The organism is Solirubrobacter phytolaccae, assembly GCF_027587195.1.
Taxonomy (GTDB): Bacteria; Actinomycetota; Thermoleophilia; order Solirubrobacterales; family Solirubrobacteraceae; genus Solirubrobacter; species Solirubrobacter phytolaccae.
The window spans coordinates 1-56,794 of record NZ_JAPDDP010000047.1 but is presented as its reverse complement, the minus strand read 5'-3'; the positions used below and the strand labels follow the sequence as shown (position 1 = coordinate 56,794).

Here is a 56,794-nt window from a genome sequence, read left to right as displayed (position 1 = left end):
GGCCCGGTGGCGCGGCTGAGGGATGGCGAGGGTCGACATGTGGTCACCATCGACCCGCGCGCTGCGAGCGGGCTGGGCGTTCCCTCAGAGCTTCCTGAGAGGTTCAAGTCGCAATTGCCACGATCCGTCCGCCCGGGGTGAGATCGTCCCGCGCATGGCGACTACCGACGACGCTGCACGCCTGGCCGAGCTCGGCTACGAGAGCCATTTCGAGCGCCGGATGGGCCTGTGGGAGAACTTCGCCCTCGGGTTCACGTACCTGTCCCCCGTGGTCGGCATCTACTCCGTGTTCGCGCTCGGGTTCGTCGCGGGCGGCCCGCCGATGATCTGGAGCATCGTCATCGCGGGCATCGGGCAGCTGCTCGTCGCGCTCGTGTTCGCGGAGATCGTCGCCCAGTTCCCGGTTGCGGGCGGGATCTACCCGTGGGCGCGGCGGCTGATCGGCCGGCGCTGGGCGTGGATCACGGGCTGGATCTACGGCTGGGCGCTGATCGCCACGGTGGCGTCGGTCTCCACCGGCGCGGTCGTGTTCGTCGGCTCGCTGTTCGGCTTCACGCCGTCCCGCTTCACGACGGTGCTGATCGCGGCCGGCCTGATGGTGCTGTGCCTGCTGATCAACCTCACGGGCACCAAGACGCTCGGCCGCGTCGCGATGGCGGGCTTCGCCGCGGAGCTGATCGGCGCGCTGTTCGTCGGCCTCTGGCTGCTGCTCTTCGAACGCCACCACGACTTCAGCGTGTTCTTCGACAGCCTCGGCACCGAGGGCGACGGCAGCTACCTCGGCGCGTTCCTGGCCGCCTCCCTGCTGGGCCTGTACCTGTTCTACGGCTTCGAGGCCTGCGGTGACGTCGCCGAGGAGGTCCCGGACCCGGGCCGGACGATCCCGAAGGCGATGCGCCGCACGATCTACGTCGGCGGCGCCGCGGCGCTGCTGATCACGGCCGCGCTCATCCTCGCCCAGCCGGACTTCAACGCGATCATCAGCGGCGAGAACGCCGACCCCGTCGGCAACGTGTTCACCGACGTCTTCGGGTCGGTCGGCGCGAAGGTGATCACGGTGATCGTGCTGATCTCGTTCGTGTCCTGCATCCTGAGCCTGCAGGCCGCGGCGAGCCGGCTCATCTACTCCTACGCGCGGGACGACATGATCGTCGCGAGCGGCGCGCTCTCGCGCTTCAGCAAGGAGCGGCACGTGCCGCCCGTCGCGCTCGCCGTCGCCTGCCTGCTGCCCGCCGCGATCGTCGCCATCGCCGAGATCGTCAGCGACAGCGCGCTGCTGAAGGTCATCTCGTTCGCCTCCGCGGGCATCTACATCGCCTTCCAGCTCGTGGTCGTCGCGGCGCTGATCGCCCGCAGTCGCGGCTGGGTCCCGCGCGGCAAGTTCACGCTCGGCCGCTACGGCTTCGCGATCAACGTTGCGGCGCTGATCTACGGCGTCGGTGGCGCGCTCAACCTCGCCTGGCCGCGTGGCGACGCGGCCTGGTACGACAAGTGGATCGTCGTGCTCGGCTGCTCGATCGTGGCGGGCGTCGGCCTGCTGTACATGCTGCTCGGGCGCCCGTACGAGCGCAGCGAAGCGCCGTACGGGGACGCGACGGCGGTGCGGACAACTACGTAGCGGGAATCCGCAGAACCGCCGGAAGGCAGGGGCTCATGGCGCCCGTACGTTGGCGCCATGATCTCCGAAGCCCATCACACCCCCACTCCTGAGAAGGCCGGCGAGAGCCTGCTCGGCCTCATCGCCGTCGCCATCCTCGGCGTCGTCATCGCCGAAGCGGCGTTCGTCGCCTTCGGCGGCATGGTGGCCATGGTCGCCACGATCTTCCTCGCCCTCGCCGTGACCGGCGGCGTCATCTTCGCCGTCATGCAGACGATCGGCCCGGAAGACCACGAGTCGCAGTGACCACGATCCTCGTCGGCGTCGATCCCGCCGCGCCGGCGCACGAAGCGATCGCCTTCGCCCGCGCTCTCGCCGACGCCGAGGGCGCGGACCTGCAGCACGTCTCCGCCCACCGCGGTGAGTCCGCGGCCCAGCTGCTGCACCAACGCGCCGAAGCCACGGACGCACGCCTGGTCGTGCTCGGCTCCAGCCACACCGGCCGCCTCGGCCGGGTCATCCCCGGCAGCACCGGCGAGCGCCTTCTCCACGGCGCCCCGTGCGCCGTCGCCGTCGTGCCCCGCGGCCACGTCGACCGGCCGATCGACCACATCGGCGTCGCCTACGACGCCTCGCCCGAAGCCGAGGCCGCGCTCACGCACGCGACCGAGCTCGCCCGCCACCTCGGCGCGACCCTCGACCTGATCGGCGTCGCCAACCCCGACCCGTACGAGGACGACGACAGCGCGCGCACCGTCCAGGTCCGCCTCGAGCGCGCCCTCCGCACGCTGCCCTTCGACGTCGACGGCACGATCGTCCGCCTGCACGGCGAGCCCGCCGACGCGCTGGCGATCCACAGCGCCGACCTCGACCTGCTCGTCACCGGATCGCGCGGCTACGGCCCGCTGCGCTCGGTGATCGTCGGCGCCGTCAGCGGCCGCCTGATGCGCACCGCGCGGTGCCCGGTGATCGTCGTCCCGAGGGCAGTCGCCGCCCCGACTCCGTAGTTTGCACGGAGCAACATTGCGGCAGACCCTGACGGGGAGGCCGCAATCCGCGACGACCATCTAGGACATGACGACGACTGACGAGACGAACACCGCCAATCAGCCCGGCGCCCTGGGCTTCGCCCGCATGGCCGGTTCCTCGATCGCGGGCCGTGACGCCGCTCCTTGGGTCACCGACTTCCTCAACGCGGCCTATTACCGGCGCGAGCCGGCCGAGCGCCAGGCCGACGATCTGCGGTTCGCCTTCAGCGTGCTGACGACCTACTGGTACCGCAAGGACCCGACGCGCCGGCTGCGCGTGACCGATCTTCCCGCCTTCCACAAGGCGTTCGGCGCCGAGCGGTTCGCCGCGAACGGCCGCCTGAGCCGTGAGGCGCTGGAGCGCGGCGCGGTCACCCTGCTCGGCGACTGGTTCCCGGCCGCCTACGCCGACCCGGCCCGGAAGGGCTGGGGCATCGCGTTCGAGACGCCCGAGGACAAGGCGGCCTACGACCATAGCTACCGGTTCAAGCTGGCCAAGATCGGCGACCTCACCGCCGAGAGCGCGCCGCTGGACCAGCAGGTCTGGCACACCTACGACCCCGTCGAGGTGCCGTCGGCCGAGGGGCTGATCGCCGCGATCACCCAGCCGGAGACGTGGCCGGAGTACGCCAGCGCGCTGGGCCGCTTCACGCCGCTGCGCCCGGGCGGGCTGCTCGGCCAGACGTTCGAGATCGAGGTCGTCGCCGGCTACGACAAGGCCGTGCCGCTGTGGACCCGCGGCTACGTGACGATCACGACGCTCGTCACCCCCGACGACCAGAAGGCGCTGCACAACTGGTTCGAGGCGCTCGAGGTCGGCATGAAGGAGCACGGCGAGCCGTCGATCGTGCCCGAGGGCGGCGAGCCGCTCGTCGGCTTCGACCTGACCACGCACGCCGGCCACTTCATGGGCTCCGGCCACAACCGCCTCGTGCTCTACACGCTCGACGGCAAGGCCTACGTCCGCGCCGCCGGCACGTGGGACCCGATGAGCTGGCACCTGAGCAAGGCGTACGAGAGCCAGGGCAAGGACGCGCAGCACGCGTTCTGGGGCGTCGGCGAGGACCCCGAGGTCAGCATGCTGCACCAGATCGCGATCGCGCTCGGGGCGCCGACCAAGTGAGCGACGCGGTCGTCATCGGCGCCGGGCCCAACGGCCTGGCCGCAGCGATCCGGCTCGCCGAGGCCGGCCGCCAGGTGCTCATCCTCGAAGCCTCGGACGCACCGGGCGGCGCCGTCCGCACCGAGGAGCTGACGCTGCCGGGCTTCAAGCACGACACGTTCAGCTCCGTCTACCCCGCGAGCGCCGCCTCCCCCGTGTTCGGCCGCATGCCGCTGGCCGAGCACGGCCTGGAGTGGGTGCACCCGGAGGCCGCGTACGCGCACCCGCTGCCGAACGGCGAGGCGAAGCTCCTCTACGGCTCGCTGCTGCGCACCGCCGAGAGCCTCGGCCCGGTCGACGGTCCCAAGTGGGTCAAGTTCGCCAAGCCGTTCCTGGACAACTTCGAAGCCGTGAAGGCGACGATGCTGACCGGCTTCCCGCCCGTCGGCGGGCCGATCAAGCTGCTGACGGGCGCCGGCCCCCTGCGGCTGCTGGACTTCGCGCGGCTGCTGCCGGGCAGCGCGGTCGGCCTCGGCAAGCGCCTGTTCGAGGACCAGGGCTCGCGCGCGTGGCTCTACGGAGCCGCGATGCACGGCGACACGCCGCCGGACGGCGCGGGCTCGGCGATCGCCGCCTTCTACCTGAACCTGCTCGGCCACGCGGTCGGCTGGCCGTCGCCCAAGGGCGGCGCGCAGCACCTGACCGACGCGCTCGTGAGCTACTTCGAGAGCCTTGGCGGCGAGATCCGCACCAACGCGCGCGTCACCCGCATCACCAGCGCGAACGGCCGCGTCACCGGCGTCGAGACCGCGGACGAGCGGTTCGAGGCGAAGACCGTGATCGGCGACGTCATGCCCGGCGCGCTGACCAAGATGGCCGACCTGCCGAAGTGGTACTCGACCGCGCTCAACCGGTACATCATCGGCGCCTCCACCGTGAAGGTCGACTGGGCCCTGGACGGGCAGATCCCGTGGGCGAACCCCGCCGTGAGCGGCGCCGGCACCGTGCACGTCGCGGGCGGCGAGGACGAGTTCCTGCACTCGGTCAAGCAGGCCCACGACGGCCTCTCCGACCATCCGTTCCTGCTGCTCGGCCAGCAGAGCGTCGCCGACCCGACGCGCGCGCCCGAGGGCAAGCACACCGCCTGGGCGTACACGCACGGCCCGCAGCAGGGCGTCGACTGGGAGCGCGACACGCCGCTGGTGGTGGAGCGCATGGAGGCGCAGGTCGAGCGCTTCGCGCCGGGCTTCCGCGACCGCATCCTGGCGCGGCACGTCCTCAGCCCCGCCGGGCTGGAGGCGCGCAACCCGAACCTCGTCGGCGGCGACGTCGGTGGCGGCAGTTATCGTCTGCACCAGGTCGTGTTCCGCCCGCTGCCGAAGCTCACGCCGTACTCGACGCCCTTGAAGGGGCTGTTCATCGGGAGCGCCGCCGCGTTCCCCGGCGGAGCCGTCCACGGCGTACCGGGAGATGCAGCCGCGCGCGCGGCACTGAAGTGAGGGGCGCGCGGGCGCTCTACGCCGCGTTCGACCGCTTCCCGTCGCGCAAGGGGAGCGCCGTCCACATCGACCGCTTCGCCCGGGCCCTGTTCGAGCGGAGCGGCGGCGGGCTGCTGTACGTGCTCGGCGGCGAAGGGCTGCCGAGCTACCAGCGCGAGGGCGACGTCGAGATCGTCCGCTACATGCGCGAGGCCGACCACGTGCTCGAGCGCGCCGCGGGCTACGGCGCGCGGCTCAGCGCGCTGCTGGACGAGCTGCCCGACCTGGAGATCGCCCACTTCCGCGACCCGTGGAGCGGGCTGCCGATCGTCGAGCACGACGGGGACCACCTGAAGGTCTACGAGGTCAACGGGCTGCCGTCGATCGAGCTGCCGTTCCTGTATCCGGCGATCCCCAACGCCCTGCTGGAGCAGATCGCCGAGATGGAGCTCCGCTGCCTGCACGCCGCCGACCTGGTCATCACGCCGTCGCAGGTGACCGCCGATCGGCTCCCGGTGCCCGCCCACGTGGTGCCGAACGGCGCCGAGCTCCGGCCGCGCAGCGAGCGACCGGCACTCGACCGCCCCTACCTGTTGTACTTCGGCGCGCTGCAGCCGTGGCAGGGCGTGGACACCGCCCTGCGTGCCGTCGCCCGGCTGGAGCTGGACCTCGTGATCTGCGCGTCGGTCCACCAGCGCCGCGCCAAGCCGTACCGCAAGCTCGCGGAGAAGCTCGGGATCGAGGCGCGCGTGCACTGGCACTTCGCGCTGCCCGAGGAGGAGCTCGCGCCGTGGCGCGACCACGCGCTGCTGTCGCTCGCGCCGCTGCGGGACTGCTCGCGCAACGCCGTGCAGGGGTGCGCGCCGCTGAAGATCCTTGAGTCGATGGCCGCCGGCGTGCCGGTCGTCGCTTCCGACCTGCCCGCCGTGCGCGAGCTGCTCACGGACGGCGTGCACGGCCGGCTCGTCGCGCCGGACCGGCCGGGCGAGCTGGCGCGGGCGATCCGCGTCCTGCTCGACTACCCCGAGGAGCGGGAGCGGATGGGCGCCGCGGCGCGGGCGCACGTGCAGGCGCACCTGACGTGGGACGCGAGCGTGGCTCGACTCCAACGGCTTTACGGTGAGAGGATGCCCGCGTGGCCAACCGCGTGAAGCAGGCGTTCAACGCCCTCAGCCCGGAGCAGCAGGACATCGTCCGCGCCCGCCGCTTCTCCGGCGCGCGCAGTCCCGACGAGTGGCTCGCGCTCCTCAGCCCGATCGCCGACTACGACCGCCAGGCCGACGAGACCCGCGCGGGCGGCGGCGGGTTCTTCGAGCGCCGCTACGCGCGCAAGAACGACGTGCCCAACGGCCTGCGGACGTTCGCGATCCCGCTGCTGCCGATCCTGCGCGAGGACATGGAGCCCGGCGCGCCCCTGGAGCTGTGGGTCGATCTCACAGGACCACTCGTGTCGACGAAGGCCGTGCGGCACTCGGAGCCGTACAAGAAGGGCGCGTACCGCAAGGTCGTCGACACCTTCTACGACGACGCCTGGCTGCAGGTCCGCACCCGCTTCGCCGACGGCGCGCAGCTCCAGTTCGCGGTGATCGACCACGTGCGCTCGACCTTCAAAGAGAAGAAGAACCCGCGCGGGAAGATCAAGCGCAAGACCAAGAACAAGAAGAAGACGGAGATGACGGTCACGCTCACCGTCCCCAACCGCCTGTACGCGCCCGCCACCGGGTCGCGCCCGCTGCCCAAGCAGAAGCTCAAGCCGAGCGACAAGCACACCAAGGTCACGGTCGGCGGCACCCTCGTCGCCAAGCAGGTGGATGCGGTCCCCCAGCTCGAGTCGCTGATCGAGCTCATCTCCGGCGCCTACGAGCGCGTGGCCCCGGTGCGGAGGAAGAAGCTGTGAGCTTCGCGCTGGACCTGTGCTCCTGCAAGCGGGGCTTCTTCACGCTGCGCGACTGCGCGAACTCGGCGGTCACGAGCTGCAGCGCCTGCTCGCGGCGGATCTGCGCCGAGCACATCACGCAGGCCGGCCTGTGCGTCGAGTGCGTCGCCAAGCGCTCCGAGGACGCGGCGCTCGACGAGACCTCGACCACCTACGCGATCCGCTCCCGCCAGCGCTGGTACGGCTCGAGCAACTACTCGCCGGTCTGGTGGGGCACGTCGGACCCGTACTGGAACGACACCGACTACCGCTGGTACGAGGGCAACGACGATGACGACGGCGGCGGCTTCGGCGACTCGTGAGAGCGCTGTGGCTGACTGAGACCTACCCGCCGAGCCGGGGCGGGATGGCGCAGTCGTGCGACCGGATCGTGCGCGGGCTGCGCCGGCGCGGCGTGCTCGTCGACGTCCTGCACTTCGTCCCCACCGCCCGGGGGCGCGCGTGGACGATCGAGGAGCAGGCGGGCGGTCGCTACCTCGCGTGCCCGATCGAGGACGACCCGGCGCACGCGCTCAACCGCGCCTGGACCACGCTGCAGGCCCGGCCGGTCGACTACACGCACGTGGTGGCGTTCGGCGGCTCGCGGCCGATCATGGCCGGCCCGGTGCTCGCCGCCTGGCTCGGCGTGCCCCTGATCACCCTGATCCGCGGCAACGACTTCGACGCCGCGGTCTTCTCCACGCGCCGGCGGCCGATCCTCGACGAGGCGCTGCACCGCTCCACGCTCGTGATCGCGAACTCGCGCTCGAAGGTCGAGCGGATCGCCGCCATGCACCCGGCCACGCCCACGCGCTGGATCCCGAACGGCATCGAGCGCGACTGGACGCTCGCGCCCTCCGACCTCGCCCAGGCGGCGGAGTTCCGCGCGTCGCACGACCGGCTCACGCTCGGACTCTTCGGTCAGCTGAAGGCCAAGAAGGGCGGCGTCTTCCTGCTCGACGCGCTCACCCGCTCCGGCGTCGCCGACCGCTTCCACCTGCTGCTCGCGGGCTGGATGGCGCCGGACATGGAGGCGTGGCTCGCCGACCACGACGGCGAGCTGGAAGTGACGACGCTGCCGTTCCTGGACCGCTACGAGCTGCTGCCCTGGTACGCGGCGTGCGACTGGCTCGCGATCCCGAGCTTCTACGACGGCCTGCCGAACGTGCTAGTCGAAGCGGCGGCGCTGGGCGTGCCGATGCTCGCCTCGCGCGTGGACGGGATGGCCGACGTGCTCACCGACGGCGAGACCGCTTTCCTGTTCGAGCCCGGCGACGAGGCCCGCGCCGCCTGGGCCCTCCAACGCGCCGCCCGCCTCGAGCCCGCCGAGCACGACCGCATGGCCGAGGCCTGCCGCCAGCTCGCCCGCACGACCCTCGACGGCGACGCGGAGCTCGACGCCTACGTCGACGCGCTGACCCACACGAAGTTAAACGTCCTGGACGTTTATCTTCCTGCGACGTGATCCTCTACTACGCCCTGGGCGGCGGGCTGGGGCATCTCACGCGGGCGCGCAAGGTGCTCGGCGACCGTGAAGACGCGGTGCTGCTCACGGCCTCGGGCCATGCGCGGGACCCGCGGGTCACCGCCGGGCGGCCCGTCATCCCCGTGCCGAGACGGCTCGGGCACGAACGGGCGGCGTTCCGCGGCTGGATCGAGGCGCTCCTCGCCGACCTTCAGCCCGATGAGCTGCTCGTAGACGCGTTCCCCGGCGGCGTGCTCGGCGAGCTGTGCGGGCTGGAGCTTCCCAGCGCGCGGCTGATCGCACGGCGGCTGCGCTGGGACGTGTACGCGCAGCGGCTCGACGGGCCGCTCCCGCGGTACGCGACCGTGCACCAGTTGGAGGAGCTCGGCTACGACCCGCCCGGGCCGGTCGAGCCGCTCACGCTCCCCCACGCGCCGCCCGGTGAGCCGCTCGCGTCGCAGCCGCACACGCTCGTCGTCCACGCCGGCCCGGATCACGAGCTCCAGCAGCTGCTCGCGCTCGCCGAAGGCAACACCGTCGTCGTCCATCCGCGCCACCACGACGTGTACCCGGCCGAGCCGCACCTCGCCCACGCCGAGCGCATCATCACCGGCGCCGGCTTCAATGCGATGCACGAGACCGAGCCCTACCGGGACCGGCACACCGCGGTCGCGTTCCCGCGCCAACTTGACGACCAGCACGCCCGCGCGGTACTGATGCGCACATGACCACAGCGATGCCGGACAGCTACGCGCAGCAACCGCAGGGTTCCGAGAGCACCGCGGTGATTCGCAGCGTGGGGAAGTGCATCCTGCTGCTGATCGCCAGCGGTGGGCTCTGGTCCTTCGCCTGGATGTACCACACGACCAAGGAGGTCTCCTCCAGGGTCAACCAGCCGCCGCCCTCCCCCGGGCTGCGCACCGTGCTGATGATCATCCCGATCGTCAACTACGTGATGCTGTTCCTGGCCTGGCAGGACATCGACAAGTACGCCCAGCGCGCCCGTTCGCAGAGCTTCTCGGTCGTCCTGTACTTCGTGCTGACGATCATCATCCCGTTCGTCGCGCTGTTCACGTACCCGTCTGTGCAGTCGCGGCTGAACGACGCGCACCGGGCCGCCACCAACGGCCAGGCGACCGACGCGCCGCTGGACACGCTCGACAAGGTCCTCGTCGGCATCGGCCTGTTCTTCTGGGCGCTCTACATCCTGGTCATCGTCGTGGCGGTGGCGGGGAGCTAGCCAGGGGCCGCACGGTCCCGGCGATCAGGGCCGCGAGCCCGAGCAGCACGATCACCGCGATCAGCGCCCGCGTCACCGAGCTGTGCTCGCCGAGGAACCCGATTCCCGGCGGACCGGCGAGGAACGCGCAGTAGGCGATCGAGGAGACGACGCTCACGCGCGGGGCGGCGAGCGCCGGGTCATCCGCCCCGGCGCTCATCCCCACCGGGAACCCGAGCGCGAGCCCGGCGCCCCACAGCACGGCGCCGGCGATCGCGGTCTCCACGTTGGGTCCGAAGACGAACAGCGTGAGCCCGGCGACCGAGATCACGGCCAGCCCGCGCACGACCTTCACGCGGCCGTGCTTGGCGAGCAGGTCCGGGCCGATCCAGCGCACGATCGTCATCGCGGTCAGGAACGCGGCGAGCCCGAGCGTGCCGACCGCCTCGTGCGCGCCGTAGTCGTCGATCAACGCGACGCCGATCCAGTCGTTCCCGGCGCCCTCGGCGAACGCGAACGCCAGCACGAACACGCCGACGAGCAGCGTGCGGCGCTCGCCCCAGGCCTTCATCCCGTGGTCGGTCGGCTCCTCGTGCGCCTCCCGGTCGGGCAGGAACGCGCGGACGGCGAGCGGCAATCCCAGCGTCACGGCCACGCCGACCACGGCCAGGTGCACGGAGACGGGCACGCCCAGCGCGACCATCGCCACGCCGCCGAGCGCGCCCGCGACCGTGCCGAGGCTGAAGCCCGCGTGGAAGCGCGGCATGATCGACCGCCCGATCCGCTGTTCGACGAGCGCGCCCTGGACGTTCATGCCGACGTCCCAGCTCGCCATCGCGTACCCGGTCAGGACAAGCGCCGCGACGACCGGGAGCACGCCCGCCTCGATCCCGGCGCCGGCGCCGATCAGCCCGAACCCCCCGACCGCGCTCGCCGTCATCACCACCCGCCGCGAGCCGAACCGATGGATGAGTGGCCCGGACAGCGGCAGCCCGACGACCGAGCCGACCGCGATCCCGAACAGCACGAACCCCAGCTCCGCCGCGCTCAGCTCGAGCTGGTCCTTGACCTGCGGAATCCGGGACGCCCAGCTGGCGAACGCGAAGCCGTTGACGGCGAACGCCGCGTAGACCGCACGAACGGCCGCGCCCTCGGCGCTCACGCCGACGCGCTGTCCAGCTTCAGCAGCTGTTCCGGGTGCTCGTGGTCGACCTGGAGCGTCGTGTGGTGGATGCCGAAGCGGTCGTCGAGCAGCAGCTCGAGCTCACGCCGGCGGCCGTGGCAGTCGTCGCCCTCGCGGACGAGCACGTGCGCGGCGAGCGCCGAGAAGCCCGACGTGACCTCCCACACGTGCAGGTCGTGGACCTCGATCACGCCGTCGGCTCGCGCGAGCGCGTTGCCGACCTCCTCGACGTCGATCTCGCGCGGGGAGCCCTCGAGCAGGATCGCGCTCGAGTCGCGCAGCAGGCTCCAGCCCGACCGGACCATCAGCGCGGACACGAGCAGCGCGGCGATGCCGTCGGCCGCGCCGAAGCCCGTGGTCACGATCAGCACGCCGGCGATCACCGCGGCGAGCGAGCCGTACAGGTCGGTGATCACGTGCGCCATCGCGCCCTCGACGTTGAGCCCGCGGCGCTCCGACCGCGACAGCGCCCACGCGGCCGCGACGTTCACGAGCGCGCCCAGCACGCCGACCACGATCACGAGCCCGCCTTCGACCTCGGGCGAGTCGAAGAAGCGCTGCACGGCCTCGACGCCGAGCACCCCGGCCAGCACGAGCAGCGTCGCGCCGTTGGCCTGGGCGGCGAGGATCTCGGCGCGGCCCAGACCGAACGTGAAGCGCCCGGACGGTGGGCGCCGGGCCAGGGACGCGGCGACGAGGGCGAGCCCGATCGCCCCCGCGTCCGTGAGCATGTGCGCGGCGTCGGAGAGCAGCGCCAGCGACGAGGCGATGATGCCGACGACGACCTCGACCAGCATGAACCCCGCGATCAGCGCAAGGGCGATGCTCAGCCAGCGGCGATCGGCGTCCGCGGACGGCGCGTGGCTGTGGCTATGGCCGTGATGATCGTGGTCGTGCCCCACCCCCGACGATGCTAGAGGCGCACGCCGCCGGGCGGTGTGCGATCAGGCCGTCGGTACCGCGAGGCGCCGCTCCACCGGCGTCGGGTTGCGGAACAGGTCGAGCACCGGGCAGTGCTCGTCCACGGCGTCGGCCAGCTGCTGGTAGCGCTCGGGCGACTCGGGCCCGAGCGGCGTGACCTCGAGCCGAATGCCGGTGAAGCCCGGCCGCGCGTCCGAGTCCAGGCCGAAGAAGCCGTGCAGGTCGAGGTCGCCCTCGGCCACGACCTCGAGCCCGTCGAGCGCGATGCCGAGCTTCGCCGCCCAGAAGCGGTAGGTGATCGCCTGGCAGGACGCGAGCGAGGCGAGCGCGTACTCGACCGGGTTGGCGTGCGCGTCGCCACCCGCGAGGACGTCGGGCTCGTCGACCTCGATCGTGTGGTTGCGGGACACGAGCTTGACCAGCGTCGGGCCCTCCAAGGCGCCCTCGGTCCGGAAGACCACGCGGGCGTTGCCCGCCTCGGCGGTGATGGCCTCTTCGTTGGCTGCGATCGCGGCGGTGACGGACATCCGTCTAGTCCTCCCTCGATAAATCCTGGAAACCCGGTCGGGTTTCGAATACTCTACGCATATGGCTTTCCCGTTGCACCGACTCCTCGAGCTCCGATCCCCCTCGGCTCGCGTGGTCGTGCCCGGGCCGGTCGAGCCCGCGCTCGTCTCCTACTACCTCGAGTTGATCGGCATCGGTGCCGGAGACCGGGTGGACGTCGCTCTGGACGGCGACGTCGAGCCCACGCCCGCGGTCGTCACCCTCAACGACCTGCGGGCGGCGCGGGTGCCACTCGCCGACGAGGACGCGCGGCCCGCGGCCACCGTCCGCGTGCGCATCCGTCCCGATCGCTCCGTCCAGGTGCTCTCGGCGCACGACGTGCTGCCGGACGGCGGCACGCGCCTGTCCTCCGGCTCGGCGTACATCGACGAGCTCTACCGCTACGGCGCCCGGACGGGCGCGCGCCTTGCCGCCGACGGGCAGGTCGGCGGCTTCGCGGTGGACTTCGCCCTCGACGAGGACGGGCACGCCGTCGCCGTCGGCCCGAGCGCCGCGCCCGAGGAGCACGCCCACGCGACGCTGCTCGCGCTGCGCGCCAACGCCTTCCGGGCCGGTACCGCGCTCGGCATCGACGAGGACTGGCGGGAGGCGGTCTCCGCGCTGCGCGCGACCGGGACCGGCTGGAACCCGCTCGCGCGCGCCGGCGTGATCGCCTACGGCCTCGAGACGCTCGAGGAGACGGGCGAGCTGCACCTCGTCGCGCTCGGCAACGCGCGCACCGAGGCCGACAACTGCTTCTATGCGGCGTTGACCGCGCTCGGCGCCGTGAGCGCCGAGACCACCGCCGGGTCGGCCAGGTAGTCGTCGAACGAGCGCGGCGCGTGGCCGGTCACGCGCTCGACGTCGCCGGTGAGGGCCGCCGTCGCGCTCGCGCGCAGGTTGTCGCTCAGGCCGCCGAGCATGGCCGCGTAGTCGTCGGGCACGCCGGCGGCGATCAGCCCGGCGATCCAGTCCTCCCGCGGGAGGTCCACGTGGCGGATCTCCCGGCCCGTCGCGGTGGAGAGCTTGGCCGCCACGTCCGCGAAGGTGAGCGCGGCCGGGCCTGAGAGGGTGTACTCGGCGCCGGCGTGCGCGTCGGGGTCGAGCAGCGTCGCGGTTGCGACCTCGGCGATGTCGTCGGCGTGGATGAACGCCTCGGCGCCGTCGCCGGACGGCACCGCGACGATGCCCTCTTCGATGATCGAGGGCGCGAAGAAGTACTCGTTGAAGTCCTGCATGAACCAGCCGGGACGCAGGATCGAGTGGGTGAACGCGGTGCGGCGACCGAGCTCGAGCTCGACGGCGCGATGCGCGGCCTCCGGCGGCGCGTGCTCGACGCCCCGTGCGCTCAGGAACGTGACGTGGCCGACACCCGCGGCCTCGGCGCGGTCCAGGAGCTCGAGCGCGCGCGGGACGTAGCCCAGGTCCAGCGCCGGCGGCACCAGGTAGACGGCGTCGGCGCCGGCGAGCGCGGCGTCGTAGGTGGCGGCGTCGGACCAGTCGAAGTGCACGTCGGCGCCGTTGCGGGCCGCGGTGCGGACCGTGGCGCCGGCGTCGCGGAGGAGCGGCGCGATGCGACGACCGGTCTTGCCGGTGCCGCCCAGGATCAGGATCGTGCTCATGGCGAGCACTACATCGCGGATCGGTGTGCGGATCCATGCTGGAAAGTCGCGATCACATATGCCATCGTCTCACGGCGTGGACGTGCTCACCGACTTGCTGGAACGCGCCCGCGCCCACGGCGCCGCGTTCTCGCACTCCACTGTGCATGGACCGTTCGGGCTGACGTTCCCCGCCGTGTCCGGGCTCGCCGTGCACGCGATCGTCGAGGGTGAGGTGCAGCTGTGGACGGACGACCCGGCGCAGCCGCTGCGACTGATCGGCGGGGACATCGTGCTCGTGCGCGGTGGGCTCGAGCACCAGCTCGCGACGAGCGGCGACGAGGCGTGCCGGCCGTTGGCGGACTACATGGCCACCGCGCGGGTGTCCGACCGTCGCTACCTCGCCGGCGAGGACGGCGACGCGTCCGTGTTCTGCTGCGGCGCCTACCTGTTCGAGGGCGACGTCTGCACCGAGCTGCTGCGCGTGCTCCCGGACACGATCCGCCTGCGCCCCGCCGCCGGCAGCCAGCTGCGCACGACCCTGGACCTGCTGGCGCGCGAGATGGAGCAGGACCTCCCCGGCCAGCAGACGCTGCTGGATCGGCTGCTGGACGTCGCGCTCGTGCAGATGCTGCGTGAGCACTTCGCGGCGGCGTCCGACACACCGGGCTGGTATCGGGCGTCGGGTGATCCGCAGCTGGGCCCCGCGCTGCGCGCCGTGCACGCCGACCCGGCGCGACCGTGGACGGTCGAGTCCCTGGCCGCCGAAGCCGCCCTGTCACGCGCGGCGTTCGCCCGCCGGTTCACCGCCGCGCTCGGCATGGCCCCGCTGGCCTACGTCACGGGCTGGCGGATGGCGCTCGCGCGTGAGCAGCTGCGCGACACGAGCGACCAGATCGCCGCTGTCGCGTCAGCGCTGGGCTACGCGTCCGAGTTCAGCTTCGCGGCGGCGTTCAAGCGCCACCACGGGGTCGCGCCCGGCCGATGGCGGGCGAACGCTCGCGCTGGGCGCTCGCCTTCGCTGTCGGCAGCTCGCTAGCGCTCGCTCCCGCGGCGCGCGGCCGCTGTCAAGCGCACCTGGCTTCGGCCACGCGCTGATCGTCGGGCCCGCCGGCGTCGTCGGACGTGAGCGCGATGGAGTCGGCCAGGAACGCCTCGCCTTCGGTCACGTCGTCGGCCCAGCGGTAGACGTGGACGTCGATCACGTTGCCGTCGCCGGTCGCCAGGTAGCTCGCGGAGACGCGCTGGAAGTCACCCGTGTTTGCCGTGACCTTGCCCTCGGCGATCACCGCGGCGCCGATCCCCGCGTTCCGGTTCCACTCGCGGATCGCGATGCAGACCGGCTTGCCGTCCGTGCTGTCCGTCCCTTTGATCCACGCGCTCGCCGTGTAGTGACGGCCCTCGACCGAGCTCGCGTCGACGGTGTCCGGCTCGTCGTCGATCCCGTACTGGTCGCCCGCGACGTTCGACGTGACGCGGACGACCTCGCTCCCGTCGGGCGCGTCGTCGGCGGCTTCCGTCGTGAGCGTCGCCTGGAACGCGGTCCAGCCCGCGGGGCCCGACTCGAACGAGGCGTTGGTCGTCAGGCTGTCCACCGGCTCCTCCCCGCCGCCGCCCCAGAGCAGCACGGTGAGCGCGGCCGCGAGGAGCACGACGCCCGCCGCGGCGACGAACGGCCAGCGGCGCGGCCCGCTCCGGCGCGGCGGCTGGTGGACGTGCTCCGGGGCCACGTGCGGGGACAGCGGCCCGGGCGGCAGGTCCGGCGGCGGCGGCGTGTAGGGCTGGGCGGTGACCGGGAGCGCGGCCGCGGTCTCGTCGACCACGTGCACCTCGCCCGGGTGGTTGAGCAGCCGTGTGTCCCGTCGCCAGCGCGGGCCGAGCAGGTCGACGGCGATCTCCTCGTACGCGTCCCACGCCTCGGCGGCGGACGCGAACCGCGCGTGGCGATCCTTCTGCACGAGCCTGTCGATCCAGTCCGAGAGCCGGAAGTCGATGTGCGGCACGATCGTGCTGATCGGCGGGATCGGCTCCGTGGCGTGGCGCATCAGGATCGCCATCGCGCTGTCGACGTCGTGGAACGGCTGGCGGCCCGTGAACAGCTCGAAGGCGACGCAGCCCACGCTGTAGAGGTCGGTCCACGGGCCGATGTCGGTGCCCAGCGCCTGCTCGGGCGCCATGTACGCGGGCGTGCCGATCATCATCCCGGTCGCGGTCCGGAACGATCCCGCGCCGACGTCCGTGGTCGCCTTGGCGATGCCGAAGTCGGCGATCTTGACGCGCCCGTCGGCGCTGACGAGCACGTTCTCGGGCTTGAGGTCACGGTGGACGATCCCCGCCGCCTCGGCCGCGGTCAGCCCGGCGAGGATGCTCTCCAGCACGCCGCTGATCTGCGGCAGGTTGAGCTCGCCCACGAACGGGCGCAGCGAGCCGCGCTCGAGGTACTCCATCGCCATGTACGGCGTGCCGTCGTGCTCGAAGTACTCGTAGACGGTGACGATGTGCGGGTCCGTGAGCGAGCCGGCGAGCCGCGCCTCGCGCAGGAAGCGCTGCGCCAGCGACCCGTCGGTGCTGTTCAGCGCGCGCAGCTCCTTGAGCGCGACGAGCCGGTCGAGCGACGGCTGGCGCGCGAGATGGACGACCGCCATGCCGCCCTCGCCGAGCACCCGCAGCACCTCGTAGCGGCCGACGACGATCAACGACGTTTCGTAGTTGAGGACACGTTCACGATTCATTCACGGCTCATCTACCGCCAAGGATCAGGGTCGCCTGATGGACTCGACTCGCCGCTCCTTCATCAGGGGCATTGCCTCCGCAGGAGCCTCATCGGTCGCCGCGGTGGCCCTGGAACGTACCGGCTATCTCGACACGGCGACGGCACTGGCCAACACCGCCGAGCCGAGCGACTTCTCGGCCTTCCGCGCGCTCGCCGCCTCCGCGGCCGACGCCTTCGAGGTGCCGGAGGGCTATCGCGCCCACGTCATCGCGGGGTACGGCGACCAGTTCGCCAACGAGGACGGCACCCTCACGTACGGCTTCAACAACGACTACCTCGCGTACTTCCCGCTGAACGGGTCCCAAGAGGGGCTGTTGTTCATCAACCACGAGTACCCGGCGCCGTTCTTCCAGCACGGCGTGACCAACGCCGCCAACAAGACCGCGGCGCAGGTCCAGCTCGAGCAGGACTCGGTCGGCAACTCGATCCTGCACGTCAAGCGTGACGCCGACGGCATCTGGGGTGTCGTCTCGCCGTCGCGCTACAACCGCCGGATCACGGGCAACTCGCCCACGCTGCAGTTCACCGGCCCGCTCGCCGACAACGCCGCCTACCCGGGCATCGGCGAGACCGCAAGCGGCTCGCTCGCGAACTGCTCGGGCGGCATCACGCCCTGGGGTACGGCGCTCAGCTGCGAGGAGAACTACCAGGACTACCCCGGTCTCGGCTGGGACCAGGCGCGCACCGGCACCACCGACTACGTCAACGGCAACGGCTCCACGCTCACCTCGCCCGCCAAGTACGGCTGGGTGTGCGAGCACGACCCGTACGACCCGAGCTTCGTCGGCCGCAAGCACACGGCGCTGGGGCGCTTCCGGCACGAGAACACGGCGTTCCGGGCCGTCGCCGACAAGCCGTTCGTCCTCTACATGGGCGACGACGTCAACAACGGCGGCGTCTACAAGTTCGTCTCCGACCTGCGCTTCCGCCCCGGTCGGCGTGAGGAGAACCTGAAGATCCTCACGTCCGGCAAGCTCTACATCGCCTACTGGGCGCCGCAGAGCCGCCGTACGTTCGACGCGCCCGGCGGCAACCTGACGTCGCCGACGGGCGGCACGGGCTACTGGCGCGAGGTGACCGAGGCCGAGCTCGTCGACACCAACGCGCGGATCGCCGCCAGCGTCGGCAGCGCCGAGTTCCAGCTCCACTACGCGACCAACCGCCCCGAGGACGTCGAGGTCGACGAGGACGGCACGGTCTACATCGCGCTGACCAACAACAGCACCGCCAACGACACGCACGGCTCGATCCGCCGCCTCCACGAGGCCGGCAACGACCCGACCGCGGTCGGCCAGGGCGCGCAGTTCACCTGGGAGGACTACGCCGCGGGCGGCCCGACCGGCCGCCCCGGCACGGGCGAGCAGGGCTTCTCCTCCCCCGACAACCTGACCTTCGACAAGGCCGGCAACCTCTGGGTCGTCACCGACATCTCGTCGAGCGTCCTCAACAACCCGACCAACCCGAACGCCTACCACCGCAACAACGCGGTGTTCATGCTCCCCCGCTCGGGCCCGAACGCCGGCGTCGCCTTCCGCTTCGCCAACATGCCGCTCGAGGCCGAGGCCACCGGTCCCTACTTCACCCCGGACGAGCAGACGTTGTTCATCAACGTCCAGCACCCGGGCGAGGAGACCCCGAACCGTGGCGGCGTCTACGGCACGGTCGAGACCTACACCTCCTACTGGCCCAAGGGCAACAAGACCACGGGCCAGAACCCGTCCAAGCCGATCCCGTCCCTCGTCGCGATCACCAAGCTCCCGGACGTGGAGACCGACCCGGACGGCGACGACACCCCGCCGCCGAGCAACGTCATCCCGGCACCCCCGACGCCGCCGACCCCGGGCAACGACGGCACCCCCGCGCGCCTGTCCTTCGTCTCGTCGGGCCGCCAGAACCTCGCCTCCCTCACCGGCACGGGCCTGGACTTCAAGCTCCGCGTCGACGAGCCCGCGACCCTGACCGTGACGCTCTACGGCCAGCTCACGACCCGCAAGGGCCGCCGCGGCAAGCCCCGCCAGCTCGCCCGCGTCACCCAGCGCGTCAACGTCTCGGGCGAGGTCACCGTGCGCCTGCGCCCGTCGGCCGCGCTGCGCGTCCTGCTGCGCCGTGAGCGCGCCGTCCCGGCCTCCCTCGCGGTCACCGCGACCGACGCCGCGGGCAACAAGGCGACCCGCACGAAGCGCCTGAGCTTCCGCCGCTCCTAGCCGCCTGAGCCACGCTCGCCGGGGTGGTTCGCCCGGCGAGCGTGGCAGAGTGCGCGCGGTGAGCCGCTCGATCCACTGGTGGACGGCGCCGATGAGCGCCGCGACGTTCGCGGGGACGGTCGGCACCCTGAGCCGGCTCGGCATCACCGACACCCACCCGGAGACCGGGCGCGCCGCGCTCATTGACGACGAGGGCGAACCGGTGCGGATCGAGCGCGAGGCCCTTCGCGCCCGGCAGGCGGAGATCCTCGGGGCCGGAGCGGCCGCAGCCGAGCAGCTCAGCTTCCAGTGGTGGCCCGAGGGCACCGCGAGTGCGGCCTACGGCGAAGTCCGGCGCCTGCCCGGCGAGCTGCGCTACTGGATGTTCGCGCTGGACGGCACGTCGGACGAGCAGCAGGCGCACGTCGTCAGGACGACGTTGGGCCTGGCGGTGAGCGCGCTGCACATCACCCGCTGTTACGCGGTCGACCTCACGGGCTTCGCCGAGGACCTCGATCTCCACGCCCTCGTCGCGGAGGGCCACGGCGCGAGCGCCTACCCGTGGGATCTCTGCTTCGCCCCCGACAAGCACCGCCGCAAGCACGCGGACTTCACGCTGCGCGTGACCAACGCGGCACTGGGCCGGCAGATCGGCGACGGAGGCCTCGCGTAGCCGAACTGGTCTGGACGGGTGGCGACGCGCCAACGGCGCGTCCAGGAACGTTGACGGGACGAAGAATCCGGGGAAGAACCCTTTATGTTCCGGATTCGTCGTGCCTGCATCGTCCCCCTGGTTCTTGGTGTCGCGCTGGGAGGAAGCGCCGATGTCGCGCACGCGCAGAAGGCCAAGCGTCGTGGTGGGGAAGTGCGTGAGGCATGGCCGGCGGACGCCAAGCGCAAGGCTCCGAGCAAGCCGCTCGTGCGCTGGCTCGCGCGGCAGGTCGGGCCGACGACGCCGACGACCAAGAAGCGGCGGTCGAGCAAGTCGAACGTCGCGTTCGCCGCGCAGAGCGCGGGTGGGAACAGCCTGCTGCTGATCCGCTCGTTCGACATCCCGATCAGCGACGCCGCGTACGGGCGGCTGACCGACGCGAGCTACACGTACGACAACGCGCTCGCCACGTTCGCGTTCCTGAGCGTCGGCGCGCAGTCGCAGGCCGTGCAGCTGCTCGACCAGCTCAAGGCGCTCCAGCGCACGGACGGGTCGATCGAGTACGCGTTCAATGTCAAGAGCGGGACGAGCGCCGCGCAGGTCCGTGCGGGCGCGATGGCGTGGGTCGGGTACGCCGCGCTCGCGTACAAGAAGGTCTACGACTCCACGAAGTACGACGCCGTGATCGCGGGCGTCGCGCGCTACCTGCTGACGCTGCGCAACAGCTCGGGCCTGATCAAGGGCGGCCCGGACGTGAACTGGGTCTCGACCCAGCACAACCTGCTCGCGACCGGCTTCCTGCGTGACCTCGCGGCCAAGCTCGGCACGCGCGGGACGCTCGGGACCGGGCTCTCCTATACAGAGGTCAACAACGCCGCGAACAGCCTCGGCAACGCGATCCTCGCCAACCTGATCGTGCAGGAAGGCTCGCTCGCGTACTTCCGCCAGGGTGTCGGCGACGTGAAGATCCCGGCCGACGTGCAGGCGCTCGGCGCGATGTACCTGCAGGCCCGCGGCGACGGTCGCGCCGCGCAGGTCGCCAACTACCTGCAGCAGCGGTTCTACGTCGCGCCGCGCGCGGCGACCGGCATCGGCACGCTCTCCGGCTTCCGCCCATACTCCGGGACCGGCGCGCCCGACGTGATCTGGTCGGAGGGCACGATCCAGGCCTCGCTGGCGCTGGACCGCACCAGCCTGCTCGGCCTGAGCGCGACCGCGGCGAACGCGGCGGTGCTGCAGATCGCGGGCACGGTCAAGACCAACACGGGTCCGGTCGGCGCCGACAAGGACTCGAGCTCGGAGGAATGGGGCGAGTACCACACGTGGGGCACGTCGGCCGCCGGCTCCTGGCTGCTGATCCGCGCGTCGAGCGCTCAGTTGCTCTTCGACAACTGATCCGTCGGCGCGGTCTGAAAGCCGCGCCGCTGCATGTCGCCCCAGGACTTCTTGCCGCGCAGGAGGTCCCAGAAGGCCAGGCCGCGCCAGAGATCCGTGAGCTGCCGGTAGCCGAGGTTCTCGACCGCGGCGTAGACCGACATGCGCAGGATCTCGCGGCCCCGCGGGTGGCGCCGGAACGAGAACTCCTCCAGGGCCAGCGCGGAGATCGAGAGCAGCTGGCCCAGCATCACCGCGAACACGAAGAACGCGAGCACGAACGGCCACGACAGCAGCCCGATCGCCCACGAGATCGGCAGCACCAGGTAGCCGATGAGCGCGAGCGGCGGGCCGAGCAGCTCGAAGACGATGAAGTACGGCATCGCGAGCATGCCCAGCGCGCCGTACTTCGGGTTCAGCGTCATCCGCTTGTGCCGCCACAGCGTCTCGAACAGCCCGCGCTGCCAGCGCCGGCGCTGCCTCGACAAGACCTTCAGCGTCTCCGGCGCCTCTGTCCAGCACACGGGATCCGGGACGAACTGCACGCGGTAGGGCTTGCCGTTCTCCCGCATGTACCGGTGCATGCGCACCACGAGCTCCATGTCCTCGCCGACCGTCGTGTGGTCCCAGCCGCCGACCGCCTCGACCGTCGAGCGCCGGAACAGACCGAACGCGCCGGAGATGATCAGCAGCGCGTGCAGCTGGCTCCACCCGACTCGGCCGACCAGGAACGCGCGGAAGTACTCGACCACCTGCAGCGTCGCGAGCCGGCTGGACGGCAGCCGGACCTCGGTCACGCGCCCGTCCTCGACCGTGCAGCCGTTCGCGATCCGCACGATGCCGCCGGTCGCGATCACCAGGTCGGGATCGTCGAGCAGCGGCTTGGCGACGCGCAGCAGCGCCTCCGGCTCGATGATCGCGTCGGCGTCGACCGCGCACACGTACGGGTACCGGGCCGCGTCCACGCCCGCGTTCAGCGCGTCGGCCTTGCCGCCGTTCTCCTTGTCGACGACCAGCAGCTCGTGGTGGCGCGCCGCGCGGTAGGTGCCGCGGATCGGCGCGTGCTGGACCGTCCCGCGCAGCGCCCGCGGCGCCTCGACCAGGTCGAAGGCGTCCTGCAGCTGCTGCATCGTCGAGTCCTTGGAGCCGTCGTTGATGACGATCACCTCGAACTCGGGGTAGCGCAGCTGCAGCAGCGCGTTGACGCTCTGGACGATCCCGGCCTCCTCGTTGTAGCCCGGGAGCAGGATCGAGATCGGCGGCGTCAGGGGTGAAGCGAGCGCCTCGTCGATCGCGGCGTACTCCAGCGAATGCAGGTAGCGCGTGATCGACCGCCACGCCAACGCCGTGAACCCGATGTAGATCAGGTTCAGCGCCGCGAAGTAGCCGATGACGATGACGCCGAAGACCTCGACGATGTCCCGCATCAGGCGATCCTTGCGAACCGGCTTCGCCGGTTGCTTCGGTCGCTTGATGCATCGCTTCGCGGATGCATCTAGGCGGGCTCCAGCTCGGCCAGCGCGGCGGCCTCGGCCAGGTGCGGGCTCGCACCCTCGTCGCCGCCGAGCCGCATCGCCCGCACCGGGTCGATCGCCGCGAGCGCCTGCGCGGCGGCCTGCGCGGGGTCGTACAGGTCGTCGCCGGCCTGGCGCGCCAGCGCGTCGAACGCATCACGGTCGCCGATCCGCCCGAGCGCGTGCGCGGCGGCCGTGCGCACGAACGGCGCGGGATCGTTCAACGCCGCACGCAACCCGCCGGCCGCGCGCCGGGTCCCGATCCGCCCCTGCGCCCGCGCCGCCGCCGCGCGGACCTCGGCGAACTCGCGCCAGCGGCTCGCCGCGATCGCGTGGTCCTCGCGCAGCGCCGCGTCCAGCCGGTCAGCGTCGCTCGCGTCGCCGGTGAAGCCGAGCAGCTCGATCGCGTTCGCACGCACGGCGGGCTCGTCCGCGTCCAGCAGCGAGCGCAACCCCGGCGCAGCCCGCGAGCCCATCGCCAGCAGCGCGCCGCCGGCGATCGCGCGCGGCACCTCATGCTCGGCCAAAGACCCCACGAGCCGCGGCACGGCCGCTTCGGCCTCGAGCATCCCGAGGCTGCGCGCGGCGGCGCTACGCACGTCGCGCGCGCGGTCGTCGAGCGCCCCGATCAAGGCCTCGATCGCGGAATCCGAGCCCATGTCGCCGAGCGCGAACGCGGCCGCCGCGCGCTGTGCGGAGCGCCGGGAGCGCACGCGGCGCAGCTCGCGCTGCACGTCCCCGCGTTCCTCGAAGAACGTCGCGATGCGCTCCCGGGGCTCGCCGCGCAGCTTGCGCGCGTAGCGGCCGAGAATGGCGGCGAGCGCGCGGGCCTCGGCGGTGCCGAGCCGCGGCAGGTCGACCTCCTCCCCGTCCACGAGCGCCAGCGCAACCGGGCGCAGCTCCGCTTCGAGCCTGGCGCGCCGGCGTTCCCGGCGACTCAGGGCGACCCGCCGGCCGACCAGCACGAACATCGTCGCCAGCGCCAGCACGGACAGCGCGGCGCCGAAGAGCTGGAGAAGCTCGATCACCTGACGCTCGAGCGTCTGGCCAGGATCGCCTGTACGCGCGAACGCAGCTCAGCCGGGCTGAACGGCTTGCGCAGGTAGTCGTCGGCGCCCGCCTCGAAGCCGCGGCTGACGTCCGCCTCCTGGACGCGCGCGGTGAGCAGGATGATCGGGATGTGCGCGGTGGCGGCGTCCGCGCGCAGCTGGCGCGTCACCTCGTAGCCGTTCAGGCCCGGCATCATCACGTCCAGGACCGCGAGGTCGGGCAGGTGCTCGCGCGCGGCGGCCACGGCCTGCTGCCCGTCCGCCGCCGTCACGACCGTGTAGCCGGCGCGCTCGAGGCGGAACGCGACGAGCTGGAGGATGTCCTCGTCGTCGTCGGCCACCAGCACCGTGCGCGGATCATCGCTCATAGTCGCGTCACCTCGTGGATCGGAATGGGGAGCTCCACCGTGAAAGTCGTACCGCTTCCGGGCTCGCTGCGAAGGCTGACCTCGCCCCCGTGCCCGCGGGCGATCGCGCGCACGATCGACAACCCGAGCCCGATGCCCTGGACTTCGGCGTCGGTGGCGCCACGGGCTCGGTAGAAGCGCTCGAACAGCCGGTCCTGCTCATCCTCGGGTATGCCTATGCCCGTATCGGTCACGGTGATCACGGCCGCTCCTTCGCACCGCTTGGAGGACACCGTGACACGACCGCCCGTGGGTGTGAACTTCACCGCGTTCGTCACGAGGTTGTCGACGACCTGGGACAGCCGGTCGGGGTCGCCGTCGAGCGCCGGGAGCGGCTCGGTCTCGGCGACCAGCTCGACGCCGGCCTGCTCGGCGCGCGGGCGGGCGGCCTCGACGGCTTCGAGCACGACCGACTCCAGGTTGACGTCGCGGCGGTCCAGGCTGAGCGTCCCGGCCTCGACCTGGGCGACGAACAGCAGGTCGCCGACGAGCCGCTGCAGCCGGCGCGCGTTGCGCTCGATCACGTTCAGGAAGCGCCGCTGCTCCTCCGGCACCTCCCCCGCCTCCTCCTCGAGCACGAGCTCCAGGTAGCCGATGATCGACGTCAGCGGCGTGCGCAGCTCGTGCGAGACGAGCGCGAAGAACTCGTTCTTGAGCCGATCGGCCTCGGCCTCGGCGCGGCGGCGCTCGAGCACCTCGGCGACGAGCTTGCCGATCGCGTCGAGCGCCTCGCTCAGGTCGTCGTCCACCGCCACGCGGCGGCGCTGCCAGAACTCGAACAGGCCGAACCCGGTCGGGCCGCTGGAGATCGGGATCGACACGGAGACGGGCAGGTCCTCGCCCGCGTAGTCCGGGTCCTGCCACTCCGCGGCGCGCCGCGGCTCGCCCGCGAGCGGGTCCGGCACCCAGTGCGTGGCGAGCGGCCAGCGCAGCGTGCGCCCGAGCGCCTCCAGGATGCGCGGCACCACGTCCTCGGTGGCGGCGGTCTCGGCCAGCGCCTGGCTGACAGCGCGCTGGGCCTCGCGTGAGCGCTCGTGAGCGACGCGCTCGCCGATGTCGCGCACGAAGCCGTTGACCTGCCAGGAGTCCCCGACCTTCAGCGGGGACACGGAGACCTCGATGTTCATGCGGTGCCCGTCGCGGTGCAGCGCGGGCACCTCGAAGCGCCGGGTCTCCATGCCCGCCGCGAGCAGCTCCTCGTGCTGGGTGCGGTACGCGTCCCGCCAGCGCGCCGGGATCAGCAGCTCGTCGACGAGCTGGTCGCGCGCTTCCCACTCCGAGTAGCCGAACAGCGCCTCGGCCTGCGGCGTCCAGGCCGTGATCCGGCGGTCGGCGTCGACCGCCACGAACGCGTCGTGAGCGGTCTCCAGCACGGCGCGGTTGATCTCGGCCGCGTACCGGGCCGACTCGAGCGCGAGCGCGTTCGAGAGCGCGACCGCGGCCGCGTCGGCCATCCGCTGCAACGTCGCCAGGTCCTTGGAGATCGGGTCCAGCAGCGTGACCGCGCCGAGCGGGCGCCCGGAGCTCGCGAGCGGGAGCAGCAGGTGGCGCTCGAGCTCGTCCGCGATCACGTCGGCCGTCAGCCGCTCCGGCAGCTCGCTCCGGTCGAGCGCGGCGGTCTCACGCAGCCGCAGCCCGTTCTCGGGCGTGACCGGATCGGCGACGTACAGCGCCCCGCCGCGCGCACCCGCCGCCGCGCGCAGCTTGCTCAGCAGCAGCGGGGCGAGCCGGTCGAGCTCCACCTCGGAGGTGAACGCCGACACGACGTCGTGGAAGGTCTCGATCCGCGCCTTCTCCAGCTCGAGCGCGTTGATCGTCACCGCGAGCTCGGCGCCCTGGGCCTCGAGCTCGGCGTTGTACACCTCGGACTCCTGGCGCGCGACGGCCAGCGACTCCGCCATCGAGTTGAACGAGCGGCTGAGCTCGGCGATCTCGCTCGCGCCGGACTCGTCGACACGCACCTCCAGGTCACCCCCGGCGACCCGCCGCGCCGCACGGGACAGGCGCTGGAGCGGGCGTGAGACGCGGCGCGCGCTCGCGTAGACGAGCGCCGCCAGCAGCAGCGGGATGCCGAGCAGGCCGATCGTCGCCAGCGTGATCGCCCGCGACGTGGACCCTTCCAGGTGCTGACGCTCCTCCCGCGCGGCCCGGTCTTCCCGGCTCACGAGGTCGCGGACGAGCACCCGGATCGCGTCGACCTGACGCTTGCCCGCGCCCGTGGCGATCACGATCGCGGCGGCCGCGGGGTCACGCTCCGCCCGCGCACGCTGGTCGCGCTGCCACTCCAGGTACGCGTTGCTGCGCTCCACCAGCCTGCCGGCCGTGCTCGCCTGCCGCGGGTCGCTCGCGGTGGCGTCGAGCAGGTCACGTTGCGCACCGGGCAGTGCGGTGATCGCGTGGGCGTGCGGCTGCAGGAACGTGTCGTCGCCGGTGACCACGTAGCCGCGCAGCCCGGTCTCGAGGTCGACGACGAGCGCGAGCGTGCGGTCTGCGGCCGCGGTGCGGTCGTTGGACACCTGCAGGCTGTCGGACGCGTCGCGCGCGTCGTTGACCAACGACAGCACCACCGCGAACGTGGCTACGCACAGCAGGAAGGCGATGCTGCCCACCAGGACGAGCCGAGCGGTGAGTCCGCGGGTCACTGGATTAACGTTGCCAATGTAAGCGCGGTCAAAACCGCGCGGGAGCGCCTACTTTCGCACCTTGACCGTCATCGTCATCTCCTCGTGCAGGGTGCAGACGATCTTGTAGGTCCCGGCGACGGTCAGCTTGCGCTTGAACTCGTAGTCGGTGGCGGCGCCTTCGGAGTGGAACTTCTTGACGCCCTTGGGCCCCGACTTCAGCTTGACGTCGTGCACGTCGCCGGCCTCCTCGAAGCCGGGCCAGCGCCACGTCACCGTCGTGTTCCTGCTCACGGTCAGCGTCTTCGGCGCGTAGTAGTTGTCGCCGAGCGCGATCGTCTTCTTGGTCGCGCCGTCGACGCCCGGCGTCGCGGCCAGGACCGCGACGCCGACGGCAGCGGCGATGCTTCTTTTGATCAATTGAACACCTCGAGCGGGGTGTACCCCTCGAGGGCCGGGTGCGGACGCTTGACCCAGCCGTTGAGCGCGCCGATGCCCGTCCAGCCGAGCATCGTGGCCCGCGCGTCGGCGCTGAACGCGTTCGTGCCGCCGCAGCCCGCCAGCGTCGAGCCGTCGGCCGGGAAGGTCGAGGTCGCCCCGCTGAAGCAGTTGTTGGTGCCGCTGCCGTCGTAGACGACGTCGCGGCCGTTGAGGTCGGTCCCGTTCAGGCCCCACACGTTGTTCTGGATCACGTTGTTGCGCAGCACCCGCGCCTCGGGCGTCTTCTCCACGAGGATGCTCTCGACGGCGACCACACCCGCGAGGTAGTTGCCGAAGATCCGGTTGTTCTCGATCCGGTTCCCGCGCCCGCCGAGCAGGATGACCCCGGTGCCGACCGGCGCCAGCGCCGCCACGCCGCTGTCGCGCTTGGCGAACGGCGGGTTGCCGGTGTGGAAGTTGAAGTTGTTCCAGAAGATGTCGTTGTCGATGATCACGTTGTCCTCGGCCGGCGGGTACTTCTCGCCGTCGAGGGCGTTGGGCGCGATCCCGAGCGCGTTGTTGAAGAACTTGGACTTCGTGATCGTCACGTAGCGCATGTTCGTGGCGCTGAACCCGAGCGGGCTCCCCCAGCCCTTGACGTTGCGGACCATCGTGCGGATCGGGGACGTCTGCGGCGGCGTCTGGCCGATGTAGAACGCGCCGTCGTTGACGTAGTAGGCCTCGGAGTTGAGGATCTCGCCGCCGATCGAGTTGAACGCGTACAGCCCGTACACGCCGGTCTGGCGCGCGATCAGGTGGTTCATCGAGTAGCCGTTGACGTTCGTGAAGAAGAACCCGTTGGCCTTGTAGCCACGGGCCATGAAGCCGTCGACGGTGACCTCGTCGGCCTCGTTGACGGCGACGCCGTTCTGCATCTTGCCCTTGGCCAGCAGGAGCACCTTGTCGGGGCTCTTGGCGTTGCCGATCAGCTTCAGGTAGCGCTTCTTGGTGCCCGTGATCCGCACCGCCTCGCGGTAGGTGCCGTTCTTGATGCGGATCGTGTCGCCGGCCTTGGCCTTGTCGACGGCCTTCTGGATCGTTGTGAAGTCACAACGGCCCTTGGCCTTGCAGACCGTGTGGGTCTTGAACGGTCCTTTGGGCTTGGCCTGGACCTTGCCCGGCTCGCTCGGCTCGGGGTACGTCTGGGCCTGCGCGGCGGCAGGACCGGCGAGCACGGCGGCGGCGACTGCGATGACGACGGCGGTGCGGCGCATCTGAGCTCCTTATTCGACGAGGTACCAACCGGCCATCCCGACGTCCTGGTGGGAGAAGACGTGGCAGTGGTAGAGCCAGCGGCCGGGGTTGTCCTCGGTGAAGCGAGCCCTGACGCACTCGTTCGCCCCGAACCCCGGGTTGTCGGTGAAGGCCCCCGCCGCGTCCTTCCAGCGGTGGCCGTGGATGTGGAACGTGTGGAAGTTCGAGTCCTGCCCGAAGACGTTGACCTCGACGTCCTCGCCCGGCCTGGCGGTCAGCGTCGGCGTGTTGCCCGCGTACGCGCGGCCGTTGAAGCAGTGGAAGTTGCGCTCCAGACGCGTGACCGGCGGCGCGAGCTGGTGCGCGAACAGGTTGTGCACGCGGTCGGGCTTCTTCGCGCCCTTCTCGCGCACGATGATCGCGCCGAAGAGCCCGCGGAACGAGTTGAGCGTGTGGTTGGGGCCGTGGTCGTGGTACGGCCAGGCGCCGACCGAGTCCGGCGTGCACTCCCACTGGTAGGTGAAGCTTTCGCCGGGCGCGACGAAGCCGCCGTCGCGCGTGAACTCGCCCATGTAGGCGCCGTCGTACTCCGGGTTGTACTTGACGCCGTGCGGGTGCATCGTCACGGCCTGGTCGAGCTTGGTGTCCGCGTTGCGGAAGTGCACGACGAGCACGTCGCCGACCTCGCCGGTGAGCAGCGGGCCGGGGATGGTCGGGTGGTCGACGAGGTAGGAGGCGAACCCGGGCGTCATCGCGCGGTAGACGAACGCGGTGAACGCGTTGCGCCCGCCGGTTGCGCGGCCGTGCCACTCGTCCTTGCCGGAGGGCGTGATCGCCCAGCGCGCCGTCTCGGCCTGGATCCAGTACTCGCGCCGGATGCCGCCGGGCTGCGGCTGGATCTGCGGGATGTCCTGCTTGAGCGAGGCGCCGAGCGGCTTCTGCACGCGCGCGGCGGCCCGGTCCGCGCGCTCGAGGCCGTTGGGCGCGGAGACGTCGATCTCCTCCCCGCCGATCGTGCACAAGAGCGCGACTCCGCCCGCCAGCCCGAAGAACGAGCGTCGCGTACTTTGTGGCGATTCGCGCATGACCGGCGCGGAATCTAGTACGGGCGTACTCCGTCCGCAAGTACGAACGTACCTGTACCGTTCAGCGCGATGCCCGCCACCCGTGCCGAGGCCTCTCAGCGCGTCCGTGAGTCGATCGTCGAGGCGACGGTGCGGATCGTCGCGCGCGAGGGCGTCGCGGCCGTCACGCACCGGCGGGTCGCGGCCGAGGCCGAGGTGTCGCTGTCCTCCACCACCTGGCACTACGCGACCAAGGCCGACATCCTCGAGGCCGCGCTGCACTGGAGCGCCGATCACGAGGTCGCGCGGATTGGCGCGATCGCCGAGCGGCTGGACGCGTTCGACGTCGGCGCGTGGGCGGACGAGCTCGCGGACTGGCTGCTCGAGCAGCTCGGCCCCGAGCGCGAGGCGACCGTGGCGCTGTACCGGCTGCAGGCCGAGCTGCTCGGCTCCCCGGGCGCGCTGGCCGTGCACCGCCAGTGGGGTCGCGGGCTCCGCGCGCTCGGCGACCAGGTGCTCGGCGAGGCCTCCGAGCTCGACGTGCGGCTCGTGATCGCCGCGCTCGACGGCCTGCGGATGACCGCCCTGGCCTCGGGCGAGCTCGACGAGCCACGCGTCCGCGCCGCCGTGCGCCGCCAGCTCGAAGCACTGCTCGGCTAGAGGGCCGCGCGGATCCGGCGCTGCAGGTCCGGCGCGCACGGGCCGCGGACGTCGCCGTGCTCGAGGTCGTCGAGCGTGATGTCGGCCAGCTGGCGGACCGTGATGTCGCGCACGTCCTCGTCGCCGTGCGCCCAGTGGACCGTGTAGGTCAGCGTGTGGTCGGGGCGCGCGTCGAGCTCCCTGATCAGGACGTCGATCGAGGCCCGCGCCCGCGTCTGGTCCTCGTCGGACCACGGGCAGAGCACGACCAGGCTGTACTGCACCGGCAGCTCGCGCTGGACCGTCGCCGGGAGCGGCGGGCCCTTGCGCAGCTCCGTCACGACGTCGCCCAGGAACGCGAACGCGATCAGGGCGGCGCAGAGCGCGGCCACACCGGCGCGGAGCTTCGGCGGCGCGTAGGCCAGCCCGCGCCCCACGGCGGTGAGCAGCACGCAGATCGGCCCGCCGAAGAGCGCCAGGAGCCCGAAGTCGTCGGTCGCGAGGTACAGGCCGGCGAGCGCGACGGCGACCGGGACGCCCAGCACCCACCAGCGCGCCACGCCGAGCCCGAGCAGCAGATGGGCCAGCGCCACGACCGTGGCGTTGAGCGTGCCGTCGTTGAGCGGCGGCCCGAGCGCCAGGTAGACGAGGGCCACGTAGCCGCCGAGTGCCAGCCACTGAACGCGCGTCATCGCGTTTAGGACATACCCACGGTGCCGATTACTGTTCCGTGTCCAAACGACTCATAACGGTCCTGTCCATCCTCACCCTGCTCGGGGTCGTCGTGATCGCCGTCGTCGTCTACGGCGTCACGACGTACGAGCGCTTTCGCGTGCCGTCGGAGTCGATGGTCCCGGGCACCGGCGTCGGCGCCCACGTCGCGCTCAATCACCGCGCCTACGGCGGCGACACGCAGCCCGCGATCGGCGACATCGTGATCTTCCATCCGCCCGACGGGGCCGAGACCAACGCGTGCGGCGGCGGACCGCCGCCGGCTGGGCAGATGTGCGGGAAGCCCACGGGTGAGCCGAGCACGGTCAAGTTCATCAAGCGCGTGGTCGCCGGCCCGGGCGATCGGGTCGCGATGGACGGAGACGGCCGGGTGATCCGCAACGGCACGCCGGCCCGCGAGCCGTTCGTCGCCGCGTGCGTGGCGGGCGAGAACACCGCGTGCGAGTTCCCCACCGAGTTCACCGTTCCCGTCGACCACTACGTGATGCTCGGCGACAACCGCGGCGCCTCGGACGACAGCCGGTTCTGGGGCCCGGTGCCCGAGGACTGGATCCTCGGCCGTGTCGAGAACTGCACGCTGCTCATCGTGGGCTGCTCCCCGCGGCGCTGACAAACTGCGATTACACGTGTAACCTCCCTCGTGCACACCAACCTCAGGGGGAGAGAGATGTTGCGGAGGAGTCTTGGCGTCGCCGGGGCGGCGCTGGCACTGGTCGTGCCCGCTACGGCGAGCGCGCAGCTCACCACGACCAGCTCGACGGACCTCACGCCACGCGTGAAGGAGTACGTCGGGACGAGCGTGGCGCTGAACGGGACCACGCGGCTGCGCGTGATCCTGCCGACGGGCTACGCGGAGAACCCGACCCGGCGCTACCCGGTCCTGTACCTGCTGCACGGCGCGTTCGACGACTACCGCTCGTGGGTCGACAAGGGCTTCGCGGAGCGCGTGAGCGAGCCGCATCAGATGATCATCGTGATGCCCGACGGCGGCACGTTCGGCTGGTACGCGAACCACGTCAACAACGGACCGCAGTGGGAGACCTTCCACATCGGCGAGTTGATCCCGTGGGCCGACGCGACCTTCCGCACCAAGCCGGAGCGCAGCGAGCGCGCGATCGCCGGCCTGTCCATGGGCGGCCACGGCACCGCGGCCTACTCGGGCCGGCACCCGGACCTGTTCGCGGCGGCCGAGGCGTTCAGCGGCGTCGTCAACCCGACGCAGCTCGGCCCGGGCGAGAACGTGTTCGGACCCAAGACGCCCGAGAACATCGCGCGCTGGGAGGGCAGTGACGGCACGTACCTGATCCCGAACTACCGCACCTACGCGCACTTCGGGCTGCGCACCGGCACCGGCCAGCCCGGCCCGTTCGACGCGCCCACCCGCCCGGTCGACACGCTCGAGCAGTCGCTCTACGCCCAGAACACGAACATGCACAACAAGCTCACCGCGGCCGGCATCGCGCACACGTGGGAGGAGTTCCCGGGCACGCACACGTGGCCGTACTGGGAGCGCGATCTGGGCAAGGCGCTGCCGGAGTTCCAGCGGGTGTTCGACGGTGACGTCGCGACGCCCGCGCAGGTGAACGTCTCGCTGCCGGACAACCAGTGGACGCGCTGGGGCTGGTCGGTCGGCTTCGACAGCGCACGGCCGCTCGCGTGGACGACGCTCGCCCGCGCCGACGCCACCGGCTTCACGCTCACGGGCAAGGGCGCCGCGACCGTCAAGACCCCAGCCGGGCTCTACCCGGCGGGCAAGCAGTACAAGGCCAACGGCGCCGCGGTCACCGCCGCGCAGGACGGGAGCCTGACGATCCCGGTCGACCTCGGCACGGGCAGCACGGTCGCGGTGTTCGTCGGCGCGCTGAGCACCGAGCTTCCCGGCACCGTCGGTGGGACCGTGCCGGCGACGCTCAGCCTCACGCTCGGCGCGCCGGCGACATTCGGCACCTTCACGCCGGGCGTCGAGCAGGACTACACGGCGACCACCGACGTCACCGTGACCTCCACCGCCGGTGACGCGGCGCTCAGCGCGACGCCCGCCGGGAAGCTGACCAACGGCGCGTTCAGCCTCGTGGAGCCGCTGCGGGTCGAGCCGGCCAAGGCCGCTTGGAACGGCCCGACCTCCGGCGAGAAGGTCGGCGTCACGTTCAAGCAGCTCGTCAAGCGCACGGACCCGCTGCGCACCGGCTCGTACTCGACGACCGTGACGTTCACGCTCTCGACGACGAACCCGTAGGCCGCGGCGCTACCGGGTCGAGTAGCCCCCGCGGCACTCGACCCGGTCGCCGATGATGTGCACGCGCACGATCCCGCCGTAGCGACCCTTGAAGTACGCGTCGGCCTCGGCCTGCGTGCGCCGCGTGATCACGTACACGTGGACCACCTGCTCGGACTCGCCCTGCTCGGCCTGCGTGACGTAGAAGTCCTCGAGGTACCCGTCACCCGCGCGGGCGTCGTCGCCGATGTACTGCGCGAGCGCGTCGAACCAGTCGCGTGGGACGGTCGAGCGCTCGAAACGGATCGGCGCGTCCGTCAGCTTCTCGAGCTCCCGCACGTGGAACGCGAAGCGGCGGATGAAGCGCACGATCAGGTACGGCGGCTCCGGATAGCGGGCGACCAGCGTCGTCCCACCCCAGTCCGGGTACACGCGCCCGCCGAACACGTAGTCGTGCACGTCGCGGTCGAAGTCCACCTTCTGGACCTCGTCGCGCCAGCGCTGCTCCTCCGGCGTGTAGCGCTGCTCGGCGTCGATCAGCGTCTGCACGAACGCCGGGTCGGCGTTCATCCCCTGCTCGGCGCGCTCGCGGATGAGCGACTCGAGCGGCGTCCGCACGGGCCGCACCGGGCACGGCGGCGCGCCGGGTGAAGGGCCGGTCTGGACGAGCCGCACGCCGTTCGCGGCGTCGATCACGGGACGGTCGCCGAGCGGTGCCGACAGGCGCACGACCGCCTTGCCGCCGGAGTCGCCGAAGCCCGGGTAGACGCTGAAGGCGGACACGATCCCGATCGCCACGCGGTCGCCGCGCTCGGTGAGCTCCACCCGCACCGGCTTTTCGGGCGCGTCCGTCCAGCTCACGGTCACGCTCATCCCGTCCGGCGCGATCTCGTACCCCGACGCGGTCGTGCAGCGCTCGAACGTCTTCGACGTGCGCGGGCGCGCGCGCACGACCGAGCCGTAGCGGCGGGCGAAGTAGCGGACGGCGTCCTTGCGCTTGGTGATCACCTCGACGTCGATCCGGTCGAGCCCCCAGTCCGTGTCGGAGCCGACCACCTCGAACCCCGCCCGCGCGAGGGCCTTGTCGTCGTCCTGGATGCGCTTCTGGATGCGATCCTTGGCGTCGTAGCTGTAGCGCACCCGCACGACCCGGGTGTGGCGCGGATAGGACGCGCGGCGCAGGATCGCGGCGCGATGCGCGGCCGGGTCGCCGGCGACGAACACGGCCATGTACGGGCCGCGCGGCCAGTCGTCCTTGACCTCCCAGAACGCGTTGATCTCCGGCCGTGCCCGCATGTAGCGGCCGACCTTCGCGCCGACGCCGAGCCGGTTGCGCAGGTCCAAATAGCGGTCCTCGGCCTTGGTCACGCGGATGCCGTGCCGGCGGGAGGGCGGGCCGGCCGCGATCAGCTTCGCAACGTACGCGCGGTCCTGCCGGAAGCCGTGGGCGTCGCGGACGCGGATCTCGTCGCGCAGCGTCTGCTCCGCCCGCTCTTCCGGGCCGGTGACGAGGCACGCACGCGCCTGGGCGGACGCGGGAACGACCAGCATGATGAGGACGGCGAGCAGGAGTCGTGGCACGTCGCCGTTATGCCCGTTCCCCGAGTATTCAGCCCTTGGTCGCCCCCAGCGTGAGGCCGCCGATGAAATGCCGCTGGAGCGCGAAGTAGACGGCGAGCGTCGGGAGCGCGGCCACGAGCGACGCCGCCGCGATCAGGTTGTTGTCGGTGAAGAACTGCCCCTGCAGGCCGGCGAGCGCGGACGTGATCGGCCGCTTGTCGCCGGTCTGCATCAGCACCTGGGCCCAGAAGAAGTCGTTGTAGATCCAGGTGAACAGCAGGGTCGCGAGCGCGGCGAGCGGCGGCCGGCACAGCGGCATCACGATCTGCCAGAACTGGCGCCAGACGTTCGCGCCGTCGACCATCGCGGCCTCGTTGAGCTCCATCGGGATCGTCTTCATGTAGTTCGACAGCACGAAGACGCAGAAGCCCAGCTGGAACGCGACGTGGATGCCGATGATCCCCCAGTAGGAGTCGTAGAGCGACTCGCTGTCGCTCATGAACTCGGGCAGCGGGATCTCCAGGAACAGCCGGTACAGCGGCGTGATGATCACCTGCTGCGGGAGCAGGTTGCCGGCCGTGAACAGCATCAGCAGCGGCAGGTTGAACTTCCACGAGAAGCGCGAGACCGTGAACGCGACCCCGCTCGCGAACGTCAGCGTCAGCAGGATCGCGGGCACGGTCACGATCAGCGAGTTCAGGTAGTAGTGCGGCAGGTCCGCCTGCGTCCACGCCGTTCGGTAGTTCTCGAACGTCAGCGTGTGCGCGATCGACACGTAGCCGTGCTCGGCGGTGTCGCTGTAGGGCCGCAGCGACGTGTAGAGCGCGTACAGCACCGGGAACAGCCACAGCAGCGTGACCGCGGCCAGGAAGCAGTGGACGCCGACGCGCGAGCGCTTCACGGGCGCTGCTCCCGGCGGAAGTTCTGGACCAGGTAGGTGACGATGAACCCGAGCGCCAGGACGAGCAGGATCGTCCCGATCGCCGACCCGTAGCCGATCCGGCTGGCCTCGCCGACGATGTTGTCGTACACCAGGACGGACAGCAGCTCGAGCCCGTTCTTGCCGCCGTTGACGACGTAGACGATGTCGAACGCCCGTAGCGACTCGATCACCGTGACCACGAGCACGACGACGTTGATCGGCTTCAGGACCGGGAAGATCACCTGCCGGAACGTCTGCCACTCGTTCGCGCCGTCCACCCGCGCGGCGTCCCGCAGCGACTCGTCGACGCTCTTCAGCCCGGCGAGGTAGAGGACCATGATGTACCCGACGTGGCGCCAGCTCGCCGCGATCATCATCGCCCACAGGTTCAGGTCCGGGTTGCCGAGCCAGTCCGGCCCCGTCCCCTGCTGGCCGATCAGCCCGTTGATGAACCCCTGGTCCTGCGAGTAGAAGAGCTGGGCGATGAACCCGACCAGCACCAGCGAGAGCATCACCGGCAGGTACAGCGCGCTCTGGTAGAGGCGGCTGAAGCGGATCGCGCGGTCCAGCACGACGGCGAGGAAGATCCCGAACGTCGTCGGGATCAGGATGAAGAACGCCAGCCAATAGAGGTTGTGGCGCAGCGCCGGCCAGAACGGCGGGTAGATCGAGAAGATCTGCGAGTAGTTGCGGGTGCCGACCCACTCGATCGTGCCGACGCCGCCGATCCCGTCCCAGGACGTGAACGACAGCCCGACCGAGGCCAGGGCGGGGAACCACACGAACGCCAGCAGCAGCACCGTGGGCACCCCGCACATGACGGCGAGGACCAGCTTGTCGGTCTTCGGAAGACGCACGCGCCTACGTGAAGATCGTCTTCTTCTGGTCCTCGATCTTCTTCGTCAGCCCGGCCACGTCGTCGGGGTTCTTGATGAAGTCCTGCAGCGACGGGATCATCACCGTCGAGGCGAAGTCCGGCCGCGTGTCGCGGTCCATGAACTGCGTGATGTTCGACGCGCCGTTGATCAGCTCGACCGCCTTCTTCTGCAGCGCGCTGTAGCTGTTCGTGTCGGCGTCGTTGGCGGTGGCGATGTTGTTCGGGTCCGACTGCAGGTACGTGCCCTGCGCGGCCGCCGATGCGAGGTACTTCATCAGCGCCTTCGCCCCGTCCTCGTTCTCGGGCTTCTTGGAGAGCATGAAGCCGTCGATCGGCGCGTCCAGCGTGTCGGCGCCGATGGTCGAGTCGATCTCCGGGAAGTTGAAGAAGTCCAGGTCGTCGCGGTTGGCGCCCTCGAACTGCTGGCCGACGAACATGCCGAGGAAGTACATGCCGGCCTTCTTGGTGGCCACGCTCTGCGCCGCCTCCTGCCACGTGCGGCCGAGCGAACCCTCCTGGTGCAGCGGCAGGAGCTCGCGCCAGGTCTCGAAGACCTTGACGACCTTCGGGTCCTGCCAGGACGCCTCGCCCTTCATCAGCTGCATGTGGAAGTCGTAGCCGTTGATGCGCAGGTTGAGGATGTCGAAGGTCCCCATCGCGGGCCAGCCGTCCTTGTCGGCGAACGCGATCGGCGCGAGCCCGTCGGCCTTCATCTTCGCCCCGAGCGTCTTGAGCTCGTCGAGCGTGGCCGGCACCTCGTAGCCCTTCTCCTCCCACACGCTCTTGCGGTAGAAGACGGCCCAGGGGTAGTAGTAGAACGGGATGAAGTACTGCTTGCCGTCGAGCCCCGTCGACGCCTGCTTGAGCGCGTCCGAGTAGTTGCCGCCGACCTCGCCCCAGACGTCGGAGATGTCCGTCGCCAGGCCGCGCTCGGCGAAGAACTGCATCCGGTAGCCGGCGAACCACGTAAAGACCTCGTCCGGCTTGCCCTGCAGGTAGCTGTTGATCTGCTCCTGGAAGGTGTTGTGGTCGACCGTGTTGACCTTCACGGTCCCGCCCGTGGCCGTCTTGAAGGCCTCGAAGACCTTCGCGTAAGCCTCCTTCGGGACCGGGTCGGACGCGTTGGAGCCGAACGAGACCGTGCCCACGGCCTCCTTGGCGCCGCTCGCCCCGCCGCCTCCCGAAGCTCCGGTCGGCGCGTCGTCTCCGCCACAGGCCGCGAGCACGCCGGGCAGCGCGAACGCCGTCGCCGTTCCAGCAGCCCGTAACAGCAGGTTGCGACGGCTGAGCGTCGCCGCCTCCGCATCCAGCATGCTCTCTCCTCTCGTGAGCTCCCGCAAAACCACGGGACCTACCAAAAGCCTCCCGCATAACACCACTTGACTGGTGGAACTGTCAAGTCTGAGCGCTCCGGTTGTTGATTTCTGGTGGAACTTGCGGAAGACTCGCCCCCCGATGCTCGCCCGCCAGCGCCAGGAGCGGATCCTCGAGGCTCTGCGTGCCTCCGGCGGGGTCCGTGTCTCAGACCTCACCGAGGAGCTCCAGGTGAGCTACATGACGATCCGGCGCGACCTGGACGCGCTGGCTGAGCGCGGGCTCGTCGACAAGGTCCACGGCGGCGCGACGATCGCTTCCCAGCGCAGCGCGGACGAGCCGGGTTTCGAGGCCAAGTCCCTGCGCGAACAGCCCGAGAAGGAGGCGATCGCGGTCGCGGCCGCGGCGCTCGTCAAGCCCGGGACGGCGATCGCGGTCACCGCGGGGACGACGACGTGGGCGCTCGCCCGCTACCTGCGCGACATCCCGAACCTCACCGTGGTCACCAACTCGATCCCGGTCGCCCAGATCATGCGCCACAGCGGGCGCACCGACCTGTCCGTGGTGCTCACGGGCGGGCTGCGGACGCCGTCGGACGCGCTCGTCGGGCCGGTCGCGGACGCCGCGCTGCGCAACATGCACGTGGACCTGCTGTTCATGGGCGTGCACGGCATGGACGAACGCGCGGGGCTCACGACGCCGAACCTGCTGGAGGCCGAGACCAACCGCGCGCTGCTGCGCTCAGCACGGCAGCTCGTGGTCGTCGCCGACCACACCAAGTGGGGCATCGTCGGGCTCAGCACCATCGCGTCGCTCGGCGCGGCGGACGTGCTCGTCACCGACAGCGGGATGCCGCCGGAGGCCCGCGAGGTGCTCGCCGAGCACGTCGGCGAGCTGCTCATCGCGCCGGGGCAATGACGGCCGCGCCGCCCGCCTCGAGCGGGCCGTGGCCGGGGACGTCGACCGCTTCGGCGGTGTGGTTGAAGACGAAGACGTGGTCGCCGCGGCGGACGCGCTCGACGCCGAGCGGCAGCTCGGGGAGCAGCGGCTGGACGCCGGCGGCCTGCCACGCCCAGCGGAGCACGTGCGTGGTCCCGGCCTCGTCGAGCCGCGTGGCGAGGTACCAGGCGTCGCCGTGGCGGGTCACGGCCGGCGTGCCGTCGTCGAAGCGCAGCAGCGCCTCGGCGCCCTCCAGGCGGACGTCCTCGCTCCAGACCGTCGCCGTGAACTCCCCCACGCGGCGCTCGCCGACGAAGGGGCGGAACTCCTCCACGCGGATCCCGAGCCGCTCGCGGAACGCGCCCGGGTAGCCGCCCAGCAGGACGCCGTCGTTGGCGTCGACGATGCCGCTGAAGTACGAGATCACGACGTGCCCGTCGTAGTCGTCCAGGAAGTCCGGGTCGCGCACGAGGTACAGGCTCGGGACGAGCACGAGCTTGTAGGCGCTCAGGTCGGCCCCGGGTGCGGCGACGTCGACCGTGACGCCGGCCTGCCAGAGCACGCCGTGGAAGGCGCGGACCCGGTCCAGGTAACTGACCTGGTCCGACGGGTGCGAGTCCAGCTCGACCGCCCACCAGCTCTCGTAGTCCCACACGAGCGCGACTTCGGCGTGCACGGGCTGGTCGAGCACGGCGCTCAGCCCTTCCAGCTCCTCCCCCAACGCGACGACCTCGCGCCACAGTCGGGTGTCCGTGCCCGCGTGCGGGACGAGCCCGGAGTGGAACTTCTCCGCGCCGCGCTGGGACGCGCGCCACTGGAAGAACAGCGCGCCGTTCGAGCCCCGGGCGAGGTGCGCGAGGCTGTTGCGGCGCAGTTCCCCGGGCGCCTTGGCGAGGTTCACCGGCTGCCAGTTGACGGCGCTCGTGGAGTGCTCCATCAGCAGCCACGGCCGGCCGCCGGCGAGCCCGCGCGTGAGGTCGCCGGAGAGCGCGAGGTCCAGGTTCGCGTCGCCCTCGTGCGGGCGCAGGTAGTGGTCGGTGGAGACGACGTCGACGTCAGGCGCCCACGCGAAGTAGTCGACGGGCTTGAACGACGGCGTCATGAAGTTCGTCGTCACCGGCACGTCGGGCGTGACGCGGCGCAGCACGGCGAGCTCCGCCCGGTAGCACTCCAGCAGCTCGTCCGAGCTGAAGCGCGCGAAGTCCAGCTGCTGCGACGGGTTCGGGAAGGTCGGTGCGGCCCGCGGCGGGTGGATCTCCTCCCAGTCGTAGTAGCGCTGGCTCCAGAACGCGGTGCCCCAGGCGTCGTTGAGCGCGTCGAGCGTGGTGTAGCGGTCTCGCAGCCAGGCGCGGAACGCGGCCGCGCTGACGTCGCAGTAACAGGCGCTGACGTGGCAGCCGTACTCGTTATTTACGTGCCACAGCTCGAGCGCGGGGTGTTCGGCGTAGCGCGTGGCGAGCCGGTGCACGAGCTTGGTCGCCGCCTCGCGGTAGGCGCCGCTGCTCGGGCAATAGGCCTGGCGCCCGCCCGGCCACAGCGTCGTGCCCTCGCGGGTGACGGGCAGCGACTCGGGATGGCGGCGGCTGAACCACGGGGGCGGTGACGCGGTGGCCGTCGCGAGATCTACACGCACGTCGTTGGCGTGCAGCAGGTCGAGGATCCGGTCCAGCCACCCGAAGTCGTACGTCTCGGGCTCCGGCTGCAGCGTCGCCCATGAGAACACGCCGACCGTCACGAGGTTCACGCCCGCCTCGCGCATGAGCCGGACGTCCTCGAGCCACGTCTCCTCCGGCCACTGCTCGGGGTTGTAGTCGCCGCCGTAGGCGACGCGTCCCGTCGACAGCCTCCACCCAGACACGTGCGAGTTCTATCGCAGTTCACCGTCCAGGGCGACGTCTTCCCGGACAACCCGGACGACCCCGACGCGAGCGGCGAGAACAACCTCGGCGCGTCGCTCCGGCGCGTGCTCGAGCACGGCCGCCCGGACACGATGCCCGTGCAGAAGTACGACATCCGCCGCCCGGACGGCACGTTCGAGGTGCGCCACTGAAGCCCGGTCAACTCGCCCGTGCTCGGCGCCGACGGCGCGGTCGCGTACGTCGTGCACCGGGTCGAGGACATCGGCACCTCGTCGCGCCGCTCGATCCGCACGTCAGAACCCGATCCTGAGGGGTCAAGGCCCGGCGCGGGCTGCCGATTCCGTTCACGTGCCCGTGCGCATCGCCGTCTATGTCGTCGTGTATCTCGCCGCGGTCGCGCTCGGCCGCGCGACGCGCCTCGACGGCACCCAGCTCGCGCTCGTCTGGCCCGCGGCGGGCGTCGCCTTCCTGTGGCTCGCGGACGGCTGGGCCGTGCCGCGGATCCGCCGGCTGAACCTCGTGCTGCTGTTCGCGGCGACGGTCGCCGGCAACCTGCTGACCGGCGCGGTCTTCTCCCTGTCGGTGTTCTTCGGCGTCGCCAACCTCGTGCTGGCCTACGGCTCGTGCGTCGTGTTCGCGCGGCTGCGCCCGGACGGCTGGGGCATGTCCAAGCCGGCGGACGTGCGTGCGCTGCTGGTCGCGGCGGTCGCCGGCGCGGTCCTGAGCGCCGTGATCGGACCGGTGGCCGTGTGGCTGCTGACCGACGACCACTGGCCGGTTGGCCCCCTGTCGTGGATCCTGCGCAACGCGGCCGGCACGATCGTCGTGGCCGGCGTCGGGTTGCGGATCCGGGATCACGTCCGGGCGCGCGAGTTCAAGCTCGAGCGCGGCCTGGAGTTCTTCGTCGTCACGGTGCTCGCCGGCGGCGGCTACGTGCTCGCCTTCGGGCTGACCGAGGGCGTGCCGCTGACCTTCCTCGTGGTGCCGCTGAGCGTCTGGGTGGCGCTGCGCTACCAGACCACGCTCGCCGCGCTGCACGGCCTGTTCATCGGCTCGCTTCTGATCGGGATGACGATGGCCGGGCACGGCCCGTTCGCCTACCAGACCCCGCAGGTGCGCGTGATGCTCGCGCAGGCGTTCATCGGCGTCGTGAGCTCGCTGGTCCTGGTGCTGGCGCTGCACCGGGACGCGAGCGACGCGCTCGAGCGCGAGCTGGCCGCCGCCCGCGACGAGGCGCTCGCGGGCTCCAAGCTCAAGTCGAGCTTCCTGGCGAACATGAGCCACGAGATCCGCACGCCGATGAACGGCGTGATCGGCATGACCGAGCTGCTGCTCGACACGTCGCTCGACGCGCGCCAGCGCGGGTTCGCCGATCAGGTGCGCGGGTCGGCCGCGGCGCTGCTGACGATCATCGACGACATCCTTGACGTCTCCAAGATCGAGGCGGGCAAGCTGGAGCTCGACCGCGTGGCGTTCTCGCTGCCCGGCGCGCTGGGCGACGTGCGCGCGCTGCTCGCCCTCGACGCGGAGTCCAAGGGCGTCGCGCTCACGGTGCGCTTCGCCCCCGACGTGCCGGAGTTCGTCAGCGGCGACCCGGTCCGCGTGCGGCAGGTCCTGACCAACCTCGTCGGCAACGCGGTCAAGTTCACCGCGGCCGGCCGCGTCGACGTCACCGCGACGCGCGGCGCCGGCGACGAGGTCCTGATCCGCGTCGTCGACACCGGTGTCGGGATCGCCGCCGACGTGCTCCCGCGCCTCTTCGACCCGTTCGCCCAGGCCGACGCCACGACCACGCGCCGCTACGGCGGCACCGGGCTGGGGCTCGCCATCTCGCGCGAGCTGGCCGAGCTGATGGGCGGCTCCCTCACCGCGACGAGCACGCCTGGCGAGGGCAGCACGTTCCTGCTGACCGTCCCGCTGCCCGCCGCGGAGGCCGCGGTCGAGGTCGGCGTGGCCCGCGTCGCCCCGGTGGCCCTCGATGCGGAGCTGCCCGTGCTCGTCGCCGAGGACAACCCGGTCAACCGGATCGTCGCCACCGAGATGCTCCGCAAGCGCGGGCTGACCGTCGAGCACGCCGCCGACGGCCGCGCCGCGGTCGACATGGTCCTCGCCCGCCCGTACGCCGCCGTCTTCATGGACTGCCAGATGCCCGAGCTGGACGGCTACGAGGCCACGCGTGAGCTCCGCCGCGCCGACGTGACCGTCCCGATCATCGCCATGACCGCCAACGCCATGAAGGGCGACCGCGAGCAGTGCCTCGCCGCCGGCATGGACGACTACCTGGCCAAGCCGCTGCACGCCTCCGACCTGGACGAGGCGCTCGGCCGCTGGGTCCGCGGCGCCGAGGCGGTGCATGAGCCGGCGTGGGTGGACCACGACGTCCTGGGCCAGCTCGGTGATCCCGTGATCGCCGCAACGATCGTCGAGCTCTTCGTGAGCGATGCGGCCGCGCGCGTGGACGAGCTCGTGGACGCGCTCGAGGCCGGGGAGCTCGCGAGCGCCCGCAAGCTCGCGCACACGCTGGCCGGCAGCTCGGCGAGCGTCGGCGCGGTCCGGCTGGCGGAACTGGCCCGGTCGGTCCAGTACGCGGACGCGATCACGCCGGGCGTGGCGGACGAGCTCCGCGCCGCCTACGCGGCGACCGCTCCCGCGCTCAGCGCCTGACGGTCAACCGCGCGGAGCGGTCGACGGTCAAGTAGTCCGCGCTCGCCATCAGCACGAACCGCAGCACCTCGCCGGCCTCGGTCACCACTATCGCGACGCGGCCTTCGTCCTCGAGGCGCTCGATCACGCCCGGCTCGGTCGTGCCGAGCCACGTCACCGTTACGTCCGCCCCTTCACGCAACGGCGGCGGCATGGCTTCGGCGCACCGGGATCGAGGCGCGCAGGACGGTGCCGGCGCCGGGTGAGGACTCCACGTGGAGCGTGCCGTTGACGAGCGCGAGCCGTTCGCGCATGCCGATCAGGCCGAAGCCGCTCGACCGGTGCTGGGGGTCGAACCCGGCGCCGTCGTCGCGGACGATCAGGTCGATGTCGCCGTCGCGGTCACGCAGGCGGACGGAGACGCGATCAGCGCGGGCGTGCTTGGCGATGTTGGTCAGCGCCTCCTGGACGAGGCGGTAGACCGTCGACTCGATCTCGGGCGCGAAGCGAGGCTCCGCGAACGCGACATCGAGCTCGGTCTCCAGGTCGGTCTGGCGCACGAAGCGGGCCACGAGCGACTCGAGCGCGGGCGTGATCCCGAGCTCGTCCAGCGCGGCCGGGCGCAGCTCGGTGATCAGGGAGCGCAGGTCGCCGACCGCGGTGGTGATCTGCTCGAGCGCCTGCTCGATCGCGCCGCTCATGCGGTCGGCGTCGCCGCTGCGACGGGCGCCCGAAAGCAGCATGCGGAGTCCGGCGAGCTGCTGGAGCGTGTCGTCGTGCAGCTCGCGCGACCAGCGCGTCCGCTCGGCCTCGGAGGCCTCGATCGAGCGCCGCAGCGCTTCCTCGCTCGCGTTCTGGGCGGTCGCCACGGCCGTCGCGGCGCTGGCGGCGAACGCCTGCAGCAGCCGCTCGTCCTCCTCGTTGAACGGCCGGTCGCCGTGCAGGCGGTCGATCACCGTCAACGTCCCGACCTCGCGGTTGCGGAACACCATCGGGGCGACGATCCGGTCGCCGCCGTCGTCGCCGTGCTCACCCGCGACCGCGGCGAGCACGTACTCGTCGCCTTCGCGCAGGGAGATCTCCGCCGCGCGCGCGTCGATCAGCGCCCGCGAGCGCTTGACCACCAGCTCCAGCACGCGCCCGAGGTCGGTCACGCCGCCCAGCGCGCGGCTGATCTCGGTGGTCGTCTCCAGGCCGCGCATCGTGCGCTCGAGCTCGTCGCGGCGCTCGCGCACGGTCCGGTACAGGCGCGCGTTGCGGATGGCGATCGCCGCCCAGTCCGCGAGCACGACGACCGCCTGCTCGTCCTCCTCGCTGAACTCCTCGCCGCCGTCCTTCTCGGTCAGGTACAGGTTCCCCCACGCCTGGCCCTCGATGATCAGCGGCACGCCGAGGAACGTCGTCATCGCCGGGTGCGCGAGCGGGAAGCCGTAGGACTGTGGGTGCGAGCCGACGTCGGCGAGCCGCAACGGCTTCGGGTCGGTGATCAGCACGCCGAGCACGCCGCGGCCGCGCGGCAGGTCGCCGATCGCCCGGTGCACGTCCTCGGGGATGCCCGCGGTGAGGAAGCGCTCGAGCCGCTCACGGCGCTCGTCGAGCACGCCGATCGCCGCGTAGCGCGCGCCGGTCAGCTCCCGCGCGACCTCGAGCAGACGGTTGAATACGGCGTCCGGGTCGAGCTCGGTGACGAGCGATCGACCCACCTCTACAAGCCGTGTCAGACGGTGCTGATCCATCCCGGCCGGAGGCTAGCTCACGGCTGCCCGTAGTTCCCCGCGTACTCGCCGGGGAAGCCCGCGGATGTCCGTCGGGACCCGTGTTGGCACGATCCATGCATGACCCGCCTGCTGATCGCCTATGACGGCTCGTCCTCCGCCAAGGCCGCGCTCACGTTCGCGAGCGCGCTCTTCCCCGCCGCTGAAGCCGTCGTCGCCCACGTGCACGCGCCGCCGCCGTCGCCCGAGTCGGGCGCGCTCGCCCGGATCGCGCTCCCCGACGAGATGGTCCGCGAGGGCATCGAGCGCATGCGCATCGAAGCGCAGGCCGCCGGCCAGAAGGCGGTCGACGAAGGGGTCGAGCTCGCCACCGCCGCCGGCCTCGACGCCCGCCCGGAGCTCGCGTTCGCGGTCACCCCGTGGCGGGAGCTGCGCGCGCAGGCCGAGGCGCACAAGGTGGACGTGATCGTCAGCGGCACCCACGGCGCGAGTCCGTTCGAGCGCGTGATGATCGGCAGCACCGCGGCGAGCCTGTTGCACCACGCCGAGCGGCCGCTGCTCGTCGTCCCGGAGGGCACGACCGGGGCCGACGGCCCGATCCTCGCCGGCTATGACGGGTCGGACCACGCGAAGACGGCACTCGAGTTCGCCGCCCACCACCTGCGCAGCCGTCCGCTGCTGGTCGCGCACGCCTGGCCGGTGCCGGTGCTCGTCACCTCGCTCGTGACGCCCCCGGCACCACCGGAGAGCGAGCTCGCCGCGGCCGGGGCCGCGTTCGCGCGCGACGCCGGCCTCGACGCGACCGCCACCACGGTCGACGGCACCCGCGGGCTGTGGCGGGCGATGCTCGCGGCCGCCGAGGAGCGCCACGCGGCCGCGATCCTCGTCGGCTCGCGCGGGCACGGCGCGGTCGCGTCGACCGTGCTCGGCTCCTTCGCCACCGGCCTCGTCCACGCCGCCACCCGCCCGGTCCTCGTCATTCCGTAGCTTCTACGGACCACGTCCGCGGTCGCTCACGCAGCCGCGGACGCGCGCGCTTGCCAAGCTTCCGTGGGTGAGCGCAGAACGAGCCGACCGCACCCAGACCACCGTCGTGATCGCCGACGACCACACGGTCGTCCGCCAGGGCCTGCGGATGCTGATCGACAACGAGGACGGCCTGCAGGTCATCGCCGAGGCGGGCACCGTGCCCGACGCGGAGCGGATGGCCCGCGCGCACCGGCCCAGCGTGCTCGTGCTCGACCTCAACATGCCGGGCGGCTCGAGCCTCGAGGCGATCCCGCGGCTGCGCGAGCAGGCCGCCGACACCGCGATCGTCGTGCTGACGATGCAGGACGACCCGGCGTTCGCCCGCCAGGCGCTGCAGGCCGGCGCGCTCGGGTTCGTCCTCAAAGAGGCCGCGGACGAGGAGCTGCTGGAGGCGATCAAGCTCGCGGCGGCCGGCGACACCTACCTGAACCCGCGCCTCGGCGCCCGCCTCGCCACCGCCCCGGCCGAGCCCGCCGGCCCGCCGGACGATCTGAGCGAGCGCGAGGTCGAGGTGCTGCGCCTGATCGCGCTCGGCCACACCAACGCCGAGATCGCCTCCCAGCTGTTCCTCTCCACCCGCACCGTCGAGACCCACCGGGCGCACATCCAGCAGAAGCTGCGCCGCACCACGCGCGCCGAGCTCGTCCGCTACGCGCTCGAGCACAAGCTCGTCGATCTCTAAACGCAGCCTAAAGGAAGACTAAAGGCCCTGGGCCTTTAGGTTGCGGACAAGTACGGAGCGGGTCCGCGGCGGACACCGGTTTCAGGACGGCTCGACGCCCGCGAGGCTGCGGACATGAGCACAATCCTGATCGGCGTCGACGCCACCGCGCGGTCGGAAGACGCGGTCGCGCTGGCCCGCCGCCTCGCGCGGCTCGGCGCCGGTGACGTGGTCCTCGCGACCGTCACGCCCGACCGCGACGAGGGCCACGCCACCGTCCGCCGCATGCGCGGCCTGCTCGCCGGCATCGAGCCCGAGCGCATCCGCACCGCGATCGTCCAGGGTCGCTCCGCCGCCCGCGGACTGCACGACCTCGCGCTCGCCGAGGGCGCGGCGCTGATCGTCGTCGGCTCCACCCACACCGGCCGGCTCGGGCGCGTGCGCCCCGGCGCGACCGGCGAGCGACTGCTGCTCGGCGCGCCGTGCGCGGTCGCCGTCGCGCCGCACGGCTACCGCACGCGCCTCGACGGCGTGCTCACCCGCGTCGGCGTGGCCTACGACGGCTCGGTCGAGGCCACCGCTGCGTTCACCACCGGGCTCGCGCTCGCGCGCGCCACCGCGGCGCGGCTGCAGGTCCTGACGGTGATCCCGCTCGAGGTCTACGGGACGCTCGCGTACGCGCAGGCGGAGCTCGACACGGCGCTGCGTGAAGCGCTCGCCCGCGCGGTCGAGGACGTACCGGACGCCGACGGCATCGTGCTCGACGGTCGCCCGTGGGCGGCGCTCTCCGCCTACAGCGAGCAGCTCGACGTGCTGCTGGTCGGCTCGCGCGGCTACGGTCCGCTGCGCGCCGTCATCACCGGCGGGACGAGCGGGCCGCTGCTGCACCACGCGCACTGTCCGGTGGTCGTGCTCCCGCGCGGCGTCGAGGCGCCGCTCGCCGAGCTGCTCGCGCCGGTGGCCGTCGCGCGATGAACGTCGACCTCGCGCGGTGGCAGTTCGCGATCACCACCGTCTACCACTTCCTCTTCGTGCCGGTCTCGATCGGCATGGCCTCCTACGTCGCGCTCTGCCAGACGCTCTACTGGCGGACGGGCAAGGAGGCCTACGACCGGATGGCGCGCTTCTGGGGCAAGCTGTTCCTGATCGTCTTCGCGCTCGGCGTCGCGACCGGCATCGTCCAGGAGTTCCAGTTCGGCATGAACTGGTCGGACTACTCGCGCTACGTGGGCGACATCTTCGGAGCGCCCCTGGCGATCGAGGGTCTCGCCGCGTTCTTCCTGGAGTCCACGTTCCTCGGCCTGTGGATCTTCGGCCGCGACAAGCTCTCCCCCGGCCTGCACGTCGCCTGCATCTGGATGGTCGCGATCGGCACCGCGCTGTCCGCCTACTTCATCCTCGCCGCCAACTCGTGGATGCAGCACCCGGTCGGCTACGAGATCAACCCGATGAGCGGCCGCGCCGAGCTGACGTCGATCTTCGACGTGCTCACGAACTCGACGCTGCTGTACGCCTTCCCGCACACGATCCTCGGCGCCTTCGCCACGGCCGGGATGCTCGTGATCGCCGTCTCCGCCTGGCATCTGCTGCGGCGCCGTGACGTCGACGTGTTCGGGCCGTCGGTCAAACTCGCCGCGCCGATCGTGCTCGTCGCGACCATCGCCACCAGCATCGTCGGCCACTACCAGGGGATGCTCCTCGTCGAGCAGCAGCCGATGAAGATGGCCGCCGCCGAAGCGCTGTTCGAGACCGCCGGGCCGGCCCCGTTCTCGCTGTTCGCGACCGGCGACTGGACGCCGAACCCGGAGCGCACCAACGTCGACATCCAGGTCCCGGACCTGCTCTCGTTCCTGGCCACCGGCAAGTGGGACGCCGAGGTCAGAGGCATCAACGACCTCAACGCCGAGTACCAGGCCAAGTACGGCCCGGGCCAGTACGCGCCGATCGTCGGCCTCACGTACTGGTCCTTCCGGGCCATGATCGGCGCGGGCACGGCGATGATCCTGCTCACCGCGCTGCTGCTGTTCCGCGCCCGCCGGAACATGCTGGTCGAGCGCCGCAAGCTGCTGTGGCTGATGGTCCCCGCGGCGCTGCTGCCGTTCATCGCCAACAGCGCGGGCTGGATCTTCACCGAGGTCGGCCGCCAGCCGTGGGCGGTCCAGGGCCTGCTGAAGACCGCCGACGCCGTCTCCCCCACGGTCAACGCCACGTCGGTGCTGATCACGATGGCCGGCTTCACGCTGCTGTACGGCGTGCTGGCCGTGATCGGGTTCGCGCTGTTCGCGCGCACCGCCGCCAAGGGCGCGCCACGCCCGGACGAAGCCACGCCCACCTCCGAACTCACCCTCGCGTACTGAGCCATGACAACCCTTGAGATCGTGTGGTTCCTGCTGATCTGCGTCCTGTGGATCGGCTACCTGGTGCTGGAGGGCTTCGACTTCGGCGCGGGCGCGCTCGTGCGCGTGCTCGGCAAGACGACCGAGGAGCGCGGCGCGCTGCTGCGCACGTTCGGCCCGGTCTGGGACGGCAACGAGGTGTGGCTGATCGTCGCCGGCGGCGCGACCTTCGCCGCCTTCCCACACTGGTACGCGACGCTGTTCAGCGGCTTCTACCTCGCGCTGTTCCTGCTGCTGGTGGCGCTGATCATCCGCAACGTCGGCGTCGAGTTCTGGGGCAAGGACACCGGCGCGCGCTGGAAGTCCCGCTGGGAGTGGGCGATCGTCGTCGGCAGCGCGCTCCCGGCCGTCCTGCTCGGCGTCGCCTGGGCGAACATCGCCGGCGGCGTGCCGCTGACCGACGACGGCGAGTTCGCCGGCACGTTCTGGACGCTCCTGAACCCGTACGCGCTGGCCGGCGGCGTCACGAGCCTGGTGCTCTTCCTCGCCCACGGCTCGCACTTCCTCGCGCTGCGCACGGAGGGCGAGCTGCACGCGCGCGCCGTCACGCTCGCGAGACGCCTCGCGCCGGTCGCGTTCGCGGTCGTGCTCGCGTTCAGCGTCTGGACGCTGGCGCGGATGGACGGGATCGAGCCACTGTCCGCGGTGCTGGCCGGGGTCGCGGTGCTCGCCGCGGGCGCCGCCTGGTGGCGAGCGCTCCTGGGGAGCGAGGGCTGGGCCTTCGCGGGCTCCGCGCTCTCCGTCGCCGCGCTCTTCGCCTCGCTGTTCGCGTGGCTGTACCCGAACGCGATGGCCGCGAGCGAGGGCCCGGCGCTGTCACTGCACATGGCCGCCTCGACGCCCTACACGCTGCAGGTGATGACCGTCGTGGCGGCGATCTTCACCCCGCTCGTGCTGCTCTACCAGGGCTGGACGTACTGGGTGTTCCGGCGAAGGGTGGCCGTGGATCCGGCGTGAGTGATCCGTCGGCGCCGCGTCGCCGTAGTCGTTGCTAGGTTATTTCTCTGGTTCGCCTTGACCCCGCGAACGTGAGCCAAACACGTTCGAGTCACGTAGGGATCAGGGCAAGTGCTTCAACCTGCAACATCCTCCGGCGGCGGTCGTCAACGCCCCCGCATCCTGCTTCTAGAGGCCGATTCCGAGCTGGGCGGCCTGCTGGATCCTGCCGCGCTGCAGCGCGCTCGCGCCGAGCTGAGCGTGAGCTGGGCGCCCCTGGAGACCGGGCCGTGGGACGTGCGCCGACTCAGCGCGGCGTCGTGCGCGAACGCCGGTCTGCTCGTCCTCAGTGGTGTCGTCGCCCGCGAGGTCACGCTCGCGGGCGACGTCAGCACCGAGCTGCTCGGCACCGGGGACCTCATCCGACCGTTCGGCGGGGGTGGCGACGCGCAGCTGCTGGACACGACGGTGCGCTGGAACGTCATCGGCAGTGGACGCGTCGCGATGCTCGACGCGGGCTTCATGGGCCGCGCCGCGCAGTACCCGGGGATCGCGGCGATGCTGATGGAGCGGATCGAGGCGCGGGCGCGGCGCCTGGCGACCGTCAAGGCGATCGCCCAGCTCACGCGCGTGGACGAGCGGCTCGTCGCGCTGGTGAGACACTATTGCGAGCGCTGGGGTCGGGTGACGGGCGAAGGGGTGCTGCTGCCTCTGTGTCTGAGCCATCGCATGCTGGGTGAGCTCGTGGGCGCGCGCCGGCCGTCGGTCTCCACGGCGGCGGCCACCCTGGAGCGGTCCGGCCGGCTCGTCCGCCGCAGCGACGGCACCTGGCTCCTGCGCGACCGGGACACCGCGCCCCGGCCCGCGCCGGAGAGCGTCGCGCAGCGTCGGCGGCTCGTGCCGACGTAAAATGCTCAGCCGTGGATACGGCTGAGCACCTGCACAAGACCCTGCGCGAGCTGGAGACCCTGAACGAGTCGACCCCGCTGGTCGAGGCGATCCAGCACGCGGTCGAATCCGCCACCGCCGTGTTCCGCGTGACCGGCTGCGGCGTGATGTTCATCGACGACGCGCAGGTGCTCCACTACGCCGCCGCGAGCGACGGCCACGGCCGCGAGCTGGAGAAGGCGCAGACACGTGCCGGCACCGGCCCGTGCGTGCAGTCGCTCGTGACCAACGAGGTCGTCAAGACCGAGGACGTCACGGCCGACGAGCGCTGGCCGGAGATCCACGCGGACCTGGAGTCCACACGGGTGCGCGGCGTGGTCGGCGTTCCCATCCACCTCGGCGGCTCGGTCGTCGGCTCGCTCGACGCCTACTGCCACGTGCCCCACGTGTGGACGGACGAGACCGTCGAGGGCCTGCAGGCGTACGCGAAGCTGATCGAGCGCCTGCTACTGACCGCGATGCGCGCGCAGCGTCACGAGGAGACCGTCCGCCAGCTCGAGCACGCGCTCGAGCACCGGGTGGTGATCGAGCGCGCGGTCGGGGTGCTGATGGAGCGTCACGCGCTGGACGCCCTGTCCGCCTTCGAGCGGCTCCGCTCCGCGGCGCGCAGCTCTCGCCGGCGCGCCGCGGACGTCGCGAACGAGATCCTGGCTACGGCTGGGTCGTCGACAGCGTGAACGTCACCGTCCTCGAGTAAGACCCGGTCCGCGGCGGGTCGGGCAACGTGAACGGCCCGTTGTTCGAGCGCGCACATCGTGAGAATCGGTGAGGCGAGAATGTTTGCTCAGTCGAAACGCTGGGAATGAGGTCCGCGCGTCTGCGTGCCGGCGGTTCTCCCCGTCACCGCCTCTGCGAACGGGCTCCCCGTGAGTCTGACCCACTCGCTTCCGTCCGGCACGCGGACGCGCCGGACTTCCGCCTGCGTGCCAGCTCCCGTCCACGCGTACGGGCATCCCCATCGCGACGGCCCGGTGCACGGCCGTAGGCTCGGGGCCGCTCATGCGCTTCCTCCTCCCCGCTCTCGCCATTCTCGCCGTCCTCGCCGTCGCCCCCGCGGCCGAGGCCAAGACGCGCAGCTGCGCGTCCGCCGACCTGCGCTACCCGTTCGAGCCCGGTGGGCCGAAGACGTTCGGCGTCTTCAAGCTCAAGGTCACCGGCGCGTCGTGCATGACGGGCCACCACGCCGCACACGCGTGGATGGCGAAGTTCGAGGCGTCGCTGCGCGGCGAGGGTGAGCTCGAAGTGCCGAAGACCGCCGGCGGCTTCCGCTGGAAGGAGCTCGCCCCGAACGCCGCGCAGACCTATCGCCTGCGCGGCACCAAGAGCAAGACGACGGTCACGTTCGACTACGTCGTCCCCAACGGCTAGCTCAGTCGTCGGGGAACGGGTCGGGGTAGAAGTTGTCCTCGCCGATGAACACGCCCTCGCCGAGCGGGTCGGGCTGGCGTGTCGTGTGGTTCGTGTCGATCGCGAACGTCTCTTCCTTGACCGTGCCGTCGGCGAAAGCGAGCCGGATCTTCCCGCCGGCCAGCACCTCGTAGGTGCCGCGCTGGTCGGGCGGGTAGCTGCCGACCGCGGTCCACGGGCCCATGCCCGGGTCGCCCACCGTCGTCGTCGTGCTGCGGCTCTTGATGAACTGGCCGTCGGGTGAGAGCGACAGGTACTCCTGCGTGACCGAGCAGCCCGTGATGAGGCCGCACATGCCGCGGAAGGACGTGTGCTTGTGCTCGTTGATCGTGAAGCGCTGGCCCGGCTGGGCGAGCGCGAGCGGCCAGTACTCCTCGCCGTCGATCGTGAGCTTGCCGTCCTTGAAGGTGCCGGCCTTGTCGCCGATCGTGACCGCGCCGGTCTTCTCGTCGTACGTGTAGAGGAGGCAGCCGTCGCGCGTGTCGAACTCGTCCTCGGGGCTCGCGGCCGCCGTGGTGCACGCCGCGGGGAGCCCGCCGGTCGGGAAGCCGCTGAACACGGTGCCGCCGTCCACGAAGTAGAGCGCCCGGTTGTCCCACGCCCAGTCGACGTGGTTGACGTTGCGCCACCAGAACGTGCCGACGATCGGGCTCTTCTTGGCCTGCTCCTGTGGCTGGGGGTTCGGCGCGAGCTTCTTGGCCTTGCCGATCCTCAGCAGCAGCGTGCTCGACGCCTTCTGCTTGCCGGACTTGACCGTGATCTTCAGCGAGGTCGAGGTCTTGGCCCGCTTGGTCAGCTTCACCATCAGCGTGACCGTCCGCTTCTGGGCCGGCTTGAGCGCGCCGAGCGTCTTGACCTTGCCGACCGAGAGCCCGCGGACCTTGCCGGCGGAGATCGTCACCTTCGACGACTGCTTGGAGCCGTCGTTGGCGATCTTGAGCTTCAGGCGCATCGTCTTGTTGCGCTTGATCGTCGACGGGGCACCGCTGAGTGAGACGGTGAGCTTCGCGGACGCCGGGACCTTGACCGGCGGCGTGTTCGCCGTGGTCGGCGCGGGCACCGGAAGGGGCGCCGGCGCCGCGGGCGTCGGGCTCGGGGTCGGCGTGGGCGTCGGGGTCGCCGCGGGCGGCGTCTCGGCGACCAGCGGCACGATCGCGTCGATCTCGTCGAAGAAGCTCGTCGCGTTCACGCTTGTCGCGATGCCCGCGAGCGCGCAGTCGAACGGCGCGCCGAGCTGCGGGTCGTTGCTCGCCGACAGGGTCAACGTCGTGCCCTCGACGGTGAGCTTCGCCGTCTTGGCGCTGCCGCCCGTGACCGCGTAGGACGCGGCGCCGGAGCCGACGGACCCGAGGAACACGGCCGCCGGCGTCCCGCAGGACCCGTCGGTGGCTCTCGTCCCGAGGACCCCCACCGGGTAGCCGCTGGCCGCCGGAGCGGCTGCCAGCCGCATCGCGACCGCGGCGACGCCCGTGTCGTTGGTCGCCGCGGCGACCTGGAGGATGTCATGGCCGCTGGTGCCGCCATTGATGGTGTCTGAGGCGCGGTCCTGGCCCTCGCCCGAGCGAATCGTCGCTTCCGCCGGCGCAGCCATCACCGCGAACGCGATGATCCCCGCCAGCACGCCCTGCCGTGCTGCCATATGGCCGCAAACCTACCGGACGCTCCGGCCCGTTTCGTCACTTAGGTTGTGAACAGGCGCGTTCGGCTACGTTGGCCGCATGGCTTCCACCGCGCTCGTCCGCCCCGCCCGGGGCCGCATGATCGCCGGCGTGTGCGCCGGACTCGCCCGCCGCTTCGGCATGAAGCCGTGGCAGGTCCGGGCGCTGTTCGTCATCTCCTGCCTGCTGCCCGGCCCGCAGATCCTGCTCTACATCGGCCTCTGGATCGTCATGCCGAAGGCGTCCTACTGAGCCGCGCGACGCTCACGCCCGCGAGCGCGACCATCAGCACCGCGCTCACGACGCACCACTGGCAGATCGCCTGGATCTCGGCGATCTCCACGTACGTCAGATAGAGGCTGAACGCCGCGCCGACGAGCGCGACGAACGCGGCCGACGTCCGGCTCAGCTCGTCCGGCAGCGCGAGTGAGCCGAGCAGCGCGAGGTAGCCGCCGAGGCCGAGTACGGCGACCGGCACGCCGAACAGCTCCGCGTACTCCGAGCTCTGCACGCGCTCGCACCCGCCACCGCCGCCGACGCAGAACGGCTCCAGCCCCGCGTAGTGGACCACGTGAGGTAGCCCGCGACGGCGACCCCGACCGCGGCGAGCACCGCCGTGGCCACCCGCGTGCTCGTCGCAGCGCCTCGTCGAGCGCGGCCGTGAACGTCTCCGGTGTGAGGTCGTCGATCTTCAGCGGCGTCTCGTCGTGGCCGCGGCGCAGGAAGAACGTGGGCGTGGAGCTCACGCCGAGGCGGTCCGCCGCGTCCTGGGCCTGCTCGAGCACGCGGTCGGCGGTGCTCGTGTCGCGCTTGGCGGCCTCGTAGTCGACGCCACCGGCGGTCGCGGTCGCCTTGAGGAAGTCGTCGGTGACGTAGCCCGTGTTCTCCTGGCCCTGGGCGGCGAAGAACGCGTCGGTGAAGCCCCAGAAGCGGTCCTGCTTGGAAGCCGCGGCGGCCAGCTGACCGGCCTTGACGGAGTCCTCGCCGACGAACGTGAGCAGGTTCAGTTCGAGCTTGAGCTTGCCGGGACGGACGTAGCGCTCGACGATCGTCGGGAGCACGTCGCGGGCGTAGGCGCCGCAGAACGGGCACTGCAGGTCGGCGAACTCCACGAGCGTCACGGGCGCCGACGGCGAGCCGAGCCGGATGCCGTCCTGCGGGAGCCCGGCGAAGCGCGCGCTCACGGCCTGCGGCTGCGCGACGGCGTCCTGCTGGGAGAGGCGCGAGACGGTGATCGCTCCCGCGGTGAGCGCGAGCGCGGCCGCCGCGACGACGACCAGTCGCCGGCGCGCTCTACGCCGCTGCGTGGCCTGGCGTTCCTCGGCCTCGATCGCTTCCCGCCGCTTGCGTGCGGCCTCCTTCTGCTGCATCCGTGAGCTCATGGGATGACCATCGCCGGATCCGGCGGACGGGTGATCCGGAGCTCTCCGCGGCCGATCGCGGGTTTCCCGCAGTCCTCAGCGCCCGCCCGCGCTTAGGCTCGGGCCATGCTGATGCGGCGCGTCGTGAACCCGGTGATGGACCGGCTGCTGCGCTCGCGCTTTCACGCGCTCGCGGGCCGGCACACGGTGCTGCTCGAGGTCCGCGGGCGACGGAGCGGGCGGGTGTTCCGGGTCCCGGTCACCGCCCTCCCGGGTGAGCGGGCCGGCGAGCTCATCGTGCGGAGCCGGCCGGGCCGCACGTGGTGGCGCAACCTGCGCGGCGGCGCGCCGGTGGGCGTGTGGATCGGCGGCTCCCGCCGCACCGGGGTCGGCACGGTGCGGGGCGACGATCAGGACCCGTGCGTGTCCTTGCGCTTCGAGTGATCGCGGATCGAGCCGGCGTGCGCGCGTGCGTCCGGGTCGCGGCGCGACTTCATCAGGCTCGCGACCGTCGTGATGACGAGGATCACCACGATCACGACGAGGCTCGTCGACGTCTCGATCTCCGGGATGTCGTCGCTCTGCAGGTGGCCGAAGTGCAGGATCAGCTTCGCGCCGATGAACGCGAGGATGAGCGACAGGCCGGTCGACAGGTAGACCAGCCGGTCCAGCAGGCCGGAGACGAGGAAGAACAGCGCGCGCAGGCCGAGCAGCGCGAACGCGTTCGCGGCGAAGACGATGAACGCCTCCTCGGTGATGCCGAAGATCGCGGGGATCGAGTCCAGCGCGAACAGGATGTCCGTGCTGCCGATCGCCAGCAGCACGAGGAACAGCGGCGTGAACACCTTGCGGCCGTCGATCCGCGTGCGCAGCTTGCCCTCGTCGTACTGGTCGGTGAACGGCAGCCGCTTGCGCGCGAACGTGACGAGCGCGTTGTCCTCGACGCTCGGGTCCTGCTCGCGGTGCCGGAACAGCTGGACGGCCGTGAAGATCAGCAGCGCGCCGAAGATCAGGAACATGAAGCTGAACGCGGCCAGCAGCGCCGCGCCGAGCGCGATGAAGATCGCACGCAGCACGAGCGCCAGCAGGATCCCGATCGTGAGCACCTTCTGCTGGTGCACGGGCGGCACCGCGAACGTGCTCATGATCACCACGAACACGAACAGGTTGTCGACGGACAGGCTCTTCTCGACGACGTAGCCCGCGAAGTACTCCGCGCCGTAGTCCCAGCCCGCGATGAAGCCGAACGCGACCCCGAAGCCCACCGCCACGCCGATGTAGAACAGCGACCACCCCACCGCTTCCCGGAAGCCGACGACATGGGCGCGTCGACCTCCGGAGACGAGCAGGTCCAGGACGAAAAGGCCGGCGATCAGGCCGAGGGTGACCGCCCAGCCGGCGGTGGTGACTTCGAGCACACCACCAGTGCTACCCGCTCAACATGAGCAAGTTCTCACGCAGCGCGCCCGCGCCCCGCGCCCCACGCCGCCCGCGCGGCGGGCGTGCGCTGACGTTCGCGTGGGCGCCCAAGGTGCGCGCGACGTCGCATCTCGTCGAGCGCTGCGCGAGCTTCTTCGGGCTCGGCCTGGCGAAGGCGACCGGCGTGCCGCCCGCGTT

The 56,794-nt window shown here is 71.4% G+C and carries 56 protein-coding genes and 1 pseudogene (1 of these 57 cut by a window edge); 32 read left to right on the top strand and 25 right to left on the bottom strand.

All coding sequences use genetic code 11. The features are described from left to right. Positions 1-39: part of an ArnT family glycosyltransferase coding region (locus OJ997_RS22780; protein ID WP_270027554.1), annotated on the bottom strand (this coding region is incomplete at its 3' end). 1,652 nt of the annotated region lie to the left of the window's left edge; the window shows 39 of its 1,691 annotated nt. Between the two features lie 115 nt (positions 40-154). On the opposite strand from OJ997_RS22780, the gene OJ997_RS22775 reads away from it, so the two are divergent. The 11 genes from OJ997_RS22775 to OJ997_RS22725 all read left to right on the top strand — a co-directional run bounded on the left by OJ997_RS22775 (position 155) and on the right by OJ997_RS22725 (position 9,825). Beyond that, the gene (locus tag OJ997_RS22775) at positions 155-1,618 is read left to right on the top strand and encodes an APC family permease (RefSeq protein WP_270027553.1); all 1,464 of its coding nucleotides are present in this window, start codon (positions 155-157) and stop codon (positions 1,616-1,618) included. A 57-nt stretch (positions 1,619-1,675) separates the two neighbouring features. Then, on the top strand, positions 1,676-1,903 hold the full coding sequence (locus OJ997_RS22770) for a hypothetical protein (protein WP_270027552.1): 228 nt from the start codon (positions 1,676-1,678) through the stop codon (positions 1,901-1,903). Further along, a complete protein-coding gene (locus OJ997_RS22765; protein ID WP_270027550.1) occupies positions 1,900-2,604 on the top strand; it encodes a universal stress protein in 705 nt (234 codons plus the stop codon). Before OJ997_RS22770 ends, OJ997_RS22765 begins: the two co-directional genes overlap by 4 nt. A gap of 67 nt (positions 2,605-2,671) precedes the next feature. Further along, positions 2,672-3,748, top strand: a complete 1,077-nt coding sequence (locus OJ997_RS22760; protein ID WP_270027549.1) for a hypothetical protein — start codon at positions 2,672-2,674, stop codon at positions 3,746-3,748. Further along, the gene (locus tag OJ997_RS22755; protein WP_270027547.1) at positions 3,745-5,226 is read left to right on the top strand and encodes a phytoene desaturase family protein; all 1,482 of its coding nucleotides are present in this window, start codon (positions 3,745-3,747) and stop codon (positions 5,224-5,226) included. Before OJ997_RS22760 ends, OJ997_RS22755 begins: the two co-directional genes overlap by 4 nt. Continuing rightward, a complete protein-coding gene (locus OJ997_RS37765; protein WP_270027545.1) occupies positions 5,223-6,356 on the top strand; it encodes a glycosyltransferase family 4 protein in 1,134 nt (377 codons plus the stop codon). Before OJ997_RS22755 ends, OJ997_RS37765 begins: the two co-directional genes overlap by 4 nt. Then, complete coding sequence (locus OJ997_RS22745) at positions 6,341-7,102, top strand: hypothetical protein (protein ID WP_270027544.1); 762 nt, start codon at positions 6,341-6,343, stop codon at positions 7,100-7,102. The genes OJ997_RS37765 and OJ997_RS22745 overlap by 16 nt, the downstream gene beginning before the upstream one ends. Further along, complete coding sequence (locus OJ997_RS22740) at positions 7,099-7,443, top strand: hypothetical protein (RefSeq protein WP_270027543.1); 345 nt, start codon at positions 7,099-7,101, stop codon at positions 7,441-7,443. The genes OJ997_RS22745 and OJ997_RS22740 overlap by 4 nt, the downstream gene beginning before the upstream one ends. Before the next feature lie 44 nt (positions 7,444-7,487). Beyond that, positions 7,488-8,585 carry a glycosyltransferase family 4 protein gene (locus tag OJ997_RS22735; RefSeq protein WP_270027542.1) on the top strand — a complete coding sequence of 366 codons (1,098 nt, stop codon included), beginning with the start codon at positions 7,488-7,490 and terminating at the stop codon, positions 8,583-8,585. Further along, positions 8,582-9,313, top strand: a complete 732-nt coding sequence (locus tag OJ997_RS22730; RefSeq protein ID WP_270027541.1) for a hypothetical protein — start codon at positions 8,582-8,584, stop codon at positions 9,311-9,313. The genes OJ997_RS22735 and OJ997_RS22730 overlap by 4 nt, the downstream gene beginning before the upstream one ends. Beyond that, a complete protein-coding gene (locus OJ997_RS22725) occupies positions 9,310-9,825 on the top strand; it encodes a hypothetical protein (protein ID WP_270027539.1) in 516 nt (171 codons plus the stop codon). Before OJ997_RS22730 ends, OJ997_RS22725 begins: the two co-directional genes overlap by 4 nt. Here the strand turns inward: OJ997_RS22725 and OJ997_RS22720 are convergent. Genes OJ997_RS22720 through OJ997_RS22710 form a run of 3 tightly spaced genes read right to left on the bottom strand, consistent with a single transcriptional unit; the run spans position 9,797 to position 12,435 of the window. Then, on the bottom strand, positions 9,797-10,966 hold the full coding sequence (locus OJ997_RS22720; RefSeq protein ID WP_270027538.1) for an MFS transporter: 1,170 nt from the start codon (positions 10,964-10,966) through the stop codon (positions 9,797-9,799). The two genes, OJ997_RS22725 and OJ997_RS22720, sit on opposite strands and share 29 nt — an antisense overlap. Beyond that, positions 10,963-11,889, bottom strand: a complete 927-nt coding sequence (locus tag OJ997_RS22715) for a cation diffusion facilitator family transporter (protein WP_270027537.1) — start codon at positions 11,887-11,889, stop codon at positions 10,963-10,965. The genes OJ997_RS22720 and OJ997_RS22715 overlap by 4 nt, the downstream gene beginning before the upstream one ends. 42 nt (positions 11,890-11,931) lie before the next feature. Beyond that, complete coding sequence (locus tag OJ997_RS22710; RefSeq protein WP_270027536.1) at positions 11,932-12,435, bottom strand: OsmC family protein; 504 nt, start codon at positions 12,433-12,435, stop codon at positions 11,932-11,934. 61 nt (positions 12,436-12,496) lie between these two features. Here OJ997_RS22710 and OJ997_RS22705 point away from each other — a divergent pair, with 61 nt between their 5' ends. Continuing rightward, positions 12,497-13,276: a peptide ligase PGM1-related protein gene (locus OJ997_RS22705; RefSeq protein WP_270027534.1), complete on the top strand. Its 780-nt coding sequence runs from the start codon at positions 12,497-12,499 to the stop codon at positions 13,274-13,276. Here OJ997_RS22705 and OJ997_RS22700 read toward each other — a convergent pair. Continuing rightward, on the bottom strand, positions 13,213-14,076 hold the full coding sequence (locus OJ997_RS22700; RefSeq protein ID WP_270027531.1) for an NmrA family NAD(P)-binding protein: 864 nt from the start codon (positions 14,074-14,076) through the stop codon (positions 13,213-13,215). The genes OJ997_RS22705 and OJ997_RS22700 overlap by 64 nt on opposite strands. Before the next feature lie 76 nt (positions 14,077-14,152). Here OJ997_RS22700 and OJ997_RS22695 point away from each other — a divergent pair, with 76 nt between their 5' ends. Then, positions 14,153-15,094, top strand: a complete 942-nt coding sequence (locus OJ997_RS22695; RefSeq protein ID WP_270027530.1) for an AraC family transcriptional regulator — start codon at positions 14,153-14,155, stop codon at positions 15,092-15,094. A 28-nt stretch (positions 15,095-15,122) separates the two neighbouring features. Here OJ997_RS22695 and OJ997_RS22690 read toward each other — a convergent pair whose 3' ends face one another. Beyond that, complete coding sequence (locus tag OJ997_RS22690) at positions 15,123-16,787, bottom strand: serine/threonine-protein kinase (protein WP_270027528.1); 1,665 nt, start codon at positions 16,785-16,787, stop codon at positions 15,123-15,125. Positions 16,788-16,890: 103 nt separating this feature from the next. Between OJ997_RS22690 and OJ997_RS22685 the strand changes: the two genes are divergently transcribed. From OJ997_RS22685 to OJ997_RS22675, 3 genes are all read left to right on the top strand, one after another. Further along, the gene (locus OJ997_RS22685; protein ID WP_270027527.1) at positions 16,891-19,032 is read left to right on the top strand and encodes a PhoX family protein; all 2,142 of its coding nucleotides are present in this window, start codon (positions 16,891-16,893) and stop codon (positions 19,030-19,032) included. 58 nt (positions 19,033-19,090) lie between these two features. Next, positions 19,091-19,684: a hypothetical protein gene (locus OJ997_RS22680; protein ID WP_270027526.1), complete on the top strand. Its 594-nt coding sequence runs from the start codon at positions 19,091-19,093 to the stop codon at positions 19,682-19,684. An 84-nt stretch (positions 19,685-19,768) separates the two neighbouring features. Next, on the top strand, positions 19,769-21,058 hold the full coding sequence (locus OJ997_RS22675) for a hypothetical protein (protein ID WP_270027524.1): 1,290 nt from the start codon (positions 19,769-19,771) through the stop codon (positions 21,056-21,058). Here OJ997_RS22675 and OJ997_RS22670 read toward each other — a convergent pair. The 7 genes from OJ997_RS22670 to OJ997_RS22640 form a co-directional block, all read right to left on the bottom strand. Next, positions 21,037-22,464, bottom strand: a complete 1,428-nt coding sequence (locus OJ997_RS22670) for a glycosyltransferase family 2 protein (protein WP_270027523.1) — start codon at positions 22,462-22,464, stop codon at positions 21,037-21,039. The two genes, OJ997_RS22675 and OJ997_RS22670, sit on opposite strands and share 22 nt — an antisense overlap. Before the next feature lie 68 nt (positions 22,465-22,532). Then, a complete protein-coding gene (locus tag OJ997_RS22665) occupies positions 22,533-23,579 on the bottom strand; it encodes a HEAT repeat domain-containing protein (RefSeq protein WP_270027522.1) in 1,047 nt (348 codons plus the stop codon). After that, positions 23,576-23,968, bottom strand: a complete 393-nt coding sequence (locus OJ997_RS22660; protein WP_270027521.1) for a response regulator transcription factor — start codon at positions 23,966-23,968, stop codon at positions 23,576-23,578. The genes OJ997_RS22665 and OJ997_RS22660 overlap by 4 nt, the downstream gene beginning before the upstream one ends. Beyond that, positions 23,965-26,649 (bottom strand): ATP-binding protein, encoded by a 2,685-nt coding sequence (locus tag OJ997_RS22655; RefSeq protein WP_270027520.1) that lies wholly within the window; start codon positions 26,647-26,649, stop codon positions 23,965-23,967. Before OJ997_RS22655 ends, OJ997_RS22660 begins: the two co-directional genes overlap by 4 nt. Positions 26,650-26,697: 48 nt before the next feature. Continuing rightward, positions 26,698-27,048: a cupredoxin domain-containing protein gene (locus OJ997_RS22650; protein WP_270027519.1), complete on the bottom strand. Its 351-nt coding sequence runs from the start codon at positions 27,046-27,048 to the stop codon at positions 26,698-26,700. After that, complete coding sequence (locus OJ997_RS22645) at positions 27,045-28,322, bottom strand: right-handed parallel beta-helix repeat-containing protein (protein WP_270027517.1); 1,278 nt, start codon at positions 28,320-28,322, stop codon at positions 27,045-27,047. Before OJ997_RS22645 ends, OJ997_RS22650 begins: the two co-directional genes overlap by 4 nt. A 9-nt stretch (positions 28,323-28,331) precedes the next feature. Further along, complete coding sequence (locus tag OJ997_RS22640; protein ID WP_270027516.1) at positions 28,332-29,387, bottom strand: multicopper oxidase domain-containing protein; 1,056 nt, start codon at positions 29,385-29,387, stop codon at positions 28,332-28,334. Positions 29,388-29,456: 69 nt separating this feature from the next. Here OJ997_RS22640 and OJ997_RS22635 point away from each other — a divergent pair, with 69 nt between their 5' ends. Continuing rightward, complete coding sequence (locus OJ997_RS22635) at positions 29,457-30,026, top strand: TetR/AcrR family transcriptional regulator (protein ID WP_270027515.1); 570 nt, start codon at positions 29,457-29,459, stop codon at positions 30,024-30,026. Here the strand turns inward: OJ997_RS22635 and OJ997_RS22630 are convergent. Then, positions 30,023-30,697, bottom strand: coding sequence for a hypothetical protein (locus tag OJ997_RS22630; protein ID WP_270027514.1), 675 nt, complete (start codon positions 30,695-30,697; stop codon positions 30,023-30,025). The two genes, OJ997_RS22635 and OJ997_RS22630, sit on opposite strands and share 4 nt — an antisense overlap. 38 nt (positions 30,698-30,735) lie before the next feature. On the opposite strand from OJ997_RS22630, the gene lepB reads away from it, so the two are divergent. After that, complete coding sequence (lepB, locus tag OJ997_RS22625) at positions 30,736-31,347, top strand: signal peptidase I (protein WP_270027512.1); 612 nt, start codon at positions 30,736-30,738, stop codon at positions 31,345-31,347. A gap of 57 nt (positions 31,348-31,404) precedes the next feature. Then, complete coding sequence (locus tag OJ997_RS22620; protein ID WP_270027511.1) at positions 31,405-32,973, top strand: alpha/beta hydrolase-fold protein; 1,569 nt, start codon at positions 31,405-31,407, stop codon at positions 32,971-32,973. A gap of 9 nt (positions 32,974-32,982) precedes the next feature. Here OJ997_RS22620 and OJ997_RS22615 read toward each other — a convergent pair whose 3' ends face one another. From OJ997_RS22615 to OJ997_RS22600, 4 genes are read right to left on the bottom strand one after another with little or no spacing between them, the layout of a single operon-like run. After that, positions 32,983-34,533 carry a hypothetical protein gene (locus OJ997_RS22615; protein WP_270027510.1) on the bottom strand — a complete coding sequence of 517 codons (1,551 nt, stop codon included), beginning with the start codon at positions 34,531-34,533 and terminating at the stop codon, positions 32,983-32,985. Between the two features lie 28 nt (positions 34,534-34,561). Next, on the bottom strand, positions 34,562-35,413 hold the full coding sequence (locus OJ997_RS22610; RefSeq protein WP_270027509.1) for a carbohydrate ABC transporter permease: 852 nt from the start codon (positions 35,411-35,413) through the stop codon (positions 34,562-34,564). Then, a complete protein-coding gene (locus OJ997_RS22605) occupies positions 35,410-36,291 on the bottom strand; it encodes a carbohydrate ABC transporter permease (RefSeq protein WP_270027508.1) in 882 nt (293 codons plus the stop codon). Before OJ997_RS22605 ends, OJ997_RS22610 begins: the two co-directional genes overlap by 4 nt. 4 nt (positions 36,292-36,295) lie before the next feature. Continuing rightward, the gene (locus tag OJ997_RS22600) at positions 36,296-37,624 is read right to left on the bottom strand and encodes an ABC transporter substrate-binding protein (RefSeq protein ID WP_270027507.1); all 1,329 of its coding nucleotides are present in this window, start codon (positions 37,622-37,624) and stop codon (positions 36,296-36,298) included. 142 nt (positions 37,625-37,766) lie between these two features. Here OJ997_RS22600 and OJ997_RS22595 point away from each other — a divergent pair, with 142 nt between their 5' ends. Next, on the top strand, positions 37,767-38,543 hold the full coding sequence (locus OJ997_RS22595; protein WP_270027506.1) for a DeoR/GlpR family DNA-binding transcription regulator: 777 nt from the start codon (positions 37,767-37,769) through the stop codon (positions 38,541-38,543). Here OJ997_RS22595 and OJ997_RS22590 read toward each other — a convergent pair. Next, positions 38,524-40,422: a beta-galactosidase gene (locus tag OJ997_RS22590; protein WP_270027505.1), complete on the bottom strand. Its 1,899-nt coding sequence runs from the start codon at positions 40,420-40,422 to the stop codon at positions 38,524-38,526. The two genes, OJ997_RS22595 and OJ997_RS22590, sit on opposite strands and share 20 nt — an antisense overlap. On the opposite strand from OJ997_RS22590, the gene OJ997_RS22585 reads away from it, so the two are divergent. Together OJ997_RS22585 and OJ997_RS22580 are read left to right on the top strand one after the other, a co-directional pair. Beyond that, positions 40,423-40,614 (top strand): hypothetical protein, encoded by a 192-nt coding sequence (locus OJ997_RS22585; RefSeq protein WP_270027504.1) that lies wholly within the window; start codon positions 40,423-40,425, stop codon positions 40,612-40,614. It begins immediately after the preceding gene. A gap of 163 nt (positions 40,615-40,777) precedes the next feature. Next, positions 40,778-43,087: an ATP-binding protein gene (locus tag OJ997_RS22580; RefSeq protein WP_270027503.1), complete on the top strand. Its 2,310-nt coding sequence runs from the start codon at positions 40,778-40,780 to the stop codon at positions 43,085-43,087. Here the strand turns inward: OJ997_RS22580 and OJ997_RS22575 are convergent. Then, positions 43,077-43,244 (bottom strand): hypothetical protein, encoded by a 168-nt coding sequence (locus OJ997_RS22575; RefSeq protein WP_270027502.1) that lies wholly within the window; start codon positions 43,242-43,244, stop codon positions 43,077-43,079. The genes OJ997_RS22580 and OJ997_RS22575 overlap by 11 nt on opposite strands. Before the next feature lie 16 nt (positions 43,245-43,260). Then, positions 43,261-44,769, bottom strand: a complete 1,509-nt coding sequence (locus OJ997_RS22570) for a GAF domain-containing sensor histidine kinase (protein WP_270027501.1) — start codon at positions 44,767-44,769, stop codon at positions 43,261-43,263. A 132-nt stretch (positions 44,770-44,901) separates the two neighbouring features. Here OJ997_RS22570 and OJ997_RS22565 point away from each other — a divergent pair, with 132 nt between their 5' ends. The 8 genes from OJ997_RS22565 (at position 44,902) to OJ997_RS22530 (ending at position 52,119) form a co-directional block, all read left to right on the top strand. After that, on the top strand, positions 44,902-45,768 hold the full coding sequence (locus tag OJ997_RS22565) for a universal stress protein (protein WP_270027500.1): 867 nt from the start codon (positions 44,902-44,904) through the stop codon (positions 45,766-45,768). A gap of 67 nt (positions 45,769-45,835) precedes the next feature. Further along, on the top strand, positions 45,836-46,492 hold the full coding sequence (locus tag OJ997_RS37760; protein WP_270027499.1) for a response regulator: 657 nt from the start codon (positions 45,836-45,838) through the stop codon (positions 46,490-46,492). 114 nt (positions 46,493-46,606) lie between these two features. Continuing rightward, the gene (locus OJ997_RS22555; protein ID WP_270027498.1) at positions 46,607-47,446 is read left to right on the top strand and encodes a universal stress protein; all 840 of its coding nucleotides are present in this window, start codon (positions 46,607-46,609) and stop codon (positions 47,444-47,446) included. After that, entirely contained in the window at positions 47,443-48,828 is a 1,386-nt protein-coding gene (locus tag OJ997_RS22550) for a cytochrome ubiquinol oxidase subunit I (RefSeq protein WP_270027497.1), read from the top strand. Before OJ997_RS22555 ends, OJ997_RS22550 begins: the two co-directional genes overlap by 4 nt. A gap of 3 nt (positions 48,829-48,831) precedes the next feature. Next, positions 48,832-49,824, top strand: coding sequence for a cytochrome d ubiquinol oxidase subunit II (cydB, locus tag OJ997_RS22545; RefSeq protein WP_270027496.1), 993 nt, complete (start codon positions 48,832-48,834; stop codon positions 49,822-49,824). Between the two features lie 240 nt (positions 49,825-50,064). Further along, a complete protein-coding gene (locus OJ997_RS22540; RefSeq protein WP_270027495.1) occupies positions 50,065-50,712 on the top strand; it encodes a cyclic nucleotide-binding domain-containing protein in 648 nt (215 codons plus the stop codon). A gap of 11 nt (positions 50,713-50,723) precedes the next feature. Next, entirely contained in the window at positions 50,724-51,428 is a 705-nt protein-coding gene (locus OJ997_RS22535) for a GAF and ANTAR domain-containing protein (RefSeq protein ID WP_270027494.1), read from the top strand. Positions 51,429-51,750: 322 nt separating this feature from the next. Next, entirely contained in the window at positions 51,751-52,119 is a 369-nt protein-coding gene (locus tag OJ997_RS22530) for a hypothetical protein (protein WP_270027493.1), read from the top strand. A gap of 1 nt (position 52,120) precedes the next feature. On the opposite strand, the gene OJ997_RS22525 is transcribed toward OJ997_RS22530, so the two are convergent. Next, positions 52,121-53,797, bottom strand: a complete 1,677-nt coding sequence (locus tag OJ997_RS22525) for a hypothetical protein (protein WP_270027492.1) — start codon at positions 53,795-53,797, stop codon at positions 52,121-52,123. 79 nt (positions 53,798-53,876) lie between these two features. Between OJ997_RS22525 and OJ997_RS22520 the strand changes: the two genes are divergently transcribed. Beyond that, positions 53,877-54,068: a PspC domain-containing protein gene (locus OJ997_RS22520; protein WP_270027491.1), complete on the top strand. Its 192-nt coding sequence runs from the start codon at positions 53,877-53,879 to the stop codon at positions 54,066-54,068. Here the strand turns inward: OJ997_RS22520 and OJ997_RS22515 are convergent. Then, complete coding sequence (locus tag OJ997_RS22515; RefSeq protein WP_270027490.1) at positions 54,046-54,387, bottom strand: vitamin K epoxide reductase family protein; 342 nt, start codon at positions 54,385-54,387, stop codon at positions 54,046-54,048. The genes OJ997_RS22520 and OJ997_RS22515 overlap by 23 nt on opposite strands. Before the next feature lie 136 nt (positions 54,388-54,523). After that, a pseudogene (locus OJ997_RS38145) lies at positions 54,524-55,186 on the bottom strand (DsbA family protein); the annotation flags it as partial. Between the two features lie 117 nt (positions 55,187-55,303). On the opposite strand from OJ997_RS38145, the gene OJ997_RS22505 reads away from it, so the two are divergent. Further along, positions 55,304-55,621, top strand: a complete 318-nt coding sequence (locus tag OJ997_RS22505) for a hypothetical protein (protein ID WP_270027488.1) — start codon at positions 55,304-55,306, stop codon at positions 55,619-55,621. On the opposite strand, the gene OJ997_RS22500 is transcribed toward OJ997_RS22505, so the two are convergent. Beyond that, complete coding sequence (locus OJ997_RS22500) at positions 55,588-56,595, bottom strand: TerC/Alx family metal homeostasis membrane protein (RefSeq protein ID WP_270027487.1); 1,008 nt, start codon at positions 56,593-56,595, stop codon at positions 55,588-55,590. The two genes, OJ997_RS22505 and OJ997_RS22500, sit on opposite strands and share 34 nt — an antisense overlap. Between the last annotated feature and the right edge of the window lie 199 nt (positions 56,596-56,794).

Bases quoted from the DNA above. Each gene is read 5' to 3' on its own strand.
- OJ997_RS22775 (WP_270027553.1), top strand. From the start codon at position 155: ATGGCGACTACCGACGACGCTGCACGCCTGGCCGAGCTCGGCTACGAG.
- OJ997_RS22770 (WP_270027552.1), top strand. From the start codon at position 1,676: ATGATCTCCGAAGCCCATCACACCCCCACTCCTGAGAAGGCCGGCGAG.
- OJ997_RS22760 (WP_270027549.1), top strand. From the start codon at position 2,672: ATGACGACGACTGACGAGACGAACACCGCCAATCAGCCCGGCGCCCTG.
- OJ997_RS22735 (WP_270027542.1), top strand. From the start codon at position 7,488: ATGGCGCAGTCGTGCGACCGGATCGTGCGCGGGCTGCGCCGGCGCGGC.
- OJ997_RS22725 (WP_270027539.1), top strand. From the start codon at position 9,310: ATGACCACAGCGATGCCGGACAGCTACGCGCAGCAACCGCAGGGTTCC.
- OJ997_RS22710 (WP_270027536.1), bottom strand. From the start codon at position 12,435: ATGTCCGTCACCGCCGCGATCGCAGCCAACGAAGAGGCCATCACCGCC.
- OJ997_RS22705 (WP_270027534.1), top strand. From the start codon at position 12,497: ATGGCTTTCCCGTTGCACCGACTCCTCGAGCTCCGATCCCCCTCGGCT.
- OJ997_RS22700 (WP_270027531.1), bottom strand. From the start codon at position 14,076: ATGAGCACGATCCTGATCCTGGGCGGCACCGGCAAGACCGGTCGTCGC.
- OJ997_RS22690 (WP_270027528.1), bottom strand. From the start codon at position 16,787: ATGAATCGTGAACGTGTCCTCAACTACGAAACGTCGTTGATCGTCGTC.
- OJ997_RS22675 (WP_270027524.1), top strand. From the start codon at position 19,769: ATGTTCCGGATTCGTCGTGCCTGCATCGTCCCCCTGGTTCTTGGTGTC.
- OJ997_RS22670 (WP_270027523.1), bottom strand. From the start codon at position 22,464: ATGCGGGACATCGTCGAGGTCTTCGGCGTCATCGTCATCGGCTACTTC.
- OJ997_RS22660 (WP_270027521.1), bottom strand. From the start codon at position 23,968: ATGAGCGATGATCCGCGCACGGTGCTGGTGGCCGACGACGACGAGGAC.
- OJ997_RS22645 (WP_270027517.1), bottom strand. From the start codon at position 28,322: ATGCGCCGCACCGCCGTCGTCATCGCAGTCGCCGCCGCCGTGCTCGCC.
- OJ997_RS22640 (WP_270027516.1), bottom strand. From the start codon at position 29,387: ATGCGCGAATCGCCACAAAGTACGCGACGCTCGTTCTTCGGGCTGGCG.
- OJ997_RS22635 (WP_270027515.1), top strand. From the start codon at position 29,457: ATGCCCGCCACCCGTGCCGAGGCCTCTCAGCGCGTCCGTGAGTCGATC.
- OJ997_RS22630 (WP_270027514.1), bottom strand. From the start codon at position 30,697: ATGACGCGCGTTCAGTGGCTGGCACTCGGCGGCTACGTGGCCCTCGTC.
- OJ997_RS22620 (WP_270027511.1), top strand. From the start codon at position 31,405: ATGTTGCGGAGGAGTCTTGGCGTCGCCGGGGCGGCGCTGGCACTGGTC.
- OJ997_RS22600 (WP_270027507.1), bottom strand. From the start codon at position 37,624: ATGCTGGATGCGGAGGCGGCGACGCTCAGCCGTCGCAACCTGCTGTTA.
- OJ997_RS22595 (WP_270027506.1), top strand. From the start codon at position 37,767: ATGCTCGCCCGCCAGCGCCAGGAGCGGATCCTCGAGGCTCTGCGTGCC.
- OJ997_RS22565 (WP_270027500.1), top strand. From the start codon at position 44,902: ATGACCCGCCTGCTGATCGCCTATGACGGCTCGTCCTCCGCCAAGGCC.
- OJ997_RS22555 (WP_270027498.1), top strand. From the start codon at position 46,607: ATGAGCACAATCCTGATCGGCGTCGACGCCACCGCGCGGTCGGAAGAC.
- OJ997_RS22550 (WP_270027497.1), top strand. From the start codon at position 47,443: ATGAACGTCGACCTCGCGCGGTGGCAGTTCGCGATCACCACCGTCTAC.
- cydB (WP_270027496.1), top strand. From the start codon at position 48,832: ATGACAACCCTTGAGATCGTGTGGTTCCTGCTGATCTGCGTCCTGTGG.
- OJ997_RS22530 (WP_270027493.1), top strand. From the start codon at position 51,751: ATGCGCTTCCTCCTCCCCGCTCTCGCCATTCTCGCCGTCCTCGCCGTC.
- OJ997_RS22525 (WP_270027492.1), bottom strand. From the start codon at position 53,797: ATGGCAGCACGGCAGGGCGTGCTGGCGGGGATCATCGCGTTCGCGGTG.
- OJ997_RS22520 (WP_270027491.1), top strand. From the start codon at position 53,877: ATGGCTTCCACCGCGCTCGTCCGCCCCGCCCGGGGCCGCATGATCGCC.
- OJ997_RS22505 (WP_270027488.1), top strand. From the start codon at position 55,304: ATGCTGATGCGGCGCGTCGTGAACCCGGTGATGGACCGGCTGCTGCGC.